Origin of the sequence: Brevibacterium linens, from assembly GCF_003999335.1 — a bacterium.
GTDB classification, from domain to species: Bacteria; Actinomycetota; Actinomycetes; order Actinomycetales; family Brevibacteriaceae; genus Brevibacterium; species Brevibacterium linens.
This window is the reverse complement of the sequence record NZ_CP026734.1, coordinates 115,344-171,180: the sequence shown is the minus strand read 5'-3', so window position 1 is coordinate 171,180 and position 55,837 is coordinate 115,344. Positions and strand designations below refer to the sequence as shown.

The following is a 55,837-nucleotide window of genomic DNA, read 5'->3' as shown; positions in this document are numbered from 1 at the left end:
GCAATATCGCCCTCGCTCTCGCCCTGCTGGCAGGAGTGTGGGCGGTCTTCAACGTCCGCCTGCCTTCGGTCGATGTGCTGCAGAACGACATCGCGGCAGCCGGATTCTGGGGCTTCGCCGTCTTCATCCTCATCTACATGGGCGTCGCCGCCACACCGATTCCCGTGACGATCATGGCCACTGCCGGCGGCCTGATCTTCGGGGTCGGCTTCGGCACCCTGCTGTCGATGATCGGCGTCGTCGCGGGCTGTTGGATCGGGTACTGGATCGCTCGGGCGCTCGGCCGGGACACCGTGCTGCGGCTGCTCGGCTCCCATGCCGAGACGATCGAATCCAAGCTCACCGGCGGCGGCTTATACGCAGTGTGCGCCCTGCGCCTCTTGCCAGGGCTCCCGTATTGGCCGGTCAACTACGGCAGCGGGGCACTGGGCATCGACAACCGCACGTTCCTCTTCGCTACCGCTGTGTCGTCGCTGCCCGGTCAGCTCTCCCTCGTCGCCGTCGGGGCGTTCATCGGAGATCCCGGCGTCCTCACCGGGACAGTGGTGGGCATCTCATGGGCGCTGGTCATCGTCCTCACGCTCATCACACTCAAACGCTGGCGGTCGGCGAGCCATGCAGAAGACCACCCGAGCGACCACACCACGGACGACCGTCCTGACGCATCACCGGCCCAGGAGTCCTGACTCGACGCTGCCCGAACCTCATTCGAAGTTCGGCTTCCGCCTCTCCTGGAAGGCCCTGAACCCTTCGGCATAGTCCGGGGTCTGCCGCGCCGATTCCTGCAGGGCCGCCTCTTGGGCCAGCACCTCGGCGAGGTTCGGACGTTCGTCGGCGAGCTTCTGCACGAAGCCCTTCTCCATGGCGAAGGCCTCGGCCGGTCCGGTGACGATCTTCTCCAGCTTCGATTCGACGAAGTCGGTCAGTTCCGCGGCTGGGACCGCACGGGAGACGATCCCGGTGGCGGCCGCCTCGGCGCCGGTCATGAAGTCTCCGGTGATGATGAGGTCCATGGTCCGGTGGTAGCCGACCCGGTCGAGGAACACATGGTGGGCACCGGAATCGAGCATCGCACCGATCGCGGCGAACGGGGATCCGAACTTCGCGTCCTCGGCGGCGACGATGATGTCGGCGGCCGCGGCCACTCCGTACCCGAGCCCGAGTGCCGCCCCCTGGACCTGCGCGATCACGGGGATCGGCAGCGCCCGGATCGCCTGGAAGACGGGGGCGAAGATCTCGGCGAGGAAGGCGTGGGCATCGTCGGTCTCGACGTCGACGTTCGCGATGTCACGGCCGGAGCAGAAGACCTTGCCCTCCCCGCGGATGACGAGCGCGCGGACGTTCGGGACCGCCTCGGCGACCTTGGCCACGGCGGCGGCGATATCGCGCAGGTTGTCCGCGTCGAGGGCGTTGCGGGACTCGGGTCCGTCGAGGACGATCTCGGCGATCGGGCCGCGGTTCTTCAGCTGGATCTCGGTCATGGATGCTCCTTTGCGTGTCCGTGTTGCGGGGATGTCACCAGGTGTAGAAACCCTGCCCGGACTTGCGGCCGAGTTCGCCGGCGGCGACCTTGTCCGTCAGTATCTGCGGGGGTGTGAAACGCTCGCCGATCTCTTCGGCGAGGTGCTCGGCGATGCCGAGGCGCACATCGAGGCCGACGATGTCCGTCGTCCTCAGCGGCCCGGCCGGATGCCGGTAGCCCAGAGTCATCGCCCGGTCGATGTCTTCGGCACTGGCGACGCCGTCTTCGACCATCCGCATCGCCTCCAGAGCGAGAGCCACGCCGAGGCGGGAGGAGGCAAATCCGGGCGAGTCCTTCACCGTGATCGCCGTCTTCCCCAGTCCCGTCACCCAGTCCTTGGCGACGTCGACGAGCGTCGGTTCGGTGTGGGTGCCGACGACGACCTCGACGAGTTCGGACACGGGCACCGGGTTGAAGAAGTGCAGTCCGATGAGCGCCTGCGGACGCGGCAGGGCCGCGGCGAGCTCGTCGATCGACAGCGCCGAGGTGTTCGTCCCGATGCTCGCGGCGGGAGCGTGCTTCGCGATGGTCGCGAGCACCTCCTGTTTGAGTTCGACGATCTCGGGCACGGCTTCGACGACGAGGAGGGCCTCGTCGAGCAGGGTCGGGTCGCGGTCGACGATGACGGTTCCGGGCACCTCGATGCCTTTGGACGCCGACTTACTCGTAGATGCGTCGATGCGCTGCCTGGCGGCGGCCACAGTGTCGTCGGTGTTCTCGATGACGATGACGCGGGCTCCGGCGGTGGCGAAGGCATGCGCGATTCCCGCCCCCATCCGACCGCCGCCGAAGACGCCGACGACGTCGGGGACGCGGGCGGTGGTACCGGCTGCCTCGGTGGGGGTGATTGTGGTGTCGCTCATGTGTTGTCGCCTTCCTTCGCCGCCTGTTCGGCGGCCTTCTTCGCCTTCTTGGCCTCGCGTTTGGACAGGAACGCGTCCATGCGGGCGAACTTCTCGTCGGTTTCGAACAGGACCGCCTGGGCCACATTGTCGATGAGGGGATGGGCCTCTCTCGGGGCGTGGAACGCCGACTTGCTCAGGCGCACGGCCAGGGGTGCGAAGCTCGCAATCCGATCGGCCAGCGCCTGACCGGCGAGTTCGAGGTCCTCGGGGTCGACGACGTCGCCCAGCAGACCGATGGCCTTGGCTTCATCGGCCTGCAGGGTCCGTCCGGCCAGCAGGATCTCCTTGGCGCGGGGTTCGCCGACGAGTTCGCGCAGGCGCCACGCGGCTCCGGCTGCGGCGAGGATGCCCAGACCGGTCTCCGGGTTGCCGATCTTCGTCGACGGGGTGCCGATGCGGAAGTCCGCGGCGAAGGCGAGCTCGGCTCCGCCGCCCAGCGCGAATCCGTCGATCAGCGCGATGACCGGCATCGGCAGCTCCTGGATGCGGGAGAAGATCTTCGAGTTGATCCCGGCCAGGGCATCATCGCGGCGACGATTGCGCAGCTGCGAGATGTCGGCCCCGGCGGCGAAGATGCCGGAGGTGCCGGTGAGGATCGCAACCTTCGGTTCGGCCTCGAGTTCAGCACACACGGCGTGGAGGGCATCGACCATCGACTGGTCGATGGCGTTGCGGACCTCGGGTCGGTTGAGCCGGATGATCGTCCGGTCGGGGTGGCGTTCGATGAGCAGCGGGGAGGCGGAATCGTTCACGCCGGTGCCGCCGTTCACGCCGCCGGTGCCGCCGGCACTCACACGCGCTCCAGCAGCAGCGCCGAACCCTGGCCGACGCCCACGCACATGGTCGCCAGGCCCTTCGTCGCCCCGGCCTGCTCCAGACGGTTGAGCAGGGTCAGGGTGATGCGGGTCCCGGAGCAGCCCAGCGGGTGGCCCAGAGCGATCGCTCCGCCGAATCCGTTGACGGTCTCCGGGTCGAGCCCGAGGTCGCCCATGCACGCCAGTGACTGGGAGGCGAAGGCCTCATTGAGTTCGACGGCCTCGAGGTCATCAACGCTCCAGCCGGTGCGTTCGAGCACCTTGCGGGTCGCGGGGACGGGGCCGATGCCCATGATCTCCGGGGACACACCGGCATTGGCTCCGGCGACGACCCGGGCGCGCGGGCTCAGTCCGTGCTTGTTCGCATAGTCCTCGGATACGAGCACGACGACGGCGGCACCGTCATTGAGCGATGAGGAGTTCCCGGCGGTGATGACCCCGCCGGGTCCGTGGATGGGACGCAGCTTGCCGAGCTTCTCCAGCGTCGAATCGCGTGGTCCCTCATCGGCGGTGACCTCGCCGACGGGCAGGATCTCACGCTCGAAGCTGCCGACCTTCTGCGCGGCCAGCGCCTTCTGATGCGACTGGAAGGCGAATTCGTCGAGGGCCTCGCGGCTCAGCTGCCACTTCTCGGCGACGCGTTCGGCCGTCTGCGGCATCGACAGGGTCACGTCCTCACCGAAGGCGGGGTTCGTGAACCGCCAGCCGATGGAGGTGTCCCAGGTCCGGCCCGGCTTCGACCACGCACGCGAGGGCTTCTCGCTCACCCACGGGGCGCGGGTCATCGATTCGACACCGCCGGCCACGACCACATCGGCGTCTCCGGCGGCGATCATCGCCCGGGCCGTCGTGATCGCGGTCATCCCCGAGGCGCACAGACGGTTGACGGTGAACCCGGGCACGGATTCGGGCAGCCCGGCCAGCAGCACGGCCATGCGGGCGATGTTCCGGTTGTCCTCACCGGCCTGGTTCGCCGAGCCGAGGATGACCTCGTCGATATCGGTCGGGTCGATGCCCGCCCGCTCGACGACGGTCTTCATCGTGGTCGCCACGAGGTCGTCGGGCCGCTGGTCGGCCAGTGCACCCCCGTAGCGTCCGATGGGGGTGCGCAGTCCGTCCAGAATGAATGCCTCGGGCATGGGTCTCCTCGCTGACGAGTTCGGGTAGGTGACATGGTACGGGCTGGCGCCCGTTGATGAGCGGGCCGGCGCCCGGTTCGGTTCGGGCCGCTTACGAGTCGAAGTCGACGGTGACCTCGTCGCTGACCGGGAACGTCTGGCAGGTGAGGACGAAGTTCGCCTCGACCTCGGCGTCCTCGAGAGCGTAGTTGCGGACCATGTTGACCTCACCGCCGCAGATCTTCGCGCGGCAGGTTCCGCACACCCCGCCCTTGCAGGCGAACGGCAGATCGGACCGGGATTCCTGTGCGGAGTCGAGGATGGTCTTGCCCTGCGACATCGCCGAGGTGGAGCGTTTGCCGTCGAGGATGACGGTGACGTCGCTGGTGGCTCCCTCGATGACCTTGTCCGCGTGGACGACCTCCGGTGGGGGTTCGTCGACGTAGAAGAGTTCGAAGTGGATCCTCTCCTTCGGCACGCCGAATTCGGCGAGCACCTTGCGGGCGTCTTCGAGCATGCCGAAGGGTCCGCACAGCCACACATGGTCCATGCTGCCGATCGGGACGATGGCGGTGAGCAGGTCCCGCAGCTTCTCCTCGTCGAGACGACCGGAGAAGAGCTCCACATCGCGGGGTTCGCGGGAGAGCACGTGGACGAGGTCGAGCTGCTGGTTGCGGGCGTCCTTGAGGTCGGCGAGCTCCTCGGCGAACATCACGGTGTTCGTGTGCCGGTTGCCGTAGAGCAGAGTCACCGAGGCGTCGGGGTTCGACAGGACGGTCGAGGCGATGGAGAGCATCGGGGTGATTCCCGAGCCTGCGGCGATGCACAGGTGCCTGCCGCCGGCGGAGGCATCGGCGCGGAAGCTGCCCGAGGGAGGCTGCACCTCGATGACGTCACCGGGACGGACCTCGCGCACCAGCCACAGGGAGAAGAGTCCTTCGGGGACTTCGCGCACACCGATGCGCGGGGCGGTTCCGGCCGGGGCGCAGATCGAATAGGTGCGGCGGTGCTCGGCGCCGTCGATGATGCGGCGCAGGGTCAGGGACTGTCCTGCCGCGAAGTCGAAGAGTTCGCTGTATTCGCCGGGCACGTCGAAGGTCACGGCGGCCGAATCCTCGGTGAGGTGGTCGACGGATTTCACGGTCAGCGGGTAGAAGGCCGACCGGGAGAATCCGTCGGCAGGCTCGGTGGCGGGGGCCGCCTCGGCGGTCTGATCGATCAGATCGGTCATCAGATCTCCTTCACATGGTCGAACGGTTCGAGGCAGACGTTGCACTGGTACATGGCCTTGCATGCGGTTGCGCCGAACTCGGAGGACAGCCTGACGTCGTCGGATCCGCACAGCACGCAGGTCACGGCGCGGCGGGTGGGCATGAGCGTCAGCGCCACCGGGCCGGAGTTGCGCGGTGCGGCTCCGGGTGGGGAGATTCCGGCGTCCTTGAGGGCTTTCTTCCCGCGTTCGGTGATCCAGTCGCTCGTCCAGGCAGGGGTCAGGGACACGCGCACCTCGGCATCGGGGAATCCGGCCTCGAGGAGTTCGCGCTGCAGGTCATCGCGCATCGTCGCCATCGCGGGGCAGCCCGAATAGGTGGGGGTGATGATGGTGACAACGTGGCCGTTCTCGATCGTGACGTCGCGCAGCACCCCGAGATCGAGGAGGGTGAGCATCGGCATCTCGGGGTCGGTCACGCGTTCGGCGGCGGCCCAGGCACGGTCGATCGCCTCGGCGGCGGTGTCAGTCGTACGAGTATCCATGTCAGCTGTGCGGGTGTCGGTCGGGGAGGTCTCGAGCATGGCGGTCACCACTGCCCCTCCGGGTGCTCGCGGGCGACGACCTGCATCTCGGCGAGCAGCTTCGACAGGGCCTCGGTGTGGAGTCCGTCGCGGCCCTTGCCGCGGTGGACGCCGACTCCGGCCAGACCGCCGCGTTCGGGCCGGTCGATTCCGGCCGCGGCGAACACCTGGTCGAGGATGACGGATGCCTCGTCGGCCACCGTCGCGGGGTCGACGCCGATTCCGGCTTCGGCCACGGCAGTCTCGACCGGGTGGGTCTCGAAGAGTTCGGACCACAGCGGCCACAGGCCGTTCAGTGCGGTGACCAGGCGGGATCGCGATTCCTCGGTCCCGCGGGCCAGGGTCACGACCCAGCGTCCGGCGAAGTCGCGGTGGTAGGACATCTCCTTCACACCCTTGGCCGCGATGGCCGCGAGCACGGTGTCGCGGCTGCTCGAGAGTCGTTCGAAGATCGACAGGCGCCACGTGGAGTAGATGAGGATCTTCGCGACCGCCTCGGCGAAGTCGCCGCCCGGCACCTCGGCCAGGCGGACGTTGCGGAAGTCCAGGTCGTTGCGGAAGTACGCGAGCCGGTCCTCATCGGGGACCGGGGAGCCGGCGGGCAGTTCGGGCACGAGCTGCGGATCGGCGGCTGCGGCGCGGGCGAGCAGGAGACGCGCCTGTCCGAGGAGGTCGAGGGCGATGTTCGCCAGCGCGATGTCCTCTTCGAGATCTGGGGCGTTCGAGCACCATTCGGAGATCCGCTGGCTGAACACGAGCGCGTCGTCGCCGAGCATGAGGCAGTACGCCCCGAGGTCCTTGGCATCAACACCGTCGGGAACGGTCGTATCGACGCCGGCCAGGGGGTCTTCGAAGTCGGTGCCGAAGGCCCAGTTCGCGTCGTTGACGAGCAGTCCGGAGTACGCGTTGTCGTGGTCGCCGTGTTCGACGTTCGTGCCGGCTTCGTCGTGTTCGACGTGGATGGTGGGTTCGTTGTTCGCAGTCATCTCTCGCCCCTTCTCACATATGGGGGACATCGGAGGGGATGTCGTAGAAGGTCGGGTGGCGGTAGACCTTGTCGCCGCTGGGGGCGAACATCGGGTCCTTCTCGTCCGGGCTTGAGGCCGTGATGTCGGAGGCGCGGACGACCCAGATGCTCACGCCTTCGTTGCGTCGGGTGTAGACGTCGCGGGCGTGGTGGACGGCCATCTGATCGTCGGCGGCGTGCAGGGATCCGACGTGGACGTGGTTGAGTCCGCGCTTGCCGCGCACGAAGACCTCGTACAGCGGCCATTCGCCGCGGGTCGAGCCCGCAGTCGAATTGTCCTTCGCCGAGGTGGGGCCGGGGTTGGTCTCGGTCATTTCGCTGCCTCCTCAGGCGTGGTGGTGTCGACTCCGGCGGCGGGAGTCTCGTCAGCCGCCGCCTCGGCGGTCTGGTTCTCGGCGAAGGCGAGCGCGGCTTCGCGCACCCACGCCCCCTCGTCCCAGGCGCGCTTGCGGTGGGTCAGGCGCTGTTCGTTGCAGGGTCCGTCGCCCTTGACGACGGCCCAGAACTCGTCCCAGTTCGGGGTGGAGAAGTCGTAGTGTCCGCGTTCTTCGTTCCACTTGAGGAACTCATCGGGGAACGTCACGCCGAGGGCTTCGGCCTGCGGGACGGACATGTCGACGAACTTCTGACGCAGCTCGTCGTTCGTGTGGGTCTTGATGCCCCAGATCATCGACTGTTCGGTGTTCGGCGAGTTGTCGTCGGGCGGGCCGAACATCATCAGGGCCGGCCACCAGAAGCGGTTGACCGATTCCTGGACCATCTCACGCTGGGCGTCGGTGCCGCGCATCATCGTCATGAGCAGTTCGTAGCCCTGGCGTTGGTGGAAGGACTCCTCCTTGCAGATGCGGATCATCGCGCGGCCGTAGGGGCCGAAGGAGGTCCGGCACAGCGGCACCTGGTTGCAGATGGCCGCCCCGTCGACGAGCCAGCCGATGGTGCCGACATCGGTGTAGGACAGGGTCGGGTAGTTGAAGATCGAGGAGTACTTCTGCTTGCCGGCGACGAGCTTCTCGGTGAGCTCGTTGCGTGTGGCGCCCAGGGTTTCGGCGGCCGAGTAGAGGTAGAGGCCGTGTCCGGCTTCGTCCTGGACCTTCGCCAGCAGGATCGCCTTGCGCCGCAGGGAGGGTGCGCGGGAGATCCAGTTGCCTTCTGGCTGCATGCCGATGATCTCCGAGTGCGCGTGCTGCGCGACCTGGCGGATGAGCGTTTTGCGGTAGGCCTCGGGCATCCAGTCCCGGGGTTCGATCCGATCCTTGGCCTCGATCGTGGCGTCGAACTGCTCCTGCAGCTGCGCCTCGTCGAACCGGTTGTCGTTCACTTGAATTGTCATGACCACTCCGCCCTTGGATGTGCCCTTGTCAGGACCTGCCTCGGTCAGCGGCTGCCGACCTCGAATCGGTCCGACCATCGTATGGCCTTCTGGTCCGGGGCATCCATTTACTGACCATTTGTTCTGTATTGTTGCCACCAGTGTCGCACACCCCTCGCCCGGGCGCAATGCCACCCACGCGAAAGAGCCGCTCAACCCCGCCGCGTCGCCGAATCGCCCCTCTGCTCAGCGGCGCCCGCCGAATTCAGGTCAGCATCGGATACTTTCAGCGCCGGAAAATGTCCGAGAGCGACCTATATTTCTCGGCAGCTGTCCGATAGTGACCTATTCCCGCCTGGGCTTGACGATGCGTGCGCAATTCGCAGGCCGAATCACCCCGGGACTTGACACCGAAGACGATCGGCACGATATTTATTGACCAGATGGTCGTTTATTCTCCGACGGGCTGACCGTCCGGAATCACGGGGAACTCTCACCGTCGTCCACACACAGCGGCGCAGGCGCTCCTCGTGCACCGGCGCCCGAACCCGCGACTCGAGGAGGAGCCGACCATGGGGCAGCCCGCCCACGATACGACGACCGCGGAGTCGCAGACCCCGAACGAACCCACCCCCACCGAGGCGGCCCCCGAGTCCCCCACCGAGGCGTCCTCCCCGGTCCCAGAGACCACGACGTCCTCACCCGAGCTCACCGGTGCGGCCGCGATGTTCGCCAATGACCGAGCGTCCCAGCACTTGGGCATCACCGTCGATGACCACGGACCCGGGTGGGCGCAGTGCTCGATGACGGTCACCGAGATCATGACCAACGGCCATGACATCACGCACGGCGGCTACATCTTCCTCTTCGCCGACACGACCTTCGCGATGGCCTGCAACTATCCCGGATCGATCACGGTCGCCTCCGGCGGAGACATCGACTTCCTCAAACCCACGCACCTCGGTGAAGAGCTCGTCGCTCGCGGCCATGAGGTCATCAAGCAGGGACGCTCGGGCATCTACGACGTCACGGTCACCCGCGGCGACGACATCATTGCCACCTACCGCGGCCGCTCCCGCACGCTGCCCGCCCGCAAGTAGACCCGGCCAACCGCACGACTTCCCGACCCGCGTCCGGCTCCCCGCCGAGCCGGAGGACCCCCACCGAACCACCCGTCGACGACCGGACACCGAAGAACGGTGGACCACCTCGGCGGTCTTTGGATCTGACACACAGAAGAGATTCGCAAGGAGACGATGATGACTGAGACCGACCTCGACGCCGGCGAACGGATGAGCCTGGACGAGCTGCGCGCCGACCAGCTGACAAACTTCAAGACCACGGTGACCTCGGTGTACGAACGGGTGCCGTTCTACCGGAAGGCCTTCGACGAACTCGGCGTGGCTCCCGCCGACATCACGAGCCTCGATGACATTGCGAAGCTGCCGTTCACGACCAAGCAGGACCTGCGCGACAACTACCCGTTCGGGCTCTTCGCCGTCCCGCAGGAGCAGGTCGCGCGCATCCACGCCTCCTCGGGAACGACGGGCCTGCCGACGGTCGTCGGGTACACGATGGGCGATCTCGATCGGTGGGGCAGCCTCATCGCGCGGTCCATCCTCGGTGCGGGCGGCAAGCGCGGTCAGATGATGCACAACGCCTACGGCTACGGCCTGTTCACCGGCGGTCTGGGCGTCCACGGGGCAGAGCGTCACGGGTTCACGGTCGTCCCGATCTCCGGCGGTCAGACCCCGCGCCAGGTGCAGCTCATCCAGGACTTCAAGCCGGACATCATCACGGCCACCCCGACCTACCTGCTCACGATCCTCGACGAGTTCCACAAGCAGGGCATCGACCCGACCTCGACGAGCCTGAAGACCGCGATCTGCGGTGCCGAGCCGTGGACGGACGAGATGCGCAAGGAGATCGAGAGCTCCTTCAACATCAACGCCGTCGACATCTACGGCCTCTCCGAGGTCATGGGACCGGGCGTGGCCTGCGAGTCCGCGGTGACGAAGGACGGCCCGACGATCTGGGAGGACCACTTCTACCCGGAGATCGTCGACCCCTTCACCGGTGAGGTGCTGCCCGACGGGCAGGAGGGCGAACTCGTCTTCACCTCGCTGACGAAGGAAGCGCTGCCGATCATCCGCTACCGTACGCATGATCTGGCGACCCTGCTGCCGGGCACCGCTCGCCCGAACTTCCGCCGTATCTCGCGCATCACCGGCCGTTCCGATGACCTCATGATCATCCGCGGCGTCAACGTCTACCCCGCGAACGTCGAGACCGTGCTCTTCGAGTTCGCGCCGCTGAGCCCGCACTTCCAGCTCGTCCTCACTCGCCCGGGTCGGATGGACGAGATGACCGTCGAGGTCGAAGCCCGCGACGGCGTCGGCGCCGTCGAGCTCGAGGGTCTCGACAAGCTTGTGGCCGCCCGCATCAAGGAGCGCCTCGGCGTCTCCTGCACCATCGACATCAAGCTGCCCGGCGACCTGCCGCGTTCGGTCGGCAAGATGAAGCGCATCATCGACCGCCGCGAAGGCGTGCGCTGAGATGAGCGCCCCGGATTCGCAGCATGCGCACCGACCTGTGACCGGTATCGCGGCGTGCCGCCCGGCACCTCGTTAGACTGGTGCGCATGCCTGAATCCCCCTCACCTGCGCAGACTTCGCCGCAGACAGCGATGACTGCGGACCCGGCCGCCGCGGCGAACGCCCAGTCGTCGACGTCAACATCGTCAACGACGTCCTCGTCGACCCCCGCCGAGGCGGCCGCCCCCAAACGCTCGCGCCGCGGCCGTCCCGGATACGACCGGGAGACCCTCATCAACAGGGCCACCGAAGTCTTCGTCTCCCGGGGCTATGACGGCACGTCGATGGACACGGTCGCCCGTGAGCTCGGCATCACGAAGTCGGCGATCTACCATCACGTGACGTCGAAGGAAGAGCTGCTGCACCTGGCGATCAGCCGTGGCATCCGCGCGCTCGATTCCGCGGTGGAGACCGAGAGTCTGCGTGAGAACGTCTCCGCACTCGAACGCCTGCGCCTGGCCGTGCGCGCCAGCGTGGTCATCCTCATCGAATACCACCATTCGGTGACTCTGCTGCTGCGCGTGCGCGGAAACTCAGCCTTGGAACGCGAAGCCCTCGAGGCGCGCCGCAAGATCGATGCGAAGGTCCGAGCCCTCGTCGAGGCCGCCATCGCCGAGGGCGGCCTGCGTTCGGACTTCACCGCCGGGCTCATCACCCGCCTGCTCTTCGGCATGGTCAACTCGATCACCGAGTGGTACCGCCCCAGCTATCCCGTCGACCCCGACACCATCGCCGAGGCGGTCACGACGATGGCCTTCCAGGGGCTGAAGGCCTGAGGCTCAGCCCTCCTCGGGCGCTCAGTCGATCCGCTCGAACTCCTGCTCAGTGATTTCAGCGATCAACTCGAAATCCTTGTCCTGATGCAGGACAACAAGCCCATTCACCTCGCCGATCGCGGCAATAAGCAGATCTGGGACCGACGGCGCGCGGTGATGACCCTTGTCAGCCAGGATGCCCTGCACCTCAATGGCTCTTCTCTCGACCGCCGGTGTAATCCCTGCAAGTGGCATCAGGGAAATCGGGGGTGTTTCGATGGCTGCGGACCAGTCTGTTGGGCTCGTCGCCGAATACCCTACTTCCAGCAGAGTCGGGATTGAGATCTGGACCAGACCACGGTTGATCCGGTCCAGCCACTGCTCGGCCTCACCGCTGCGTCCGACTCGAACCAACGCAGATTTGTCAATGAGCCACGAGAGCCCCTTCACCCCCACGCCCCACTCATATGCTGCTCATCCGCCAGTCGATCGAATTTGCGCAGGTCCTCGATAGTCGCCGCTTCATCGGAGCGAAGCGCCTCCCGATCAATCGTCCGCCGCAGATATTCAGCACGAGACAACCCCGCGCGCCGAGCCATCGCATCGACTCTCGACAGAGTCTCATCCGAAATGTTTCGGATCAGCACATCAGTCATCTCGCATCACCTCCATTTGATATCCAATGATATCATCCGAACCGCGCAGAGGGAACGGATCGCCCACGGCCGCATCGATGAGAACGTCTGCGGTCTGCGCTGCTCGACCCCGAACGGCCCCGTCGAGCTGCCCACCACCCCGGCCACGGCGGCCGGCCCGAACCCGCGGCAGCTCTTCGTCGGCTCCGAAGGGACGCTGGGCATCATCACCGAGGCGACCCTGCGGATCCATCGCGTGCCGAAGGCAGTGCTGGGCGACTCCTGGTTCTTCCCCGACTTCGCTTCGGGCAGCGCAGCACTGCGGGAGATGGAGCAGTCGGGACTGCACCTCGACATCGCCCGTCTCTCGGATGCCAACGAGACCGCGTTCGGTCTCGCGCAGCTCGGCAGCGAGCTGCAGCGCAGGGGCGTTCTCGCTTACCTGCGCGCCCGCGGCCTCACGACTCCCTGCCTCCTCATCGTCCGCTACGACGGCACCCCCTCCGATGTGCGTGCGCGTCGCTCGCAGGGCCGTTCGATCGTGCGTCGGCACCAGGGCGTCAACCTCGGCGCGGTTCCGGAGACCTCGTGGGAGAAGCACCGCTTCTCGACTCCGTACCTGCGGGATCAGCTGCTGCGTGAGGGCATGATCGTCGAGACGATGGAGACCTCGGCCCCGTGGTCGAAGGTGAATGACCTCCACGGCACGATGACTGCCGGAATCGAGACAGCGATGGTCGAGCGCGGCACTCCTGCATTCGTGCTCTGCCACGTCTCGCATCTCTACGCCACGGGCTGTTCGCTGTATTACACGGTCTTCGCCAAGCAGGAGGTCGGGGCGGAGATCGCCCAATGGAAGGCGCTGAAGTCCGCGGCCAGCGACGCCATCATGGCAGGCGGCGGAACGATCACCCACCATCACGCCGTCGGCACCGATCACGCTCCGTGGCTGCCGGCAGAGGCCGGTCAGATGTGGCTGCGGATGCTGCGTGCGGCCAAGGCCGAGGTCGACCCGACCGGCATCATGAATCCCGGCAAGCTGATGAACGGACCGGAACGACTGTGAGCGGCATCGACGACAAGGGCGACTTCGGCACGGATTCCACAGACCGGGGCTCTGCACGGCCGGTCGCCGACCCGGCGGTCGTGCCCGTGATCCTCAATCCCACGGCACGGCGCGGAGCGGTGCTCAGACGCATCGATCCGCTCGTCCACGCCTTCGCAGCACACGGCCTCGAGGCGCGGCTTGTCAGAAGCACGAGCGCCGACCACGCGAAGAAGCTCGCCGCAGCATTCGCCGCCGAGGGCGCCCCAGTCGTCGGCGCACTCGGCGGGGACGGGATGGCGCGCACAGTGGCCGCGGGGCTCGTCGACACCGCAACATCACTGGGCGTCATCGCCGGTGGGCGCGGCAATGACCTCATCGGCAAACTCGGCATCCCGAAAGGCGTCGAAGAGGCCGTGGCCACCATCGCGAACGGAACCGATCGTGCCATCGACGTGCTCGACCTCGACGGCACGATCAGCCTCGGCAACGTCTGCCTCGGCCTCGATTCGACCGTCCAGCGGCATGCGAACTCGACCAGGGTCGTCCGGGCCCTTGGGTGTACCTGTACGGGATCCTGCGTGCGATCCTGCCGCCGAGGAGCATCGACCTCGATCTGACAGTCGACGGACAGCGCCTCGACTTCCGGGGCCTGACTGCGGGTTTCGCGAATTCCGGCCGCTACGGGGGCGGACTCACACTCTCCACCGAGGCGGCGATCGACGACGGACTCATCGACGTCGTCCTCCTCAAGGAGGCGTGGCTGCCGAGGCTCGCCGTCGAGCTCGTCGCGTTCATGTCCGGCAAGCACGACCGGCATCCGCATATCCACTTCGCCCACGCGCGGGAGGTGAAGATCGACACCCCCGCCGGTGCCGCGCCGGTCGAGATCGTCGCCGACGGCGACGCGGTCGCGCAGACCCCGGCAACAGTGACGATCCGCCCGTCATGCCTCAAGGTCCGCGTTCCCCACGACCGGTGATTCGGGTCGCCCAAGGTTCCGGCGGCAGTCATCCGCCGCGGGAACACTCAGCACAGCGAGAAGGCCCAGTCCCGGACGTTCCGTGCGGTCGAACTGCTCGAAATCCCGCACAGGACGTCCGGAACTCGACAACCTTTTGCGCCCTCAGTACTCCTTGGCCACCAGGGTGAGCACGTCGTAGTTCGCGACGGGCTCCTCGTTCTGGTTGACGACCTGCGCGTCCCAGCGGACCTCACCGTATTCGTCGGTCTCACGCGGAGTGATGCGCTTGGCTGTCAGTGTCACCTTGAGCTTGTCACCTGGGGAGACGGGCGTGATGAAGTTGAGCCCCTCGAGTCCGTAGTTCGCGAGCACCGGGCCCGGGTCCGGCTGGACGAAGAGTCCGGCGGCGAAGGACACGATGAGGTAGCCGTGCGCCACGCGTCCCGGGAAGAACGGGTTCGCGGCGGCCGCCTCCTCGTTCATGTGGGCGTAGAAGGTGTCCCCGGTGAAGTTCGCGAAGTGCTCGATATCGTCGAGCGTGACCTCGCGCCATTCCGAATCCAGGGTGTCGCCGATGCGCAGATCCGCAAGCGACTTCGTGAACGGATGCTCGCCGAGGCGGCGCTCCGATCCGTTGACCCATTCCCCACCGATCGCGGTGAGCATGTCCGGGGAGGCCTGGATCGCGGTGCGCTGCATGAAGTGTGTGATACCGCGCAGTCCACCCATCTCCTCACCGCCGCCGGCCCGACCGGGGCCGCCGTGGATGAGGTTCGGCAGCGGCGAACCGTGACCGGTCGACTCGTCGGCATCGTCACGGTCGAGGACGAGCACGCGGCCGTGCCACGGGGCGATCTTCCGGACGAATTCGGTGGCGAACTCACGGTCGTGGGTGACGACGGAGCCGACCAGGGAGCCGCGGCCGCGGGCGGCCAGACGGACGGCATCCTCGGTGTCGGAATAGGTGATGATCGAGGTCACGGGCCCGAAAGCCTCGATGTCGTGGACGGCATCGGACCAGGCGTCATCGGCCTGGAGGACGGTCGCCGCGACATAGGCTCCGCCGTGCTCGGCAGCCAGACGATCGGACTCCTCACGTCCGCCGGTCAGCAGGTGGGCTCCCCCAGCGATGATCCGGTCGACCGCATCGAGGACGTCGGTGCGCTGTTTGTCGGAGACGACGGGGCCCAGGCGGGTGGACTTCTCGCGCGGATCGCCGACGCCCTGGGTGGCGAGCTTCGCGATGATCGCTTCGCCGACCGCCTCGGCGTGGGCCTTAGGCACGAACGTGCGGCGGATCGCGGTGCATTTCTGTCCGGCCTTGACGGTCATCTCGGCGACGACGCCGGAGACGAAGAGGTCGAACTCCTGTGTGCCGGGTGCGGCGTCGGGACCGAGCAGGGAGAAGTTGAGCGAATCCGCCTCGGCGAAGAAGCGGGTGCCGCGCTGGGTCACGCAGTCGAGCGCGGACAGCGTGCGGGCGGTGTTCGCGGACCCGGTGAAGGCGATCGCGTCCTGTTCGGCGAGGTGGTCGAAGAGCGGGGTGACGTCGCCGCTGACCAGCTGGATCGCACCATCGGGGAGCAGCCCGGACTCGATCATGTCGGCAACGACGGCGCGGGTCAGGTGGGCGGTGTCGGTGGCGGGCTTGACGACGACGGGGACGCCGGCGACGAACATCGGCCCGAACTTCTCGAGCATGCCCCAGACGGGGAAGTTGAAGGCGTTGATCTGCAGCGCGAGGCCCTGCCGGGAGGTGAGGATGTGGCGGCCGACGAAGGTGCCGTTCTTCGACAGACGCTCGACTCCGCCGTCGAGGTGGACGGTCGAGTTCGGCATCTGGCGGCGGGCGACGCCGGAGTAGGTGAAGAGGGTGCCGATTCCGCCTTCGATGTCGACGAAGGCGTCGCGCTTCGTGGTGCCGGTGGAAAACGAGATCTCGTGGTAGTTCTTCGTGCGCTCCATGAGGTAGGTCGCAAGCTTCTTCAGTATCACACCGCGCTGGTGGAAGGTGAGTGCCTGCAGCGCCTCGACGCCGGTGGTCCGGGCATGATCGGCGACGGCGGCGAAGTCGATTCCGGCCGAACTCACCGAGTGCAGGAGCTCTCCGGTGCCGGCGTCGCGGACGGGTCGGGCGGACTCGAACGCTCCGGGTGTGCGCCAGCCTCCGGCCACATAGGAACTGAGGATTTCGGTCATGCTTTGCTCTCCCTCGCGGAACGACGTCTCCCGGTTCACGGTGGCCGATGTCGGCACCGCTGCCGATTCATAGAAATATACTAACCAATTGGTCGGTAATTGTCATCGCAAGGAGTGGCGTACGCCACTGTCCTGGTCTATGATCGAGAGCGATTACTGACCGAACGGTCACCATCGGCCGGCCCGAAGACGGACTCGCCGGTGCGCCGCGGTCCTCGGCAATGTCGCCCAGCAACGGAAAGTCCAGGCATGTCCACAACCGCTCAGCACACGATCACCCGCGAGGAGCGCAAGGTCCTCGCCGGCACCCTCGTCGGCACCACCATCGAGTGGTACGACTTCTTCATCTACGCTCAGGCCGCCGGTCTTGTCCTCTCGGCTCAGTACTTCGGCCCGCTGGCCTCGGACAATCCGGCGCTCGGCCAGATCATGGCCTGGGCGTCTCTGGGCATTTCGTTCCTCTTCCGACCGTTGGGCGCAGTCCTCGCCGGCCACCTCGGTGATCGGATCGGGCGGAAGAAGATGCTCGTCCTCACGCTCATCCTCATGGGGGCCGCGACCTCGCTCATCGGCCTGCTGCCGAACTACGCGATGATCGGCATCGGCGCACCGATCCTGCTCACCCTGCTGCGGATCCTCCAGGGCTTCTCCGCCGGCGGCGAATGGGGCGGTGCCGCACTGCTGTCGGTCGAGCATGCCCCGGTCTCCAAGCGCGGGATCTTCGGCGCCTACCCGCAGATCGGCGTGCCCGTGGGCATGATTCTCGCCACCGGCGTCATCTGGATCCTGACCACCGTGCTCACTCCCGAACAGTTCGCGAGCTTCGGCTGGAGGATTCCGTTCCTCTTCTCCGTCGTCCTCGTGCTCGTCGGCTATTACATCCGCCGCCAGGTCGAGGAGTCACCGGTCTTCGCCGAACTCGCCGAACGCAAGGCCGAGTCCTCGGCCCCGCTGGGCACGCTGTTCAAGAAGAACACGAAGGAAGTCGTCCTCTCTGCGCTCATCTTCATCGGCAACAACGCCGTGGGCTACATGATCATCGCGTTCTTCGCCGCCTACGCCTCTCGTCCTCTCGCCGAGGGCGGATCCGTCGGCCTCGACCGGGCGCCCGTGCTGCTGGCGACGACCCTGGCGAGCTTCGGTTGGTTGGTGTTCACGATGTGGGGCGGCGCGCTGTCGGACAAGCTCGGTCGCGTGCGCACCTTCCAGATCGGCTACATCCTGCTCATCGTGTGGCTCATCCCGACGTTCCGCATGATCGACATGGCCAATATCTGGATGTACGGCATCGGCATCTTCGTCCTCACCGTCGGCATGGGTCTGTCCTACGGCCCGATGTCGGCGATGTATGCGGAGATGTTCCCCGTCGAGGTCCGCTATTCAGGTGTGTCGATCGGCTATGCGCTCGGCGCGATCCTCGGCGGCGCCTTCGCCCCGACCATCGCCGAGACCCTGCTGGCCGAGACGGGTTCGTCGATCTCGATCGCGATCTACATGATCATCGTGTGCGTCATCTCGCTCATCGGCGTCAGCCTCGTCAAGGAGACGAAGGGCAACGACCTCGGTTTGGCCAAGCTCCACTGAGGCTACCGCGAACCCCTGGGTCGTCACCTGCACCTCGATTTCCTGGTCGATCCACGGTGATTCCTCCGCCTGTACCACCGTGGATCGACCCAACAATCCACCGAGCCGGCGCACCCACTCAGCAGCTCTCGCATAGGCTGATGGCATGACTGAGCTGACGTATCCCGACATCGAAGCCGCAGCCGAGCGGATCGCCGGCCGGGTGCGCCCGGTGGCCGTGGCCCCGTCCGACAAGGACGGACTCGTCTTCGCCCTCGAGTTCATGCAGCACACGGGCACGTTCAAAGCCCGCGGTGCGCAGAACTTCATCCAGGCGCATCTCGCCGAGGGCACCTTCCCCGAGGCGGGAGTGACGATCGCCTCGGGCGGCAATGCAGGCCTTGCCTGCGCCTGGGCCGGCCGTGCCGCCGGTGTGACGGCGACCGTCTTCCTGCCGACCACGGCACCGAGCGTCAAGGTCGAACGGCTGCGCTCCTATGGGGCGCGTGTGGAGTTGGTCGGTTCCGAATACGCCGAGGCGGCCGCGGCCTGCCAGGAATTCGTCGACTCATCGGGTGCGTTGGCCTCGCACGCCTACGACCATCCGCTCATCGCGGCCGGTGCCGGCACCCTGATGACCGAGATCCTCACGCAGGTGCCCGACCTCGACACCGTCGTCGTCTCCGTCGGAGGCGGCGGACTGTTCGCCGGTGTCGCGACGGCCGCGACCCATCACGGAGTGCGCACGGTGGCGGTCGAACCGGAGAACTGCCGGGCGCTGAACGCCGCAGTGGAAGCGGGTGAGCCGGTCGACGTCACGGTCGATTCGCTGGCAGCGGATTCGCTCGGCGCACGCCGGGTCACGCCGCTGGCACTGGAGGCGGCACGGTCGGATCTGGTCACCTCGGTGCTGGTCAGCGATGAGGCGATCATCGGAGCGCGGCAGCACCTGTGGGATGACCACCGGCTGGCGGTCGAGCATGCGGCGGCGACGGCATTGGCGGGAGTCCGCGGTCAATACGGCGAGTCGGCGAGCGACGGGAAAACTGTGAGCGGCTATGTGCCGGTCGAAGGAGAGAAGGTCTGCGTCGTACTCTGCGGGGCGAACACGAGCCTCGGCGATCTCTGAGGCGACGTCAGCGCGTTCGGTCGCGGTCCTTGGACTTCAGTGAGGCCTTGATGAGGCCGAAGATCGCGAGCGCCACGACAACGGTGATGATGGCCTTGACGAGGAACCACGCGACGGAGAACGCGACGTTGACCACCCACCACGCGATGATGATGGCGATGATCGCGCCGATGACGCTCCACACGGTACTCATCTTCATGCCTCCAGCCTAGGCCCGAGTGCACGGCGGTGCAATGCGCGCGGTGATCGTCCCAGCCGATACCCAGCAGTCGTGCAGTTCGTCAGCCGAGCACCGCACCGGACCGGACCGCGCGGGCCGACCACCGGCGGTCGGCGAAGCCCACCTCGATCGGGTGGTCGAAGGCGGCAGAGACCTGCTCGGAGGTGAGCACCTCGGCGATGGGACCGGCAGCGGTCAGCCGACCGTCGGAGATGAGCGCGGCATGCGTGGTGGTCTCCGGAATCTCCTCGAGATGGTGGGTGACCAGCAGTGTTGCCAGCTCCGGCGAGCGCAGCGACAGGGCATCGATGGTTTCGAGCAGCTGTTCTCGGGCGGCCACGTCGAGACCTGTGGTCGGTTCGTCGATCAAGTTCAAGGGGCAGAGGGAAGGCAGACGCACCTGATGTCCATGAACACCACCACAACGAACACCAACACGACCACGACGAACAGGCTCTTGGAGCTACCGCTGCTCACGCCGGAGTTGCGGACCGCGGTCGAGCGACTCCGGGAGATGGCCGAGGACGACTGGACCGCTTCGATCCTGTATGGGCGGGCCTCACAGGACCGGCACAAGCTGATGCGCTCGATCGATGACCAGCTCACTGACATGGTCGGCTGGTGCCTGCCGATCGAATGGTACCCGGAGGCGATCGTCCGCGATGCTGACCGGTCGGCCTCGCAGTGGCGCAGGCGCGAACGCGAGGGCTTCGACGAGGCCATGGCCTTGATCGAGTCCGGCAGGTATGGCGGCTTTGCCTCTTGGGAGCCGTCTCGTGCCGGGCGCGATATGGAGGTTTACGTGCAGCTGCGCAAGGCCTGCCAGCGCGCCGGGGTCCTCTACCTCACCCACGGCAGGGTGTATGACTTCTCCCGCTCCGATGACACGTTCATGATGGGCTTCGAGTTCCTCCGCGCCGAAGCGGACGCGAACACGATGCGCGAGCGGCAGTTGCGCACAGTCAAGCTCAACGCGGACAAGGGCCGCCCCCACGGTCGCCTCCCGTACGGATACCGGCGGGTCTACGACCAGCACACCGGTGTCCTGCTGCGCCAGGAACCCGACCCCCACACCGGGCAGATCGTCCGCGATGCCGCCCGTGATGTGCTGGCTGGTAAGTCCATGTACTCGATAGCGATGCGGTTGCAGGATGCTGGGGAGCCGACACCGAAGAAGCCGTGGGCCGAGAGTCCCCGCGGCTGGGATACCTACACCGTCCGCCAGGTGCTCCAGAACCCCACCATCGCCGGCAAGCGCGTCTACCGCGGTGAGGTCATCGGCCAGGCGCAGTGGGAGGCGTTGATCGAGTGGGAGGACTTCCAGAAGATCCAGCGCCTGTTCGCCGATCCCGGACGTCTCGTCAAGGGCGGTGGCGGGATGGCCGCGAAGACGCTCATGGTCCACATCGCCCGCTGCCACTACTGCGGCCGCCCTTTGAAGCGGGCCACGATGCGGAAGAAGGAGAGGACTCCGGCGGTGAAGTACCAGTGCCAGTTCCGGGGGTGCTATAAGACGATGATCTCCCAGCCGGGCCTGGACGCCTATGTCGAGCAGGTCGTGCTGGAGTGGTTCCAGAACCCGACCAACCTCGCCTGGCTCACCGGCGACGACGACGGCGACTGGCTCAAGGTTGCCGAGGCTGCCGAGCAGAAGCGGGCGGCGTTGCAGGCCCGCCTGGACGAGGTCATCGCCCAGTACGCGGCCGGGAGTCTGAACCTCGACACGCTCACGAAGCTGGAAGCCGCGTTGCGGCCCCAGATCGCCGAGGCCGAGCAGGCGCTCATCCCCCCGGTGACCGACGAGCGGGTGCGTGCCCTGGTCACCGCCGAGGATGTGCCTGCCGCGTGGGCGGGCCTGCCACTGTTGGAGCGGAGGAAGATCATCAAGGCCACGTTCAACGTCCGCATCCAGCAGACTCAGAACCGGGGCCAGAACGCCTTCGAGCCCGAGCGGGTACTCATCGAGCCCCGCGCACTCTAAAGGACGTGGGGCTCGATGCCGAGACGGTCAGGATGCCGGGTGGGTCAGGTGGCGTCGCCGCGGAGTTGGTGGCGGATCAGCTCGGCCTGCTCGGCACTCATGGGCGGGAACCGGGAGGCTGTGGTCTTCGCGGCCTGCCGGATCGTCTCCCGGTCGGTGTCGGTCAGGGCCTCGTCGTCGATCGCCAGGCGCGGCCTCGTCGTCGTGGTGGGCGTATGGGTCTGGGGTGTCGGGATACTGTTCATACCCGACAGGTACGCCTATACACCCGAGGTTCAAAAACAGCAATCACTGCATCTAGCCATCCGCGCAGGAGCGAGCTACTATATGTGGATGGTCAGTGCTGTCGTGCCCTTGGAGGCCCCGAAAACGGGGTCGGGCACGGGGGTGCCGATTCGGCGCCCCCGGAGCAGTCACCAGCGGAACGTCACGGTGGTGAAAATTGTGCACCACCGTCAGCCCGCTGTCGTCGTCTCCGGCAGCACGGTTGTGGCAATTTGCCACCACCGTCGACCTGCCCTCGTTCTTGACGGTGGTGCCACGGTGGCACCACGGTCGGCTCGAGCCCACGGGGGTGAAAATTTTCCACCCCCGTGCCCAAGCCAACGGTCCCGCAAATTTTGCAGGACCGTGCCCGCGCCGGGGGCCGGTGAACGGCTCCGGAAATTTTCCGGCCCCGTTGCCCCTGCACGGTTCGCACCTGCGGATGGCATGGTGGTGCCGATTCGGCACCACCATGGCCTGCCCGCGCGAGGCGTACGGCGCCGCCACAGTGGCGGCACCGTGGGCGTCCCCCTGGCACGGTGGGAGGAAATTTCCTCCCACCGTGCCAGGGGTTTCGCCCTGAGAGGTTGGCCTGCGTCGTGATCAACGGGTCCGCCCATTTTGCGGACCCGTTCTCCTCGCCCGGACGTGACCGGGCCGCCCGCACGCTGCTCTCGTTCCGCTCGCCTGTGGCGGTACGTTGAGTGTTCATAGTCCGAGTCCTCGGTCATGTGGCCCCCGCCCCTGGTCTGGTGGACCGAACGGCGGGTCGGGGTCGAGGCGGTGTGCTCGCCGCTGCAACGCCGCTCGCAGCTCGTGATCCAGGGCACCTATCTCGCGCCGTGGGCGGTCTCGGCTTCCTTCCACGCCGCCGGGTCGGTGTAGCCGGGGATGTTGACGAGCACCTCGGTGCCGGGATACGTGTAATGATCCGGCATCACCGTCCACCCCCGCCCGAGACATTGGCCCGCGGCGTGTTACCGGGTGATGCCGTGCTTCGCGTCGATCTGCGCCAGCCGGACGGCGATGGCGTCATCGGCGGACATCTCTCCAGTGAGCACCTTGCGGCCCAGGGCACGGTCGGCGTCAGTCTCCTCTTCGCTAGCCATCCGCTGGCTCGCAGTGACCTGCGCTTCGAGCCGGTCGATCTCGGCCTGTTCCAGGGCCTTCGTCGTCGCCATGACCTGTCCTCCTTCATGCTCGCCCGACACCTTCCATTCTACCGTCCAAGGCCGACACCGACCAGTGACTCCACCCGTGAGACGGGCACTTGCTCCATCGGGCACAGTCGCAGCACTGGATAGGTGCGCAGCCGATCCCAACACCAGCATCCCGCAGCGGGCAATCCGCGCAGGGTGTATCTGTGACGGCATTCTGGTAGATTCGGGTTGCACCGAGGGGTGTCCCGTCAAGGGGCTGAGATACCACTGGACGTTGTCAGCGTGGTGACCCTAGAACCTGATCCGGATCATGCCGGCGAAGGGACTGGTCTAGCAGGGCTTCTTTCCTTCGCTGGCCTCCCCATTAGGAGGTTACAGTGTCCCATTCTGTTGTCGGCCCCGCGACGTCCTCAGTCGAGGTGCGCCCGAGGGTCGCGGTCATTTCCGTCCTCATCAAAGATGACCATGTCCTCTTGGTGCGTCGCGCGAACCCTCCTGATGCAGGATTCTGGGGATTCCCGGGCGGGAAGATCGAATTCGGAGAAACGATCACCAAAGCCGCCGAACGCGAACTCGGTGAAGAAACCAGCATCATCGGTCAGGCGACCGGTGTTTTGACTTCCGTTGACGCGTTCAGCCGAGACGAGACTGGACGGTTGGACAGTCACTACGTGCTTATCGCCGTGCTCTGCCAGTGGCGCTCGGGGCAACCCCACGCTGGCGACGACGCCCTCGAAGCACGCTGGTTCCCCCTCGACGAGGTCGACGAGGCCCGCCTGACTCTGAGCAAGGATGTCGCCGAGGTCGCCCGCTACGCCGCCACACAGCAGCAGAAGGAAGTGCACGCATGACGATCAAGAACGTCCTATCCATCGCAGGCACCGACCCCACTGGCGGGGCGGGCATCCACGCCGATCTCAAAGCCTTCTCAGCGAGGGGCACCTACGGTATGGCCGCGATCACCGCGGTCGTGGCACAGAACACGCGCGGTGTGCGCTCGTTCATGCCCCTTGATCCCTCTTTCGTCGGTGAGCAGATCGATGCAGTGTTCGACGATGTGCGCGTCGACGCGGTAAAGATCGGTATGGTCGCCAACGCCGCGATCGCCGAGGTCATCGCCGAGCGCCTGCAATACCACGAAGCCGAGACCGTGGTCCTTGATCCGGTGATGGTCGCCAAGAGCGGCGACAGGCTGTTGGACGACGATGCGGTCGCAGCCATCCGAGACACGCTCGTGCCACTGGCCACGATCATCACCCCGAACCTTCCCGAAGCCGCCGTGCTCCTCGACACCACAGATGTCACCCGCTTGGGGCAGATGGAGGACCAGGCCACCGGGCTGCGTGGCCTTGGCTGTCAGTGGGCGCTACTCAAAGGCGGGCATCTCACGAACGAGACGGTCAGTGTCGACTACCTCGCCGGCCCCGACGGGATCTCCACCTACACCTCTCCCAGGATCGAAACCCTCAACGACCACGGCACCGGCTGCACCTTGTCCTCGGCGATCACCGCACTGCTGCCTGACCACACCGTGCCCGAAAGCGTTGAACGGGCGAAGACCTACCTGCACGGCGCTCTCGTTGCCAGCGACCGCCTCGACGTCGGCCAAGGTCACGGTCCCCTGCATCACTTCCACCAGCTCTGGCCGCGCGGGTAGGGATGCAGAACAGCCCCTCCTCGTTCCGATCGGTAGAGCTAACCACTTCGACTCATGAAAGGAGCCGTGACGATGACGCGAAAGATGTTTCTCGCCGGCCCGTTCAAAGCTCTCGTCGACGCCGACACCCATGTGATGGGCGACGCCGCGATCGACAAGTACACCTCGATCATCGACTTCTTCGAAACCCAGGGGTGGGATGTGCACTGCGCCCACCGCAGAGAGCACTGGGGCCGTGAGTTCATGGAACCCAGCGAATGCACACGCATCGACTACACGGAGATCGCCGCCTGCGACGTCTTCGTCGCGTTCCCCGGCGCACCGGCATCCCCGGGCACGCACATCGAGATCGGGTGGGCCTCCGCCTGGAACAAACCCATCGTCTTACTCCTCGACGAGGGAGCCGAGTACGCGTTCCTCGTCCGAGGCCTCTCAGCGGTCGCCGACGTCCAGATGATCACCATCGATCCCGAGCAGCCCACCGGACCACGCATCCTCACCGCGATCGAGCACGCGCAGGCAGGAGCCGTCAGTGAAGCCTGAGTATCCCGACCTCCACACGCTCTACCTGGATTCCCTGCGACAGGTCTACACCGGGTTCGAATACCAGAACAGTCCCCGCGGGCAGGACGAACGCGAAATCATCGGCTACACCGCACGCCTGACCAACCCGGCCCGGCGGTACTGCTTGGCCAGGTCTCGTCGGCAGAACATCATCTTCAACTACGCCGAAGCACTGTGGTACCTCTCAGGGAAGAACGACCTCGACTTCATCCGCACCTACGCACCCTCGATGAGCCGGTACAGTCCCGACGGCCTCAGCCTGCCGGGCACCGGGTATGGTCCCAAACTGCTCAGACACGTCGGCGACGAGACTGCGATCGAACGAATCGTGAACACCCTCCGCGAGGATGACCCTGCGAGCAAGCGTGCCGTTCTGCAGATCTTCGACGACTCCGAAGACATCTACCGCCGCAACATCGACGTCTCCTGCACGCTGGCTCTCCAGCTGTTGCGCCGTGAGGACCGTCTGCACATGGTCGCGTTCATGCGCGCCAACGACGCGTACATGGGACTGCTCAACGACACGTTCTCCTTCACGTTCATCCAAGAATTTCTCGCCTCGATGCTGGGCCTGACCCCGGGTGTGTACATCCACAACGTCGGCTCGATCCACATCTACGAAAAAGACCTCACCAAGGTGCACACCCTCCTCGGCGGCGATGATCAGACGATCGTGGAGGAACCCAGCACTCTTCCACGGCTGCCCTCGGGGGCGAGCCTGGACCAGGTGCACCAGGTCCTCGCCCTGGAGAAGTCGATCCGTGCAGACGAGCTCCCAGGCCGCGCACTGGCGACCCTTGATCTTCCGGAAGCGTGGGTCGACATTGTCCGCCTGTTCTGGATCCACCGGCAACTCCAATACCAACGACCAGTCGACCCATCGATTATCGGCGACCTCCATCCCCTCCACCGGGAGCTGGTCGTGAGCCGATGGCCCAGCATCGAAAACGCGCGTGTGAGGGCGGTGCAGCAGTGACGACATCATGGACGACTCCGGCAGTCTCAGCAGGGTTCGATGCCTATGACGACTATGTCGAAAACCGACTGGCTTATACCCCGCTCGTCAATGACCTCCAAACTGCTTGCGGCCGAGGGGGGATCGTGCTCGATTATGGGTGCGGCAGCGGAAAAGTCTCACGACGCCTCCTCGACGCCGGAGCCGCAGCACAGGTCGTCGGAGTCGACATCAGCACCGACATGATCACCCTCGCCCGGGCGCAGACCCCGCAACCGGCCGCGCGATTCCACACCATCGACAGCGGCCACGTTCCCTACCCGGATGACACATTCGATGCGATCGTGTGCTGCTTCGTATTCATCAACGTGCCCACACGCGAGGAACTGAGAGCGATCGCCCGCGAGCTCGCCCGAGTGCTTACACCGACCGGCAGACTCTTCATCGTCGATAGCAACCCGGCGGCCACAGGAGTACCGTTCCCGACCTTCCGCAGCGGCGAGCCCGGCAGAGGCTACCGTGACGGAGACGAACGCAAGGTCAGCTTGCAGATCCCCGGCACCGGGATCCTCGAGCTTGTCGACCGGCACTGGTTCATCAGCACCTACGAGGCGGTGCTGACCGAGGCCGGCTTCACAGTCGACAAGGTCACCGACCGCGGAGCACAAACCGTAGAGGACGTCGGCTCCCAGGCACCTATCGACCATCCACCGTTCATGCAGATCACAGCCCACCTCCAAGACCACTCCGAGTCGACGATCGGGGCGGGGTAGATGACGCGCGACGCTTCCTACCCGAAGCCGGCGACGCTGGCGGCAGTGGTCCGAAAAGGACGTGTACTCCTTATCCGGCGTGCCCACATGCCCGACGCCGAGCGCTGGGCATTCCCCGGGGGCAAGATCGAACCCGGCGAGACCCTGACCGCCGCGACCGCGCGCGAACTCGCCGAGGAAACAGGAGTCCTCGCCACACCCGGTGATGTCTTCGATGCTGTCGACGTCATCGATGCCGACCACAATCTGCATTACGTCCTGATCGCAGTGCTCTGCCGATGGGAACGAGGGGAACCGGTCCCGGACGATGACGCACTCGAAGCGGCATGGTTCACCCTCGAGGAAATGGTTGCGATACCGGTCGCGGAAACATTCAACGTCCGCGCTATCGCCCAAACCGCGCTCGAGCTGGAACGCAAGCAATAGGAACACTCAAGAAGCCAGAATGCCCATTTGCCGGATAGCACGTAGTGATATCAGGTGTTCTGTGACAGCGATTCCAGTAACGAAGAATCAGGCCGTCCGAAGCTTGTGGAGAGTGTGGTTTCCGTGATGTGATGGTGGCGTGACACGGGGCGCCGCCCGTTCCAGCTTTCGAGCACGGGACGTGGTCGGCTGAGATGACACCCGTTGAACCTGATCCAGTTAGCACTGGCGAAGGGAATGTCCGGACTTTCACCCGCCGACAATGTTGGCGGTGTCAGCGCACCGAAGAGCAACTTTCGCTCTTCGGTGCGCACGGGTTGCCTTCGCCTCGATATCGAGAGGCATACACATGGCACACACTATTCTCCCCCTCACCGAGCAGATCGTCCTCGTCACCGGCGGCGCCCGCGGACTCCGAGCTGCGATCACTCGCGCGTTCCTGGCCCAGGGTGCGCGAGTGGTCATCGACTACCACACCTCCCAGGACGCCGCGGAGGACCTCGCCGCCGCCCACCCCGGAAAGGCGATCGCAATCCGGGCTGATGTCCGCGACCGCGCCCAGGTCGATGCCCTCGTCGCTGAGGCCGCCGATCGCTTTGGCGGTCCGATCACCACGGTCGTGAACAACGCGCTGGCTGACTTCTCCTTCAACGGCGACGCCCGCTCCCACGCGGACCAGATCTCCTACGAGGAGATCACCGCACAGTTCACCGGCTCCGTGCATGGGCCTCTCAACGTCATCCAGGCCACCCTTCCCGGCATGGTCGAGGCGGGCTTCGGCCGGATCGTCAACATCGGTACGAACCTCTTCCAGCACCCCGTCGTGCCCTACCACGACTACACCGCGGCGAAAGCAGCGCTGCTGTCCCTGACACGCACCTTCGCCGACGATCTCGGCCCGCAGGCCATCACGGTGAACATGGTCTCCGGGGGCTGCTGCTGACCACCGACGCCTCGGCGGCGACCCCTGAGGCGGTCTTCGAGGGCATCGCCGCGGGCACCCCGCTGCGGGCGGTGACGACGCCGGATCAGCTCGCCGACCCAGTCGTATTCTTCGCTTCCCCGTGGGCCAGGGGTGTGACGGGTCAGAACCTCATCGTCGACGGCGGACTCGTCAAGGGGTGAGCGGCGTGGAAGGCAAGCAGGCCCACTTCAACCTCTTCATCCACGGTGTCGGTCATCGCAGCGCGGCCTGGTGGTCACCGCCACGTCGTGCAGCGCAACGACCGACTGCGCCTCGTCCCTGAACACCGTGACCACGCCTCTCTCATCTCACTCTTCGTTTAAGCAGAGCCCCTGCAGAAGCCCCGTTCATTCCCTTGACGGACACGCCGTCAACACCCTTCGGTCTAGATTTCTGGGGCGCTCTTCTCTCCGTGGGCTCGGAGCATGCCGAAGGCGACGAGGCCCGCCGCGAGCACGGTCAGAGCGATTCCGCCCCAGGTGACCGCGAGTCGGAACTCCGCGGTCTGCTCGGTCGGCCAGGCCGATGCGGTGAGGTGCCCGGTGAAGATGGCGGCGAGGAAGGTTCCGCTCAGGGCGATGCCCACGGCGGTTGCGAACTCGCCGGCTGTATCGGCCAGGGCCGCGCCGACGGTGGTCCGGTCTTCTGGAACTCCTTTCATGACGTTGGTTCCCGCGACGACGCCGACGACCCGCATTCCCGCCGCGACGAGCACGAGGGCCACAGCGATCCAGACGTATCCGACGCGTCCCAGAAGCGCGTAGACGGCCAGGCCCACGACGACGGCAGAGGCGCTGAGCCAGGCCGCTCGATCGAGTCCGAGCTTGTCGACGAGGATCGAGATGACGGCGCCGCCGGCGACGAGGACGATCACTTGCGGAAGCATGCCCAGTGCTGCCTGGGCGGGCGTCCATCCCCAGTCGAGCTGGAGCTGAAGTGCAACGAGGTACCCGATACCTGCGACGGCGAGGTTGGCTGCGCCTTTGAAGGCCAGTCCGCTGGACACGAGCGGGCTCGCGATCAGCTGCAGGTCCAGCAGGGGGTATTGGAACGAGCGCTCGCGCCAGGCGAATGCTGCCGCGAAAGCGATGGTCGCGGCCACCCCGGCCCAGGGGAACCAGGTGTCTGCGCCCACTTCGACGAAGAGGGCGGGGGCGAGCAATGCGGATGCGATGGCCGCGGTGCCCAGGATGGCTCCCCAGATATCGACAGGATCGCGGTGAAGCTCTTCTGGCCGGTCGGCGGGAATGCCTTTGCGGATCGCGATGAAGGCGATGGCTGCGATCGGCACGTTGACCAGCAGCAGGGTCTGCCACGGTGCGATGGCGAGGACGAAGCCGCCGGCGATCGGGCCGACGGCAAGGCCGATGAGTCCTACGGTGGAGATCACCGTCATCGCGCGTACCCGGAGGCGGTCATCGGCGAAGAGCCGGAACGCGAGAGCCAGGGAGCCCGGCGTGGTCATCGCGGCGGCCACCGCCATCGCCGCGCGAACGGCGATGAGCTGCCCGGCAGTGGCCACGAAGGCTGTCGCGAGACTCGTCATCCCGAGCAGCACGAGCCCGGCCAGCATCATCTTGCGTCGGCCGATGCGGTCGGCGACGGCGCTGAGCGCGAGCATCAATCCGCCGAACACGACGGAGTACACGCCAGTCACCCATTGCAATGCGGTGGCGGTGGCCTGTAGTTCCCGGCCGATGGTGGGCAAGGCGACATTGAGGATCGAGTTGTCGAGCATCTCGAACAGGAACACGGCCGACAGCCCGGCCAGCGCGATCCACGCGTCCTTCAGCGTGTGAGGCGGCTGCGCGGCCTCGGACTGGTGGCTGGGACGACGAATCATGGGTCACTCCTTCTCGGTGAAGAAGTGACGGGCCGTTCGTCCCGTGTGTGCTCGTGCGCTCTGTAGAGAGCCTCGTCTTCAACAGCGACGCACGTTTTTACTTCCGATGATCCCAAACTACCACTCGAGCGACACGCGTTTCAGGAGGCGAGCCTCCCCGCCCCTTCCTCCTGGTCCTAGTGTCTGTTCGACCTCGCCACAGTCTCAACACTCGTCTCCGCCCTCACCCTGACTCCTCCATACCGGATCGCTGGACCACCCAGAGCTGTCTCGACTCATCGGCTCCAGCCCGGCAACTCACCCTCGCGATGGCCTCCCCGATCAGCCCCGCCGCCTGAAGACACAAATAAATGGACGCATGTTACCGGCGGTAGTGCCCGCGCACCTTCCTCACGAAGCGACTCGTGAGGAAGGCGGTGACCGGCATGAAAGGCGGCGTGACCCTCTTTCGTGGACCGGGCACGGCCGCTCGCCGGTACCTCGAATCCGACCGGTCGACCGCGGATGACTATTACCTCGAAGGCGGCACGGCGCTGGCGGACTTCACCATCACCAACGCCGCCGGTGAGGTCGTCGCGAACACCGGGCTGGACCCGGAGCAGTACGCGGGCTGGGTGGACTGGACCCATCCGCTGACCGGGGAGCGGATGGGCATCCCGCGCGAGGCTGGCGAGGTCCGGAAGGGCTCCCCGCGGTTCGCGGAGATGGTCGTCAACACCCCCAAGAGCTTGTCGATCGCCGCCGCCCTGCACCCGGAGGTCTCTGACGCCCTCGACGCCGCGCAACAGGAGGCGGTGGCCGAGATTCGGCGGTGGCTGGCCCAGCACGCCTACACGCGGGTTGGCCCGCGCGGGGAGCAGGAGATCGTGCCGGCGGAGTCGTTGCAGACGGTGGCCGTGGTGCACCGCACCAGTCGTGCCGGTGACCCGCACCGGCACGTGCACTTCCAGATCGGCACCCGCGTGCCCGCCGCGGGCAAGTGGCGTGCCCTCGATACTGCGGTCCTGTTCAAGCAGCAGGGCGCGATCCGTGCACTCGGTGCCGCGGTGATCGCCGCCCACCCGCAACTGGCCGCAACCCTGGACCGGCACGGGCTCACCCTCGATCCCGTCACCGGGGAGGTCACGGAGCTGGAGCAGTTCAACCCGGTGATGAGCAAACGTGCCCATCAGGTCGAACGCAACCTGAAGCAGTTGGAGGCCGAATGGGAGGCCGCACATCCCGGCGAGGAGCCCGGCCCCGTCGTCCGCGCGCGGCTGCTGCATAAGGCGTGGGCGCATGAGCGGCCGAACAAGAAACCGTCCGACCTTGGCAACGAAGACGCCTGGCGGCAGGAGCTGGTCGAGGCCGGTTACGACCCCGAGACCCTCACCCGTGCACCGACACCCGTGCGGGTGTCCGTCGATGACCTGCGCGTGCAGGAGGTCGCGAACCGTGCTCTGGACCGGGCTGCGGCGGGTGGGTCGACGTGGACGGTGCACACCGTCCGCGAGCACGTCACCCGCATCACCACCGACCACGGCGTGCAAGCGACACCTGCGGAGTTGCGCGAGTTCGTGCAACTCGCCACCGACCTTGCAATAGGAGATTGCTTCTCGGTGCTCCCGCCCGATGCCGTGCACCCTGAGCATGTTGCACACCTCACCTCGCTGCGGGTCGTGCAGGCTGAGACGCAGTTGCGTGACCGGCTCGAAGCGCAGGCCCCGAATCGCGAGCCTCGCCGCCCCGACCTCAGTACGCACGCCGCCAGGCATGGACTCGACGCGGGGCAGGCTGAGGCTGCTGCCGCGGTCGCCTCCCGTGACCCGCTCGTGGTCGTCGAGGGGGCGGCTGGGTCGGGGAAGACGACCATGCTCGCCACCGCCATCGAAGCCCTCGAACGCGACGGCGGGTCGGCGCGGGTGGTGACGCCAACGAAGAAGGCCGCCCAGGTTGCCGGTGAGACGTTGAAGGTGCCGGCTGATTCCGTGGCGGCGCTCGTGTACGCGCACGGGTTCCGGTGGAATGACGACGGTGTCTGGACCCGCCTCAAGCGCGGCGAGACGGACCCCACGACTGGCCGTGTCTACACGGGGCCGCCCGAAGGTGCACGGTTGGTGCGCGGTGAGCGGGTGATCGTGGACGAGGCCGGGATGCTCGACCAGGACACCGCCCTGGCCCTCCTCACCATCATCCGCGAAGCTCGCGCGTCGGTGGCGCTCGTCGGCGACCGCGCCCAACTCCCGGCAGTCGGTCGCGGCGGCGTCCTCGACATGGCCGCGCACATCCGCGGGGCAACCGTGGACATGTCTGAGCTGCACCGCTTCGCCGACGAACAGTACGCGGCCCTGACGTTGCGGATGCGCGACGGGAAGGACCCGGCGGCGATCTTCGACGAGTTGCACGCCCTCGGCTTGGTCCGGCTGCATGCCGACGATGACGGGCTGCGTGAGCACATCGCCGAGCACACGGCCCCCGCCGATGCGGTGACCGTGGCGACCAACGACGAGGCCACCGCCCTGAACGAGCGCATCCGCACCCTCCGCGTCGAAGCCGGCGAGGTCGACGACACCCGCACCGTGACCGGCTCCGATGGTCTACCCATCGGTGTGGGTGATCTGGTGCAAGCCCGGCAGAACGATGCCGAGCTACGGGTGGCGAACCGGCAGGCCTTCACCGTCCAGGGCGTCGGCGAGGACGGTACGGTGCACGCGTTCGAGACCGGCACCGACCGCAAACACAACGTCACGGTCACTCTCCCCGCCGAGTACGTGGCTGAGCATGTGCACTTGGCCTATGCTGCCACCGCCTACGGAGTCCAAGGCGCGACCGTGAACAGTGCGCACACGGTGCTCTCCGACGCCCTCGACGCGGCCGCCGTCTACGTCGGCGTCACCCGCGGAAGCGGCCGCAACGAACTCCACGTGATCGCTGCGGACCTCACGGAGGCGAGGGCGCAGTTCGTCGAGGCGATGGGCCGCGACCGCGCCGACCGTGGCCTGACCGACGCCACCACCCGAGCACACGAAGCCATCGCCGGTCTCGTCAAGGACGGACCAGTCTCGATGATCTCGGAGGAGCTGGCGCGGCTCGACAGGGTGGCGGAGAAGGCGGAGCAGCGGGCGGCCTGGTGGGATAGCGTCGGCGATCAGCTCACTGCGCTGTCGGCCCGGCATCGGGAGGAGACGGGCGAGAGCATCACCGCCCTCGCCACGGCCGAGGAGCACGCCGCCACCGTGCGGGCCAAGACCACCGCGCCGCTCCTGGCCCGAGCAGAGGCCGAGGGCCGCGAGTACCTCGACGCCGCGGGCGAGGAAGCCCGGGCCGCCGGGCGACTCGCGACGGCCGGGTGGTTCGGCAAGCGGCGTGCCCAGCGCGAGCACGACGCCGCCCGCGAGCACACCCAGGCCCTGCGCGGCCGCCTGTCCGCAGAGTGGGGAACCCTGCCACGGCATACGGACGACCTTCACGCGTGGGCGGGCCGTGTCGCCGCCCAGCAGGCCGAGGAGGCCCCCGAGGTGCTGGAGGCCGACGAGACCGTGACCGCAGCGCGGCGGACCCGCACCGGCATGCAGGAGCGGCAGCGCCGCGACCGGCTGACGCTCCTGGCGCGCATCCACGGGGCGGACAAGGTCCGCCGTGACCCCGACCGCTACCTGCGCACAAGCCCCCGCAGGAAAGCAGCCAAGTGGAGGGCCTCGGCCGAAGAGACACGGGCCGAGGCCGCCGAGCTTCGCGGCCTGCCGCCGGATCAGGCCGTGTATCTTATCGAGATCAAACGCGCCGCCGCCGAAACCCGCGAGACAGCACTCCGGGAACGGCAGCTCCCCGAAGATCAAGACCCCACCCGGAGTACTCCCGGCCGAGACGGACCGGCACGCGGCCTCTAGATTGCGGGCCGACCACCTGCTGCTGTTCGAGGAAGGTCCGTGAACCACGTTTCTCCCTCTCCGTCACGGCTCGGTTTGATAGCCGGTTCGGGTCGTGCTGGGCGTTGAGCATGTAGCCGGGTCCGACCGCCCAACTGTTCCTGCGGGTTTGTTCGGTTCGTACGGTGCTCCGAGAACATCGAGCATCCAGGCGTGAGCAAGCGTATTCTCGTCGTCTGCGGCTTCGATTGAACCTCCCGCGAGGTGACCGCCGGGAGTGACTCGTTGGATGACGTGTCCGGGGCGACGTGAGTTCGAGGCGTCGCGATAATGCTGGCTGAAACGATGGATGGCGTCATTGTCAGCTCGGGCGTCGCGCTCAGCCGCACGAATCCAGGCACGTGGGAGTGGATAGCTCTGTGCGGGAAGCTCCTGGATGCGTGCCATGGGCGAGAGGCGTTGGAGGAGATCCCGGATGGCGGGGTCGTGCCGGGGGTCGCCGTACTCAGCCCGGTCGGTTGATGCCAGATTCGATGCCGAATTCGTCAGGGTTGCGAGTGGGTCGAGGAAGGGATGTACGAGGTGCAGGCCTCGCAGCCATGTTGGTTGACGCAGGCATGCGGTGGCTGCGGTCAGTCCGCCCGCACTGGCGGCGGTCACGACGATGCGGTCGGCCGCGATGGCGGGCAGGGCGCGAAGTCGAGCCAAGCAGGCGAGGAGGTCGTCAATTGTGCGGTATCGGTATTCGCCTGTCGCTTGCCGGTGCCATTGCGGGCCCAGCTCGCCTCCGCCGCGAATGTGACAATAGGCGACGGCCACGCCGCGAGCCAGGAGGTCGTCAGTGAAGGGATCGAAGGGGCCTTCGAGACTGATTCCGTAGGCTCCGTACACGTGGACGACCAAGGGGTGCGTCTGTTCTCCTGGTGGGAGGAAGAGCGTGATCGGGATCATCGTGTCGTCTTCGCTTGCAGCATCAAGACACAGGGCGGAGGCGCGCCCGGTGGACTCTAGGGAAAGGTTCTTTCCCACTTCTGCCGGCACCGCCTGGGGTCGATGTACGGGTGATGAGGCGAGGAGTATCAGTTGCTCGTTGCCCGAGTCGAAGGCCGGGAGCATCGTGCCCGCGGGGGGCGCGGTCCATATAGCTTGCGGTCCGTGGGCTGGCAGCCAGATAGCTTGCCGCCCGTTGGCCCTTCCGATGACAAGGAACGCATCGCCTGACGGTTGGAGATGCTCGGCGGAGAATCCGGACGGGGTCTCGGCCAAAACGTGTTCGCGGCAATAATCCCAGAGCCGCCCATTTGGTCGATCGAGAACGACCACTGTCTGCTGCGAGATGGTGACGTCCGCATCAGAGGTGCGCTGTGTCAGCGATTGGCAGGTCGGGTTCGTGTCGTCATGGCCGGAGATGATCCAATGCCGAGCGGTGTCTGAACCGCGGGAGGCAAGAATCGCCGTGTCGTCGGTGACGCTGCGAAGTTCAAGGCGGCGTGTGGAGTCCGGCTCTTCCGATAAGACAGTCGGCCGGGCGCTCTCCGGATGCCACCAGAGCAGCTGGTGCGGCCTGAGGAATCGGTCTCGGCGTATCCAAAGAAGCCCACTTCCAAAGGCGCGCACACGAGGCGAGACGGGAGCTTCGTCATGCGCGAGTTCGACGCCCTTCGCGGCGGCGGTGTAAATCAGGAGTCGGTAGTTCTCGTCACCATCGGTGTCGCCGACAACGGCGAACATGGTATTGCCTGCCGCTGGAAGGAGTGACTCTCCAGCCCGGAGTGTGATCGTCTCGGTGGTCTCGGCACCGGTAGGAGTCTGAAGCCGGATGGTGTGGACGCGCTCTTGCGACGTACGCGCTGGTTCCTGCGCTTGAGGCCGGAGTGTTTCGAGTGCGCGCAGGTGTTCGGCGAGATCACGGATGTGTGGCTCGATGACGCCGACGGCAGTCCGCCCCATCAGGGTCCCTGCTCTCGCAGTTGTGCGCCTGGTCCGTCGCGCAGCGGTGCGATCGTCGGGATCACCAGAATGATGAACAGCAGGAGCCACGAGGCGAGCAACCCGAGCAGCATGCTCGGCAGCGGCCACACCACGACCGCGGCCCCGTCGAGAGCAGCTGCTGACACGAAGGCGCAGACCAGTCCGCCGGTGACCACGGGAACGACTGCCGTGACTGCGGCGGCTATGGACATCGCGAAGCTTTCCGCCGCGATGAGGACGCGGACCTGTCCTGCGTGCATGCCGGCTGCCTGGAGCAAGGCGATCTCGCGTCCGCGTCCGCGAGCCGACAGTGCGACCACCGCCGCGCTCGTGGCGAGCATCGACACGGCGACAACGGCCACGATCGTCCACACATCGGCCAGGTTCGTCGGTGTCCCAGGTTGAAGGATCTGGGTCATCGCGGCCACCGAGTTCACCGCGCACAGCAGCAGGCCGATTCCCCCAAGGCCGGCAGCCAATGGGGCAATCGTCGTGGTACTGACTTGTGCCCGTGCTGCCGCGGCACGAGTGCCCAGTGCCGGCACCACCAATCCTGCGCGCGCAAAGAGCTTGTGAAGGAGCCAGAAGATGAACCTGACGATCTCGGGACACAGGAGGTAGACGGCGATCAAGGCACTGCCACCGGCGTTGACTGCGAGGTTGAACATCGGGCCGGGTCCGGTGGAACCGAGCTGGGAGGCGAAGCTCGAAGCCACGACAAGAGCGGCGGCGACCACGAGGAAGAAGAACCCGCCGATGATCCGGAAGACCGTCGAGAGAGTGCGCCGGCCCGGCTGGTGGAATGTGCGCAGCGCGACGCTGGGTTGGATACGGGATGCCCGCCTGGCGGGCATCAGCCCGCCGACCATCGCCGTGACGACGCTGATGACAACGATCGCCACAGGGGCCCAAGGAGCGATGGTGAATCCCGGCAGGTCGACGCTGGCAGACACTTCCGTATTGAACGCCGGTATCGCCCAAAAACCCAGGAGAGTCGAGGCAAGGGCACCGAGGATCGCACCGCAGAGACTCACGATGACCAGGACAAGTAACGCGGATAGGAACACTGCTCGTGGAGATGCCCCGAGCAGGAGCCAGAGCGCGTGGGAGTGGCGGGTGGCTTGGATGCTTGCGCGACCGACCACGGTCAGGGCGACCCAAGAGACGAGGGCAATCACCGTGTAGATGGTGACCGAGAGGATCTGGAACTCGGCGAGGGGCACGCCCGCGCTGGCGACGGCGGCACGGAACTGCGGGGCGGTCGTCCAAGCGAACTGATGGACGCAGAGACCGATCATCGTCGCGATCACGGCGACGACCGCGATAGCGGGTGCCCATTGCCGCCATTCGTCGGCGAACATTCTCAGAACGTAGCGTTGCATGCGCTCAGGCCCCGAGACCAGACATGATGCCCAACAGCTCCTGGCTGGTGGTGCGGCCGACGGTGTCAACGGTGCGGCCATCGTGCATCACGATGACGGTATCGGCGAAGGCTGCGGCCTCCAGATCGTGGGTGACCATGACGATCATCTGCCCCTCGTCTGCCATCTGCCTCAGTGTGTGCAGGACGATACCGGTGCTCTGGGAATCCAGCGCTCCTGTCGGTTCGTCGGCGAAGACGATGCCCGGGCGTCGCGCCAGAGCCCGACACAACGCGGTCCGTTGTTGTTCGCCGCCGGAGAGTGTCCGCGCTGGTGCACGGCGTCGATGGCCGAGACCGAACGACTCGACGAGGTGGCTGATCGTGTCGTGGGGCACCTTCGCCCGATCAAGCTGGAATGGAAGCGTGATGTTCTCCTCGACGGTGAGGAAGGGAACGAGATTGTACTGCTGGAAGACGAATCCGATCTCGGTTCGGAGCATGCTCGCGCGCCTGCTCGCCGATTGACGGTAGATATCCTGACCGTTAATGGTGACTGTCCCCGACGTTGGTTCATCGAGACCGCTGAGGCACATCAGCAATGACGACTTACCAGAGCCGGAGTGTCCCACCACTGCCGTCAGGCCGCCACCGTGCAGCTCGAGGTCGCATCCGCGCAGGATGTCGGTCGTCGTCGGCCCCGATTTCACGACCCGTCGGAGGTCTGTGGCGCTGAGCATCGTGGTCAAGGCAGCTTCTTCCGTCAAGAGAGGTGGACATGGTCATGGGTGGTGGCCACGGTTCCGATTGCGTGCGCGCTCAGGACCGCGGCCACCGGTTGTGAGGGGGCCTCAGCAGTTGCCCCACGTGATCGAGCTGGGCCAGCCCGGGCACGGCGGGTTCACACTGAAGCTGCTCACGCGCGCGGCATCGTGCGCGTCGACCTCGCCTTCAATGGTCTGGAACTCAAGGATGCGGTTCATCATTCACCTCCTTTCACCGCGGATGTCACCCGTTCAGATTCCGAACGGGAGGCTTGGGCTGTCGTCGAGGATCTCGTTCAGGGCGGCGAGTACGCCGCTGGCCCCGGTGAGATAGTCCGACGACAGGCGAAGATTCTGGTTTCCTCGGAAGAACACCCCGGTGTCATCTGTGACGGCGTGGAGGCGCAAGGACTGAAGGTGTGAGGCGATGACCTCGTCGAGTACGGGGCTCGGTCGATGACGCACTCGCCGGTTGAGGTAAATCAGGAAGCCGGCGAGTCCGTGGGCAAGTGATGCTTGGGCGCACTGGTGGTAGGTGGCTGCCGCGTCGATTCCCGCCAAGGGGTCGGCGAACACTTGTGTGTCCGTGACGCGCTGTAGTTCGAGGATCGCCAGTCCGACCCCGAGGGAGCCGACGCCGAGATACGGCAGGGTTCGCCAGCCCTCGTCGAATTCCAAGGTGGCGTTCTTCGTTGTCGTGCATCGAGCGAGATCCGCCTCGATCGCGCGTGTGGCAAGGGAGACATATCGGCCTTCCCCTGTCTGCTCATGGAGCCTGGCGAAGAGGATCGCGGCCGCGCACCAGCCGTTGAGCAGGCCCACGGTTTCTCCCTGGACGCCGTCGTCGAGGAGCCTCTCCAGGTGGTGTGCCGCCATGAGCGGATCATCACCTGATGCGAGGTTGTACAAGCCCACGCCGGCCCAGCCTGACCAGAGAGTCGGATCGGTCGGCTCCGATCCGGATGCGGGCTCCAGGGCGGTCAGTGTTTGACCGAGATCAGCATCGCGCGCGGCATGCGCCAGGCCTTCCCGGCCGCGCAGACCTCGTGAGTGAATGTCGCCAGTACGGGCGGCCAGCCATGCATCTGCGGTATGACGGTCGATCCCGGCCGGTGAGCGGCGTAGTTGGTCGATGATTCCTGCGGCACCGTAGGGGTATCCTGCTTGATGCTCCGCCCCGTCGGAGGCGAACAGGGCGATGTCTCCGGGTGCGAGCGGACCCTCGTCGCCCCAGTCCATCAGGCTCCGAAGACCGCGTGTGATCTCCTCGCGTAGCCTGGCATCCGTGAGGGCTTCGATTCCGCGGACTCGGTCATCGAGCTCACCCCTCCGCGTCGCAGGCAACACATCGACCGTGGCCCTGCGGATCGAAGCGCGTACAGACTCGGGTACAGCAAGCGAGTGGGCGCCGCTGTTGAGCAGCTGCTCGATCTTCCAGGCATTGCCCTGATCGGCAATCGTGGCCTGGGGATAGATCAAGTCCAGTTCCAGCATTCCCATCGACCACCGATCGGCAGCCGTGCCGGTCAGTCCGAAGAAGGGTTCATAGCCCGGAGCGCCCTGCTGGCAGCGCCAGTCGGGGTCCATGCGGTGTGCGAACTCGAAATCGATGAAACAGGGGGTGGTCCCGTCTCGCATGATGACGTTCTTGGGGTGAATATCGCCAAGGAGCCATCCCGCATCGTGTACAGCGGTCAGAGCCTCGTCCAGGCGTTTAACAGTAGAGGCGAGCCAGGCCACGTAGGCGTCGTCCTGGAGATCCCAGGGAGCAGGTCGCAGCACCGGGGTGCGTGTCATCCATTCTCGTTTGAGGTCCTGACCCTGGATGTGCTCCATGACGAGGAATCGGTGTTCCCATGCGGTGAACGACCCGTAGTAGGCCGGAACGCAGTCGAGACCTTCCAGCCCTTGCAGCACGTCGGCTTCATGGCTGAGCCGGGCCACTGCGTCGGTCCCGTCGACGTCCAACCCCGCATGGGGGCGTGCTTCCTTCAAGACGACGTTCGTGCCTGCTGGAACATACTCATCGGTTGTGGCCTCAGCGAGGTACACGCCGCCGCCGTTGGAGAAATGGAGCGCAGAGCGCATCGTGAAAGGGAAATGGACGTCTTCGTCGCCGGCGGCAGCGTCCACCTTCTCCGGCAGTGTCGCCCATTCCGGAGGCGTGTACGTGGGCCGACGTGGATCTTCGACTTCGTTGCCTTCAGGGTCGATCAACGTTGAGACGAAGGGTGCGTCATCGGATGGCGGGACGAAGGCACCGTATCGGAAGTAGACAGGCCCTGATCTCCATCGCTTGTCTGAGAGGATATACGGTCCTTCACCTCCAGCGAGGAGACCGTTAAGTTCGTCGAGAGCGAATGCGAACTCCTCGTCGGAGCTGGGATAGACAGTGATGAACTTCCCCGCGGCAGAGCGGTCCGCATACTTGCTGTTTTGGTTCAGCAGGTCGCGGGCGGAGGCCAGATGCTTGAACGCCAAACCGGCACGGAAACAAAACCGCGCCGTGGTCGAGATCACGGTCTCCGCGTTCTCGGACGTCGCCGAGACGTGAATCTTCCACCCCTGCCGAGGGAATGACCATTCATCCGGGATCCAGTTGATCCACGGGTACGTGGTCTTCGAACTCCACCCGGCACCCGCATGGGTAGAAACATCGAAGACGTCACCGGTCTCATCAACAACCGCAGGAGCATAGAACGGATTTCCTGGCTGACAGTACCGCAAGTACTGAAGATCGAGTGGCATCGTTGCTCCCCTCTGCGTCTGGACTCCTGCGGTTGATATGCCTTTCACGCTATGCCCGCACGCGGGGCCAGCGCGTCCACCCACGGTCACGACATAAACATGACCACGGTCATGGGTGCTCAGCAGTCAGCGAAGCTAGGCTTGACCGTATGGGTTCGTTCCACGTGAGTGTCGAGCGCACGCTGGTGGTCCTCCAAGCAGTCGCGCTCTGTTGCCTGCTCACCGCGGCAGTTCTGCGTGCCGTCGACGCGGTGCAAACAGGAGATGGCCTCCCCGTCGCCATCACATGGCTGGCTCTCGTGCCGATCATCACCGCCCTTTGGGCCCTGCGCCCGCGCGTGGTCCGCGCCGGCCACGGTGTCGAATGGACGATGCTTGCCGTTCTCCTGGCAACCCCGGTCGCCGTTTTCGGCACCCTGGACTTCACCATCCCGGTCCTGCTTCTGGTAGTCGCGTTCGCCGTCGTTGACGTCTCTCTCAGGGCGGGGGTCCATGCAACTATCTGGATCTCGTGCGTAGGTTTCGCCCTGCATGTATTCGGCAGTCTGACGTCGTGGAACGCGTTTCTCGCCGGTGCGACACAAGGATTGATCAATGTCGTCCCCGTCGCCGTGCTCTTGTGTTTTGGGATCGCCCTCGGTCTCTCGCTGCGCAGTTTCGAGAAACGTCGGCACGATGATCAGAAGGTGATCGTTCGCCTGCGCCATGCCACGGAGATGGAAAAAGAACTCCTGCTTTCCGACGAGCGAGCCCGGAGCGCGCGAGAACTCCACGACGGGCTCGGTCACCGCCTCACGCTTGTCTCGATGAGCCTCGAACTGGCTGAAAGGATGCGTGGGATCGATGTTGACCAGGCGTGGGAGGAGATCCGCACCGCCAAGGACACCACCAGTGACGCTCTCGCCGAGATGCGGATGTGGGTACGAGCCCTGAATCCAGTCCGAGACGCCGGAGCCCGCGGCCTTGCCGCACTTGAGCTCATCGCCGAATCGTTCCGAGGCACCGGTCTGACTGTGGACGTGTCTGGTGATGAAGCGTCAGACCGTGAACTCGCCAGTGATGACGAGGTCGCGCTGCTGATCTACCGCGCAGTTCAAGAAGGTTTGACCAACGCCTTGCGTCATAGCCGAGCCCGGACAGTGCGTATCTTCCTCGCAGTAAAGGAGCGCCGAATGGAGTTGGCCGTCATCAACGACTTCGGATGGGCCACGGCCGCCGAACCGCCGGAGTCAGTACCCGACTTCGGGTTCGGGTTGCGAGGAATTTCCGATCGCGCCGCAGAGCATGGCGGGTCCATGCACGCCCGCAGAATTGACGGCGAGTTCCACCTCGACGTCGTTGTGCCGCTCAGCGGCTCTGGCGCCCCCGGCCGAGAGGAGACGACGTGACCAGTCCAGACTCGATACGAGTGCTGTTGGTTGAAGATCAGCAGCTGATACGTCGAGGCCTGACCATGCTCCTCTCCACGGCCGGTGGGATCGAGATCGTGGCCCAGGCATCGGATGGGGAAACGGCACTCGCGGCCCTAGCCGATGAAGAAGTCGATGTGGTTCTCACAGACGCGCGCATGCCTGGTATGGACGGCGTGGAACTCACATCCCAATGCGCCACCCGATACCCTGGTCTGCCGGTCCTGGTCCTGACGACCTTCGATGATGATGCACTCGTGCAGTCGGCACTGGCTGCCGGTGCCTCGGGCTTCCTACTCAAAGACACATCTGTCGAGGGACTCACAGCTGCATTGCATGCGGTAATTGACGGTGGGATGGTGATCGATCCGCGCGTCGCGAAGGCAGCGATGCGAACTAAAGACTCCCGAGATGAGCCTCTGGCGATACTCACTCGCGGTGAACGCATAGTGGCCGAACTCGTCGCCCGTGGGCTGACGAACCCCGAGATCGCCGAAACTCTTGTTCTCGCCGAAGGAACCGTCAAGAACCATGTTTCGGCCCTCCTGCGGAAACTCGATGCGAGAGACCGCACAGCCTTGGCCCTCACGTTGTACAAAGCCCTAGGCGACTGACCTCAGGGCTACAAGCCTTGCAGCGCGCCTCGGCTGCCTATGCATGAGAACGAAACTCCTGGAGCGTCCAGGAAAGACGCGCTCCGGAGCGTTCCTCGCCGAGACAGACCCGTACAGTGTCATTAGTTCGCCGGTGGTTTGCCCCAGTCAGGGCGCTTGGTTAGGTGCCACGACCCGCACGAGGGGCATTCGTAGATCCGCAGCGGCCCTGCCCGTCGCGACCGTTTCAGTGCTACATGCACGGCGTCATCATAGTGCTCGTATTCGCGTTTACCAGTTTCGGAGCACAGTACGCGTTCGACTGGCGGCTTCTTCGACCTCCTCCGATGGTGCTTCATCACACAATGATTCTAAACTTCAGGTGTAACTGGCTCCTGTAGGTGACTGATGATGGTGGCAGCAACTACGAGCGCTGCGGCACCGAAGACTCCACCGGCGACCGCGACGGCTGTGTGGAAGCCTGTGAGGAACGCTCCACTTGCGACCATTGCGCCGAGGACTGCGACGCCGACGACGCTGCCGGTCTGGCGGGCGGCATTGATGACTCCTCCTGCGATGCCGACATGTTCCGGCGGGGCCGAGGCCACTGCGGCCGAGGTCGCGGCCGGCATCGCGAAGGCCATCCCGAATCCAGCCGTGAAGGTCAACACCGCGACCACCACGTAAGGGGTTTCTGCGGTGAGCAGCACGAGGCTGCTGAAGCCGATCGTGCCGACTACCAGGCCGGTGAGCATGGTGGGGAACGCGCCCCACCGGGCGACGGCACGGCCGCCCAGCGGTGACGCGACCACGGCGCTGCACGCCTGTGGTGCCAGCGCGAGGCCTGCCAGCCACGGCTCGTATCCCAGGTACTGCTGGAAGAAGAGGGAGAGCACGAAGAGTTGTCCGAAGAAGCTGATGTTGAGCGCGAGCCCTACCATTGCGGCCACGGAGAACCGGGCACGAGTGAACAAGGCCATCGGCAGCATCGGGTCCGGGTGTCGTCGCTCTGCGATGATGAACAGGGCGAGGAAGACGCCCCCGGCGATCAGCACGGCTACCTGCCAGGGTGACCATCCGTGTTCGCCTGCGGTGATGACTGCATAGGTTACTGCCACCAGCGTGAGCACGGAGAGCACCTGTCCGGGTAGGTCCACCCGTCTCGCGCGACTGCCCGTGAGCGCGGGAATTGCCCACAAGGTGAGCAGACAGCCGATAGCGACGATGGGGAGGTTGACCCAGAACACCGCCCGCCACCCGATCGTCGACACCAGCGCTCCGCCCAGGACCGGTCCGATCGCGGCGGCAACACCTCCTGCGCCGCCCCACAGCCCGATGGCGCGTGCTCGTTCCTTCGGATCGTCGTACACAGCCGACAGCAATGCCAGAGAGCCCGGCACGATCGCTGCCGCGCCCACGCCCTGGACGGCGCGACCAGCGACGAGGAACCCGCCTGTGGGAGCGAGGGCGCACACGGCCGAGAGCACAGCAAAGACCACCAGGCCAGCGAGGTAGACCCTGCGGGCCCCGAGACGGTCGCATGCGGCCCCAGCTGTGAGAAGGAACGCGGCGAACACGAGGGTGTAAGCGTCGACGACCCACTGCAGTGAGCCCACCGTCGTGTCGAGGTCAGTGCCGATCTCGGCGAGGGCGACATTGACGATGGTCGTATCGAGCATGACGATGAAGAAACCGAGGAGGGTCGCGACCAGCGCCGTGCGCCGATGCGCGGTCATACGCGAGACTCCAGCGAAGCCTCGGCGGGCGGGTGGCCGAAGTAGGTGCGCTTGCTCAGGTCTTGATCCCAGGTCCGGTAGGACCGGTCCAGCAGTGTCGGCAGCACCAGATCGAACAGGCGCCAGGACGCGGCGAAGTGCATGTCCCGGATCTCCCTGGCCGTCTCTCCCCCGGTGAGCGCGAGGAGTTGCTGGGCGACGAGGGGGCCCTCGTCGAGCCCAGCTGTCGTTCGCACTGCGGAGACTCCGCCCTGGGTCTCGTGGTTCTCGGCCATCCAATAGAACGGTGCCAGCCCCGCATAGCGGGGCAACGGGCTGGGGTGGAAGTTGAGGGCGTCGTAGCTCGGAACCGCGAGGAGTCGCTGCCCGAGCCGCAGCTGGTAGTTGGCGACGATGAAGTAGTCCGGCGCCAGGCCCCCAATGGCGGTAATGAATTCGTCGGTGTTGATGTGCGCCGGCCGCAGCGTATGCACATCCAGCTCGGCGGCGTCCTTCGCGAGGTCGAGGGGCTCGGGCTCATCGAGGTAGTAGTCACAGAGTGCGCCGGGTTCACGCAGCACCACAGCCGCCAGGATGACATCATCGTGCCTGGCAAGTCGGGTGAGGAAGTAAGAGCCAAAGACGGAATTGGTCTCGGTGAAGAGCACCATGCGTGTCATTTCGCCCACCACGCCTTCTCAACGGTCTTCGCTTCCCAGGTCAGGGTGTCGAAGAGCGCGTACCCGGGCTGCACGGGCAGAGGCGTACGGCCGGGCAAGTCCATGATCTCTTGGGCGAGGCGTTCAACGAGGACGCCTTCGGCCAGGGGCGGGCAGGCTCCGAAGATCGGCATCGTCTGCTTCTCCACGAACCACTCATCCAGCGTGCCTGGCGAGGGGAAGTCCTGATGCTCGGGCATGATGCGTTCCATCAGCCGGTGGATCACGTCCGGGGTGAACTCGGCATCCTCGGGGAGATCGTAGACCTCCTCGATGGGCATCGAGTCCTTCGTGTAGGTGAACACGACCGTCGAGTGCGCGACGGTCGGGATCTTGAACATGAACCTGCACCGGTCCGAGGCGCGGAAGGCGCGATGGAGGGCGTAGCGGTTGCTGATCTGGTAGAACTCCATCTGGTCCATCACATAGTCGCAGCCGTCCATGAACTCTTCAGCCGTGTCCGGGGTGATGCCCTCGGGGAAGACATCGATGTTGGCATCCCCGGTCAGTGCGAAGACCTGCTCCGCGACGACTTCGGCCTTGTTGCGGCCGATCGTGTCTCGCCCGGCGCCGTACTGGCGTTGCACGTTAGTCAGGTCGAAGTGGTCGGGATCGGCCAGTTTCAGGTTGAGTGCGCCCATGCGCACCAGGCGGGCGGCTGCGGCACCGCCGATGCCCCCGGTGCCGACGATGCCGATCACGGCATCGCGCAACCGTGCTTGGCGTTCACGCTGTTCCTCGGTGGTGTCGCCGAGCCAACCCAGGTTGCGGTCAACGCGTTCCCAGTAGAAGTCCTCATCGTAGTGCCCGCGTAGCCGTTGGCGGTCCCCGTTCATCGCGATCGCTCCTTCGTCTCCTGATGCAATGAATCTGGTGAGTTCAGACTGCGCCTGCGATTGTTCGGTCGTCACCGAACAGTTCCGGGTGCACACTGGAGGCATGGTTGCGCGCGTGTTTCCTGAAGCGGTCCCGGATATCTCGACAGTCGCGTCGGCTCTGGCTGACTCGTCGCGGGCGGCCATGTGTGCTGCGCTCATGGACGGGCGGGCCTGGACGGTTGGTGAACTGGGCAGGTACGCGGGCCTGGCCCGGTCGACGGCGAGCGAGCATGTTGACGTGCTCGTCACCCACGGTCTCGTCCACGACATTCGGCAGGGCCGGCACCGCTACATTCGCCTGGCCGGGGAAGACATCGCACGAGTGGTCGAGAGCCTTGGCGTGGTCGCCCGCTCGCCCCTGCCCACTCCTCACAGCCTCAGCGCGTCACGGGCGAATGCGAACCTACGTGAAGGCCGCACCTGTTATCAGCACCTCGCCGGTAAGCTCGGGGTGCGCCTGGCTGAACAACTGGAAGAGCACGAGTTCATCGACTCGCACTGTCAGGTCACTAATCAAGGTCATCGCTTGTTCATACAGTGGGGTGTGCCCCCGAAGATGCTCGACACGGGCAGGTCGTGCATGGACTCCACCGAACGCCGCTTCCACCTCGCCGGCCCTCTCGGCACGGGAATCTGCAAGACTCTGCTGGATAAGGAATGGCTTTCCCGCAGGGGTCGTACCCGGGCCGTGCGTCTCACTCCCGCCGGGCGGGCAGCGCTCAACGACGCGGGGATCTCCCTCAATTGCCCGACAGCCGTCCCTGAGGGCTTCAGTCGTTCTTTGGCACCGGCGTGACCTTTCGGACGATCGAAAGCCGGTCGGAACAGGATGAGAGTTCCTGGCAAGGGTTGAACGGATCAAATTCGCGCGATCCTGGACGATCCGCCTGGGGATAACGAAGCATTTGGTCAAGAATATGAGGCAGCCAATCGCTTCAGGGAGACTGCCTCACATCCGTCATTGCGTAATCCTGAATTTCAAGTCAGTAGATGCGCGTGCCGTTCATCACTGTATGAGGGTGAGGCCGACGGACATGCCACCACCGAATGCCGCTAAAAGCACGTAGTCGCCAGGGATCGCTTGGCCGGGCGTGGCGAGTTCGCTGAGAGTGATCGCGATGGAGGCGGAGCCGGGGTTGCCGAGCCGTTCGACAACCAAGTGCTGGGTCGCGTTGGGCAGGTCGAGGGTGTCGAGGAGTTCGGCGAGCATGACGCTATTGGCCTGGTGCGGCACGAAGTGCGCCGCCTCTGACGGGGCGACGCCGGCGTCAACGAGGAAGGAATGGATGGTGCAGCACCGCGTGTGGCATCGGTACCGTCGACACGCTCACCCGTGCCTTCCGCAGAGCCTTGAACGTCGCCCCGAACGAGTACCGAAACAGGTTCCGTATCGACTAGGAACGCCGGGACGTCCTTGTCCGGATCTCTACGCTGCCAAGGCATATCCGGTAGACTGGGAGAGCAAGCAACGGGTATCTCCCTTGAGCATCTTCGGCTCGTCGAAGAGCAGCAGCTGCGGGTCGGCGATGAGCGCACGTGCCACGAGCGCACGGCCCCGCTCCCCCTGCGACAGCACCTTCCACCCGGCATCGGCACGAGAGCCCAGCCCCACCTCGGCGATCTGGGCATCGGCCTTTGCAGTATCCGCATTTGCGGGTTCCCACCGCATGGGGCGCTCGACGGTGCCGGTCAGCCCGGTGAGGACGACCTCGCGGACGGTGAGGTTCGAGCGCAGCGGGTGGCGCGGGTTGACGTGTCCGATGAGGCGGCGCAGGGCTGCGAGATCGACCCGACCCATGCGTGATCCGAGGATGTCGACGGTGCCCGAGCTCGGGAACACCTGCGCCGAGGCGAAGCTCAGCAGGGTCGACTTCCCTGCTCCGTTCGGCCCGATGAGCACCCAGTGTTCGCCGGCACCGATACGCAGATCGATGCCGTGGAGAATGTGCGTCTGCCCCCGGCGGAACGTCACATCGGCGATATCGAGCACAGTCTCCGCCACGTCTCACTCACCCCTCAAGATCGACGGCCCCACCGGCCGGTTGGACCCATTCGATTCTAGGACCCACCTCGCCGAGGCGGCTCCCACCCTGAGATTCCGACGTTTCGCATGGTGGATCAGGAGTTCGCCCCACTGCCGCGGTCTCATCAGTGCGGTCTCGTCAGTGCAGCGTCGGGCCATAATGGAGACATGCACAACGGCGCCGATTCGAATGAGGACCTCCGCGAGGAATATCGCATCAAGATGCGCGGTCGGCTGCTGCGCCGGTCGGCGTCGTTCAACGTCGCCCACGCCGTCGACAGCCTCGAACCCGGCACCGGCGCGCAGAGCATCCAACGCGCGCTCACGCTGCTCAACCTCGTCGGGCTCATCGCCGGGGAGCGCCGTGAAGGCGCGAGCCTGTCCGAGCTCGCCTCGATCAGCGGTCGACCGAAGGCCAGCGTCCACCGCATGCTCCAGGCGCTCATCGCCATGGGCTACGTCGAACGCCTCGAAGAGGGCGGGTATCGCCTCGGCGTGCAGTCGCAGATCCTCGGTCAGCTGGCCCAGAAGTCGGTCGATCCCCTGGTCACGGAGTCAGAGTCGAGTCTGCTGCGCCTGGCCGAACTCAGCCAGGACACCGTGTTCCTCACTCTGCGCACGGGCAGCTATTCGATCTGCGCCCGCCGCGAGGAGGGCTTCGGTGAGATCTTCAACAACGCCCTGTCCGTAGGCGACCGACATCCCCTGGGCATCGGCGCCGGATCGCTGGCGATCCTCTCCGAGCTCTCCCCCGCCGAGGTGGACGCCCAGTTCGAGGCCAACGCCGAGATCCTCGCCGAGAGATATCCGAAGGTCTCCGTCCCGCACCTGCGCGACATCATCGATCAGGCCCGCATCGACGGCTTCGTCCACAATCCGGGGCTCTTCGCCAAGGGGTCGTGGGCGGTGGCAGTGCCGCTGCGCATCCGCGGTTCCCGCCCACGTGCGGCCCTGTCGATCGCCTCGATCGCCGACCGCGTCACCGGCTCCCGAGTCGAACGCCTCGTCGCTCTGCTGCGCCGGGAGTCGAAGGCCATCGCCGAGGCGCTGAGCTCCCAGACCGACCCCGCCCCGGACTCCGGCGACCTCTGACCGACACCGCGCCTCGGTGCCGTGCGTGATCTCCGGTAGCGTGAAGGCCATGCCGGAGACTCCTCACGCCACGACCGTGTCCCTGCCGATCACCGAACTGCGGAACCTGTGCATCGCTGCGATCACGGCGGCCGGCGGCTCACCCGCACTGGCGGAGGCGACCGTGGCCGCCGAGAGACGGGGCAAGACTGCCGTCGGCACGGCACACCTCGTCGATTATCTCGACGGCCTCGAGGCCGGCCGCATCAACGGGCAGGCGCAGCCGCGAGTGACGAACCGCCTGCCCGCCGCGCACCATGTCGATGCCGACCGCGGCACTGCGCAGCTCGCCTTCGACGCCGCTTTCGACGACTTCGTCTCGTCTGCCGCAGACCTCGGCATCTCCGTGCTCAACATCGCCAACGCCTTCACCGCCGGCGAACTCGGCTATTACACGACCCGACTCGCGGAGCGGGGTCTGCTGGCGTTTGCCGGCGCCAACTCGCCGGCGCTGATGTCGCTGTTCGGCTCACCGGGTTCGGCAACCGGAACGAACCCCTTCTCATTCGCCGTCCCGCACCCCGATGGCCCGCGCATGTTCGACCAGGCGACCAGTGCGACAGCCTGGGTCAACGTCCGCGACGCTGCCGATCGAGGAGAAACGATCCCCGAGGGGTGGGCACAGGACCCGAGCGGGGCGGCCACGGTCGAGGCCGAAGCCGCGCTCGCCGGTTCCCTGCTGCCGTTCGGCGGGGTCAAGGGCAGCAATGTGGCTCTCATGATCGAACTCCTCGCCATCCACGGCGGGGGCCGCTTCTCCGTCGACGCGCCCGCCTTCGACTCGGGGCAGGAGAACCCGGGCACGGGACTGTTCATCATCGCGATCGCGGCAGACGCGTTCGATCCCGACTATTCGCAGCGGGTCACCGACCACCTCGACCGCCTGCACGCCAGCTTCGGCGTCGACTTCGGTCGCAAACGCAGCCTCGAGGTCATCGAACTGCCCCGCGACCTCCATTCAGCACTCCTCAGCCGCAGCTGAGCTTCGCCGACCGCTCGAGTTACCGTCGAGCGCACACCACATAACTCGCTACAGCGACGGCAACGTGAGCGGTCGGCGCACCTTCCCAGAACTCGGATGGCCGGATTGGGCTCAGCGACCGGCCCTTCAGGCGCCCAATCCGGCACGGATGCGGCGGACGGCGTCGTCGAAGGACTCTTCGGTCACCTCGGCGGCCGCCCCCGGATCGCCGGCGTCGACGGCATCCATGAGTCGGCGCTGGTGCTTGAGCAGCGGCGCCTTGGCGTCGGCCGCGATCTCCCGCCTGGCACCGACGAGTTTGTACGCCCGACAGCGCAGCCACAGGGTCCGGATCGTCTCGACGAGGATGGGATTGCCCGAGGCGGAATAGATCGTCGCGAGCAGCTCTTAGTCGTGGTCGAGATACTCCGAGGCATCACCGGAGTCGAGAGCCGCCTCTATCGCCGCGAACTCCTCGTCGAGGCGTGCCCGTCCCGCCGCATCGAGCTTCTGCGCGCCCTGGTCCGTCGCTTCGACCTCGAGGATGCGGCGCACCGAATAGATCTGCAGCAGCTCCTCGGCGGTGAATTCCTTGACCACGGCCCCACGGTGCGGACTGGTCTCGGCGAGCCCGACCTCCTCGACTCGGGCCAGCGACTCCCACACGGGCATGACGCTCGTGCCCAGGGATGCCGCGAGCTGGCGGATCCGCAGTCGATCTCCGCTGCGATATTCGCCGGAGAGGATGCTCGCCTGCAGCGCTTCGAACACTTGGTCGCCGATGCGCGGGCCGACCTCGGTCTGGGTCTCGCTCATAGTTGACAGTCTATCCACGCCGAGGCGGCCCTGACCGAGCGTCGGTCGATCACTTTACTCACGGTGTCACGAGCACGGGCACCGGGGAATGCTGGATGATCCGGGCCGCATTCGTACCCAGGAAGACCCGGGAGCGGCGCCCCTCCGACGAGGACCCGATGACGAGCAGTTCGCCGGGCTCCCATTCGATCGCCGCCAGAGCCGCCTTCCAGTCCTTGCCGATTCCGACCGCCTCGGCGATGGGCTCTCCTGCCGCAGCCTCCCCGTGGTCGGCCCCGTCGAGGCTGTCGATCGCTTCGGCCTGCGCGGCCTTCAGCTCGGCGACCAGCGCCCGGCGTGCGGATTCCTCGTCGAGGGACTCCGGCGGAACGGTACGGCCGCTGACGCCGAAGGCCGCGATGCGCAGACGCGCGCAGGTGGCGTGAGCGAACCCGGCGGTCGCCGCGAGCACCGCCGGCACCGGGGAGGAATGCAGCAGCCGGTCGGAGGTTGCGCTCACGCGGATCCGCCCACGGGTTCCCTCGGTGCCGGTTCCGAGAACGATCATCGTGGCCCGGTGGGCGGCCGCCTCGGCGAGGAGGCCCTTCGCCTGGGAACGTTTCTCCACGGCCACCGCCACGGTGGTCAGATCGGGACAGATCTGCGCCGCCGCAGCCTCGGCCTCGCGCACCGCCTGCCGAGAGCGCTTCTTCGCCCACGCAGCGAACTGCAGGTCTCTGCCGATGGTGTCCGGCCCGTCATCGGCGGTGGGCCGATCGAGGGCCCGGGCAACTTCGTCGCCCCGACCATGCTCGCCGATGTGAAGGTCGGCTCGGAAGCCTCATAGGAGGAGATCTTCGGACCCGTCGTGACGATCGAGACCTTCGAGTCCGAGGACGAGGCGAACACGCGGGCCAACGAAGTCCCCTACGGCCTGGCCGCCGAAGTGCCGTGGGGAGGCTTCAAGGGCTCGGGCTACGGGCGTGACCTGTCGATCTACGCTCTGAACGACTTCTCCCGAACCAAGCACGTGCAGATCAATCACGCCCGCTGACAGTTCCCCAAAAACGCCGACCGCTCGGGTTGCCGTCGACCGCTCACCACACAGCGCGGTACAGCGACGGCAACTTGAGCGGTCGGCGAGGAAGAAGGCTCAGCGCAGGACGATGGTCCTCTTGCCCGAGAGGAACACGCGGCCGTCGCAGTGCCACTTCACGGCGTTGGACAGTGCCTTGCACTCGGCATCGCGGCCGGCGGCGACGAGGTCTTCGGGAGTGAAGGCATGGTCGACCTCGACGAGCTGCTGGGCGATGATCGGGCCCTCGTCGAGTTCGGAGTTGACGAAGTGCGCGGTCGCCCCGACGGTCTTGACCCCGCGCTCCCATGCCTGATGGTAGGGCTTGGCACCCTTGAACGACGGCAGGAACGAGTGGTGGATGTTGATGGCGCGTCCGGTGAGTTCGCGCGCGAGGTCGTCGGAGAGGATCTGCATATAGCGGGCGAGCACCACGAGGTCGACCTCGAAGCGGTCGACGAGTTCGAGCAGCTTCGCCTCGGCCTCGGGCTTCGTCTCCTTCGTCACCGGGATCCGGAAGAAGGGGATGTGGTGCCATTCGACGAGCTCCCGATGGTCGGGGTGGTTCGACACGACCGCGGCGATCTCGATCGGCAGCTCGCCGACCCGGGCCCGGAAGAGCAGGTCGTTGAGGCAGTGCTCGAACTTCGAGACCATGATGAACACCCGTCGCTTCTGACCCTGCGGCCACAGCTGCCAGGTCGCACCGAACTCCTCGCCGAGGGCCTCGAAGTCGCTGCGCAGCGCTTCGATCCCGTTGCCGGGCTCGTCGGAGACGCTGAAGTCGATGCGCAGGAACAGCTGCTGGGTCGACTGGTCATCGAACTGTTTGAGTTCCTTGATATCGCCGCCGTGGGTGAGCAGAGCGCCGGTCACCGAGTGGAGGATGCCGGGGCGCTCAGCGCATTCGAGGGTGAAGATGTAGTCCTGCATGTCTGAATCTTCCTGTTCAGTAGTGCCGAGTCCGGGGTGGTGCAATATCTGCAGGCGGCGCGAAAACTGGGAATCGTGCCGATCAGCATTCGATGACATTGACGGCGAGTCCGCCGCGCGATGTCTCCTTGTACTTCGATTTCATATCGGCTCCAGTCTGCCGCATGGTCTCGATCGCCTGGTCGAGACTCACCCGATGGGAGCCGTCACCGTGCATGGCCAGCCGAGCCGCATTGATCGCCTTCACCGAGGCGATGGCGTTGCGTTCGATGCACGGCACCTGCACAAGGCCGCCGACCGGATCGCAGGTCAGCCCGAGGTTGTGCTCGAGTCCGATCTCGGCGGCGTTCTCCACCTGCTCCGGTGTTCCGCCGAGCACGGCGCACAGTCCTGCGGCAGCCATCGCGCAGGCCGATCCGACCTCCCCCTGGCAGCCCACCTCGGCGCCGGAGATCGAAGCATTGCGCTTGAACAGGATTCCGATGGCCCCGGCAGTGAGCAGGAATCGCACGACGGCATCGTCCGACACGCTCGCATCGCCCACGCCGTCGCTCCCGCCGATGACGAACCGGTCCATATAGTGCAGCACCGCGGGAATGATGCCCGCGGCCCCGTTCGTCGGTGCGGTGACGATGCGTCCGCCCGAGGCGTTCTCCTCGTTGACGGCCAGCGCGTAGAGGTTGACCCATTCGAGGGCGTCGAGGGAGCCCGATGCCCGATAGTCCGCGGCTTCGAGCTTTGCCTTCAGTTCCGGGGCGCGGCGGCTCACCTTGAGTCCGCCGGGCAGCGTCGTCTCGGCGCGGGTGCAGCCGTTGTGCACGCATTCGCGCATCACCGCCCAGATCTCGAGCAGTCGGGCCCGCAGGGTCTCATCAGTCTGGCGGGCTCGTTCGTTGACCGCCATGAGATCGGCGATGGACAGTCCGTGCGCCCGGCACTGTGCAAGCAGCTCATCGGCGGTGGAGAATTCGATGACGTCACCGTCCCGCGCTGATCCCCGCGCACTGTCCTCGCCGGATCCGGGACCGCTCGCGGCCGCGTCGATCGCCTCGGCGGCGTCCTTCTCCGCGGCGAGCTCCTCGGCGGTGACGACGAAGCCCCCGCCCACCGAGTAGTACTCGCGCTCGATGAGCTCACCGGCCGCCTCGGCGCTGATGCGCATCCCATTGGGATGGCCGGGCAGGGATTCACGCAGGTGCAGCGTGAGGTCCGATCGAACATCGAAGGGCACATCCCTTCGCCCGCCGAGGTTGAGCGTCCCTTCCTCGCGGACCCTGGCGACCAGCGGGCCCACGGAATCCGGGTCGAGCGTCTCCGGTTCCTTCCCGCTCAGTCCGGCCAGCACGGCGGAGTCCGAGCCGTGCCCGATTCCCGTCGCCCCCAGCGACCCGAAGAGACCGACCCGGATCGCGTCGACGCGATCGAGCAGACCCTCTGCGGCGAGTTCGTCGACGAAGCGCACCGCCGCACGCATCGGTCCCACCGTGTGCGAGGAGGAGGGCCCGATGCCGATCGAGAACAGATCGAGGACCCCGAGTGCCATCAGCCGGCGCCCCCTTCAGAACCCGCCGACGAGCCGTCCGCACCGGCCGCCGCCGCATCCTCATCGAGGAATTCGGCCATTCCGTCGAGCAGCCAGCGGACCGTGAAGTCTGCGAAGCTCGCTCGCGGGTAGACACGGTATTCGAGCACCGAGGAGTGATGGAGGATGACCGGCACCGGGCCGAGCGAGGTCACGATCGCCGTGCCGACGCCGAAGGCCCGCGGGTGGAGGTCGGCGCGGCAGCTCTTCTCGAGCACCTCGCGAGCCTTGGACCCGCTCAGCTGCAGGATGGTGCGGTTGGCCGAGAGGTCGAGGGCCTGCCCGGGCAGTCCTGCGAGTCCCGCCTCGGCGACGAGGGTCTCTCCCGGCTGCTGCTGGCGGGAGACGTCGACGGCGAGGAACTCGTCGGGGCTCAGCCACAGGACGTGCAGACCTGCCTGGTCCCCGGTGACCTCGCCGACGCGGCGCGGCAGGGGCAGACCGAAGGTGTCCTCGAGGGACTTCCACGATGCGGAGTCCGGTTCGGCGCGCAGCCCGAGCTGCACGGAGAACGGCAGTTCGCGCAGGGCCACTGCCTTGCCGCCGGCCTGGCTGGCCGCGGCCATCTCACGGCTGAGGTGGGCGGCCGGGGAGACACGCAGATCGTCGAGACCCGCGGTCGACTTCGCAGGTGAAGTGGTGTAGGTGGTGTCAGCCATCGCGGCGGTTTCCTTCCGGATCGTAGAAGACGGGCGAGGTGATCTCGACATCGATCAAGGTGTCTCCCAGCGGGGACTGAACGATCTCACCTTCACGGTTGCGGCCGTTCTCGACGAGCGCGAGACCGAACGGACGGTCGAGGCTCGGCGAGATATAGGACGAGGTGACGTGGCCGATCATCGGCACCGGTCCGTTCTCCGGTGTGACGGGAGTGCCCGCAGCGATGAGCTGGGCGCCCTCGGCCAGGCGGGTCGTGCCGTCGACGGGCAGCACTCCGACGAGGTGCTTGCGGTCCTCACGGGCCGTGTCGACCCGGGAGTAGGAGCGTTTGCCGATGAAGTCCTTGACCTTCGACACGATCCACTCCATGCCCGCGTCGGCAGGCGTCACGGTGCCGTCGGTGTCCTGACCGACGATGATGAAGCCCTTCTCGGCACGCAGCACGTGCATGACCTCGGTGCCGTACGGGGTGATGTCGAACTCGGCCCCCG

The 55,837-nt window shown here is 66.1% G+C and carries 55 protein-coding genes, 2 pseudogenes and 2 riboswitches (2 of these 59 only partly in view); of the genes and pseudogenes, 24 read left to right on the top strand and 33 right to left on the bottom strand.

Annotated features, from left to right (window positions below; genetic code table 11):
- Positions 1-686, top strand: partial view of a TVP38/TMEM64 family protein gene (locus tag CXR29_RS00785; protein ID WP_127363585.1) — the 3' portion only. Its footprint begins 88 nt before the window's first position; 686 of the gene's 774 nt are visible here — the last part of the coding sequence; the start codon falls outside the window, past its left edge; its stop codon occupies positions 684-686.
- A gap of 18 nt (positions 687-704) precedes the next feature.
- On the opposite strand, the gene CXR29_RS00780 is transcribed toward CXR29_RS00785, so the two are convergent.
- From CXR29_RS00780 to paaA, 9 genes are all read right to left on the bottom strand, one after another.
- Positions 705-1,481, bottom strand: a complete 777-nt coding sequence (locus tag CXR29_RS00780) for an enoyl-CoA hydratase/isomerase family protein (RefSeq protein ID WP_127363584.1) — start codon at positions 1,479-1,481, stop codon at positions 705-707.
- A 34-nt stretch (positions 1,482-1,515) separates the two neighbouring features.
- Entirely contained in the window at positions 1,516-2,385 is an 870-nt protein-coding gene (locus CXR29_RS00775; RefSeq protein WP_101555871.1) for a 3-hydroxyacyl-CoA dehydrogenase family protein, read from the bottom strand.
- A complete protein-coding gene (locus CXR29_RS00770) occupies positions 2,382-3,221 on the bottom strand; it encodes an enoyl-CoA hydratase/isomerase family protein (RefSeq protein ID WP_240812229.1) in 840 nt (279 codons plus the stop codon). The genes CXR29_RS00775 and CXR29_RS00770 overlap by 4 nt, the downstream gene beginning before the upstream one ends.
- Positions 3,218-4,381: a thiolase family protein gene (locus tag CXR29_RS00765; RefSeq protein ID WP_127363583.1), complete on the bottom strand. Its 1,164-nt coding sequence runs from the start codon at positions 4,379-4,381 to the stop codon at positions 3,218-3,220. The genes CXR29_RS00770 and CXR29_RS00765 overlap by 4 nt, the downstream gene beginning before the upstream one ends.
- A 91-nt stretch (positions 4,382-4,472) precedes the next feature.
- Positions 4,473-5,591, bottom strand: a complete 1,119-nt coding sequence (paaE, locus tag CXR29_RS00760; protein ID WP_127363582.1) for a 1,2-phenylacetyl-CoA epoxidase subunit PaaE — start codon at positions 5,589-5,591, stop codon at positions 4,473-4,475.
- Positions 5,591-6,166, bottom strand: coding sequence for a 1,2-phenylacetyl-CoA epoxidase subunit PaaD (paaD, locus tag CXR29_RS00755; protein ID WP_241241529.1), 576 nt, complete (start codon positions 6,164-6,166; stop codon positions 5,591-5,593). Before paaD ends, paaE begins: the two co-directional genes overlap by 1 nt.
- Positions 6,160-7,140, bottom strand: coding sequence for a 1,2-phenylacetyl-CoA epoxidase subunit PaaC (gene paaC / locus CXR29_RS00750; protein ID WP_101596325.1), 981 nt, complete (start codon positions 7,138-7,140; stop codon positions 6,160-6,162). Before paaC ends, paaD begins: the two co-directional genes overlap by 7 nt.
- A 13-nt stretch (positions 7,141-7,153) precedes the next feature.
- Positions 7,154-7,495, bottom strand: coding sequence for a 1,2-phenylacetyl-CoA epoxidase subunit PaaB (gene paaB / locus CXR29_RS00745; RefSeq protein WP_025777409.1), 342 nt, complete (start codon positions 7,493-7,495; stop codon positions 7,154-7,156).
- The gene (paaA, locus tag CXR29_RS00740; RefSeq protein ID WP_127363581.1) at positions 7,492-8,511 is read right to left on the bottom strand and encodes a 1,2-phenylacetyl-CoA epoxidase subunit PaaA; all 1,020 of its coding nucleotides are present in this window, start codon (positions 8,509-8,511) and stop codon (positions 7,492-7,494) included. Before paaA ends, paaB begins: the two co-directional genes overlap by 4 nt.
- A gap of 551 nt (positions 8,512-9,062) precedes the next feature.
- On the opposite strand from paaA, the gene paaI reads away from it, so the two are divergent.
- The 3 genes from paaI to CXR29_RS00725 all read left to right on the top strand — a co-directional run bounded on the left by paaI (position 9,063) and on the right by CXR29_RS00725 (position 11,860).
- Positions 9,063-9,590 carry a hydroxyphenylacetyl-CoA thioesterase PaaI gene (paaI, locus tag CXR29_RS00735; RefSeq protein WP_127363580.1) on the top strand — a complete coding sequence of 176 codons (528 nt, stop codon included), beginning with the start codon at positions 9,063-9,065 and terminating at the stop codon, positions 9,588-9,590.
- Between the two features lie 159 nt (positions 9,591-9,749).
- Positions 9,750-11,045 carry an AMP-binding protein gene (locus tag CXR29_RS00730; RefSeq protein WP_127363579.1) on the top strand — a complete coding sequence of 432 codons (1,296 nt, stop codon included), beginning with the start codon at positions 9,750-9,752 and terminating at the stop codon, positions 11,043-11,045.
- Between the two features lie 86 nt (positions 11,046-11,131).
- On the top strand, positions 11,132-11,860 hold the full coding sequence (locus tag CXR29_RS00725) for a TetR/AcrR family transcriptional regulator (RefSeq protein ID WP_127363578.1): 729 nt from the start codon (positions 11,132-11,134) through the stop codon (positions 11,858-11,860).
- A gap of 21 nt (positions 11,861-11,881) precedes the next feature.
- Here CXR29_RS00725 and CXR29_RS00720 read toward each other — a convergent pair whose 3' ends face one another.
- Both CXR29_RS00720 and vapB read right to left on the bottom strand, forming a co-directional pair.
- Positions 11,882-12,295 (bottom strand): PIN domain nuclease, encoded by a 414-nt coding sequence (locus CXR29_RS00720; RefSeq protein ID WP_241241528.1) that lies wholly within the window; start codon positions 12,293-12,295, stop codon positions 11,882-11,884.
- Positions 12,286-12,495, bottom strand: coding sequence for a type II toxin-antitoxin system VapB family antitoxin (vapB, locus tag CXR29_RS00715; protein ID WP_025777403.1), 210 nt, complete (start codon positions 12,493-12,495; stop codon positions 12,286-12,288). Before vapB ends, CXR29_RS00720 begins: the two co-directional genes overlap by 10 nt.
- Positions 12,496-12,511: 16 nt before the next feature.
- On the opposite strand from vapB, the gene CXR29_RS00710 reads away from it, so the two are divergent.
- The 3 genes from CXR29_RS00710 to CXR29_RS00700 are packed head-to-tail and all read left to right on the top strand — an operon-like array spanning position 12,512 to position 14,501.
- A complete protein-coding gene (locus tag CXR29_RS00710) occupies positions 12,512-13,540 on the top strand; it encodes an FAD-binding oxidoreductase (protein WP_241241527.1) in 1,029 nt (342 codons plus the stop codon).
- Entirely contained in the window at positions 13,537-14,139 is a 603-nt protein-coding gene (locus CXR29_RS00705) for a diacylglycerol/lipid kinase family protein (protein ID WP_164742737.1), read from the top strand. The genes CXR29_RS00710 and CXR29_RS00705 overlap by 4 nt, the downstream gene beginning before the upstream one ends.
- Positions 14,079-14,501, top strand: coding sequence for a diacylglycerol/lipid kinase family protein (locus CXR29_RS00700; RefSeq protein ID WP_127363575.1), 423 nt, complete (start codon positions 14,079-14,081; stop codon positions 14,499-14,501). Before CXR29_RS00705 ends, CXR29_RS00700 begins: the two co-directional genes overlap by 61 nt.
- Before the next feature lie 144 nt (positions 14,502-14,645).
- Here the strand turns inward: CXR29_RS00700 and paaZ are convergent, their stop codons facing one another.
- Positions 14,646-16,682, bottom strand: a complete 2,037-nt coding sequence (gene paaZ, locus CXR29_RS00695; protein ID WP_127363574.1) for a phenylacetic acid degradation bifunctional protein PaaZ — start codon at positions 16,680-16,682, stop codon at positions 14,646-14,648.
- A gap of 249 nt (positions 16,683-16,931) precedes the next feature.
- Here paaZ and CXR29_RS00690 point away from each other — a divergent pair, with 249 nt between their 5' ends.
- Complete coding sequence (locus tag CXR29_RS00690) at positions 16,932-18,266, top strand: MFS transporter (protein WP_127363573.1); 1,335 nt, start codon at positions 16,932-16,934, stop codon at positions 18,264-18,266.
- A gap of 145 nt (positions 18,267-18,411) precedes the next feature.
- On the top strand, positions 18,412-19,374 hold the full coding sequence (locus tag CXR29_RS00685; RefSeq protein ID WP_127363572.1) for a threonine/serine dehydratase: 963 nt from the start codon (positions 18,412-18,414) through the stop codon (positions 19,372-19,374).
- 7 nt (positions 19,375-19,381) lie between these two features.
- Here the strand turns inward: CXR29_RS00685 and CXR29_RS00680 are convergent, their stop codons facing one another.
- Both CXR29_RS00680 and CXR29_RS00675 read right to left on the bottom strand, forming a co-directional pair.
- Entirely contained in the window at positions 19,382-19,573 is a 192-nt protein-coding gene (locus CXR29_RS00680) for a hypothetical protein (protein WP_025777397.1), read from the bottom strand.
- Between the two features lie 82 nt (positions 19,574-19,655).
- Positions 19,656-19,970: an ATP-binding cassette domain-containing protein gene (locus CXR29_RS00675; protein ID WP_206516240.1), complete on the bottom strand. Its 315-nt coding sequence runs from the start codon at positions 19,968-19,970 to the stop codon at positions 19,656-19,658.
- A 33-nt stretch (positions 19,971-20,003) separates the two neighbouring features.
- Here CXR29_RS00675 and CXR29_RS00670 point away from each other — a divergent pair, with 33 nt between their 5' ends.
- Complete coding sequence (locus CXR29_RS00670; protein ID WP_240516202.1) at positions 20,004-21,575, top strand: recombinase family protein; 1,572 nt, start codon at positions 20,004-20,006, stop codon at positions 21,573-21,575.
- Between the two features lie 44 nt (positions 21,576-21,619).
- On the opposite strand, the gene CXR29_RS00665 is transcribed toward CXR29_RS00670, so the two are convergent.
- Together CXR29_RS00665 and CXR29_RS00660 are read right to left on the bottom strand one after the other, a co-directional pair.
- Positions 21,620-21,820: a hypothetical protein gene (locus tag CXR29_RS00665; RefSeq protein WP_096157499.1), complete on the bottom strand. Its 201-nt coding sequence runs from the start codon at positions 21,818-21,820 to the stop codon at positions 21,620-21,622.
- Positions 21,821-22,816: 996 nt separating this feature from the next.
- The gene (locus CXR29_RS00660; RefSeq protein ID WP_018022526.1) at positions 22,817-23,020 is read right to left on the bottom strand and encodes a hypothetical protein; all 204 of its coding nucleotides are present in this window, start codon (positions 23,018-23,020) and stop codon (positions 22,817-22,819) included.
- 205 nt (positions 23,021-23,225) lie between these two features.
- Positions 23,226-23,342, top strand: a riboswitch (TPP riboswitch).
- Between the two features lie 34 nt (positions 23,343-23,376).
- Between CXR29_RS00660 and CXR29_RS00655 the strand changes: the two genes are divergently transcribed.
- The 7 genes and pseudogenes from CXR29_RS00655 (at position 23,377) to CXR29_RS00625 (ending at position 28,499) form a co-directional block, all read left to right on the top strand.
- A complete protein-coding gene (locus CXR29_RS00655) occupies positions 23,377-23,850 on the top strand; it encodes an NUDIX hydrolase (RefSeq protein ID WP_018022527.1) in 474 nt (157 codons plus the stop codon).
- Positions 23,847-24,656 carry a bifunctional hydroxymethylpyrimidine kinase/phosphomethylpyrimidine kinase gene (gene thiD / locus CXR29_RS00650; RefSeq protein ID WP_018022528.1) on the top strand — a complete coding sequence of 270 codons (810 nt, stop codon included), beginning with the start codon at positions 23,847-23,849 and terminating at the stop codon, positions 24,654-24,656. The genes CXR29_RS00655 and thiD overlap by 4 nt, the downstream gene beginning before the upstream one ends.
- Positions 24,657-24,728: 72 nt before the next feature.
- Positions 24,729-25,199, top strand: a complete 471-nt coding sequence (locus tag CXR29_RS00645) for a nucleoside 2-deoxyribosyltransferase (protein ID WP_018022529.1) — start codon at positions 24,729-24,731, stop codon at positions 25,197-25,199.
- Positions 25,189-26,196: a thymidylate synthase gene (locus CXR29_RS00640; protein ID WP_096167725.1), complete on the top strand. Its 1,008-nt coding sequence runs from the start codon at positions 25,189-25,191 to the stop codon at positions 26,194-26,196. Before CXR29_RS00645 ends, CXR29_RS00640 begins: the two co-directional genes overlap by 11 nt.
- Positions 26,151-26,948: a class I SAM-dependent methyltransferase gene (locus tag CXR29_RS00635; protein ID WP_096157498.1), complete on the top strand. Its 798-nt coding sequence runs from the start codon at positions 26,151-26,153 to the stop codon at positions 26,946-26,948. The genes CXR29_RS00640 and CXR29_RS00635 overlap by 46 nt, the downstream gene beginning before the upstream one ends.
- Entirely contained in the window at positions 26,949-27,374 is a 426-nt protein-coding gene (locus tag CXR29_RS00630; protein WP_127363571.1) for an NUDIX hydrolase, read from the top strand.
- Between the two features lie 135 nt (positions 27,375-27,509).
- Positions 27,510-27,629: riboswitch (TPP riboswitch) on the top strand.
- 94 nt (positions 27,630-27,723) lie between these two features.
- Positions 27,724-28,499, top strand: a pseudogene (locus CXR29_RS00625) (3-oxoacyl-ACP reductase).
- A gap of 224 nt (positions 28,500-28,723) precedes the next feature.
- Here CXR29_RS00625 and CXR29_RS00620 read toward each other — a convergent pair.
- Complete coding sequence (locus tag CXR29_RS00620; protein WP_096157496.1) at positions 28,724-30,181, bottom strand: MFS transporter; 1,458 nt, start codon at positions 30,179-30,181, stop codon at positions 28,724-28,726.
- 437 nt (positions 30,182-30,618) lie between these two features.
- Here CXR29_RS00620 and mobF point away from each other — a divergent pair, with 437 nt between their 5' ends.
- The gene (gene mobF, locus CXR29_RS00615; protein ID WP_241241526.1) at positions 30,619-34,050 is read left to right on the top strand and encodes a MobF family relaxase; all 3,432 of its coding nucleotides are present in this window, start codon (positions 30,619-30,621) and stop codon (positions 34,048-34,050) included.
- Between the two features lie 63 nt (positions 34,051-34,113).
- Here the strand turns inward: mobF and CXR29_RS00610 are convergent, their stop codons facing one another.
- The 5 genes from CXR29_RS00610 to lanKC form a co-directional block, all read right to left on the bottom strand.
- Entirely contained in the window at positions 34,114-35,979 is a 1,866-nt protein-coding gene (locus CXR29_RS00610; RefSeq protein ID WP_096167728.1) for a prolyl oligopeptidase family serine peptidase, read from the bottom strand.
- Positions 35,979-37,382: an FtsX-like permease family protein gene (locus CXR29_RS00605; RefSeq protein WP_096167730.1), complete on the bottom strand. Its 1,404-nt coding sequence runs from the start codon at positions 37,380-37,382 to the stop codon at positions 35,979-35,981. The genes CXR29_RS00610 and CXR29_RS00605 overlap by 1 nt, the downstream gene beginning before the upstream one ends.
- 4 nt (positions 37,383-37,386) lie before the next feature.
- Positions 37,387-38,100, bottom strand: a complete 714-nt coding sequence (locus CXR29_RS00600; RefSeq protein ID WP_232254192.1) for an ABC transporter ATP-binding protein — start codon at positions 38,098-38,100, stop codon at positions 37,387-37,389.
- 111 nt (positions 38,101-38,211) lie between these two features.
- A complete protein-coding gene (locus CXR29_RS17810; protein ID WP_257943974.1) occupies positions 38,212-38,346 on the bottom strand; it encodes a hypothetical protein in 135 nt (44 codons plus the stop codon).
- Between the two features lie 30 nt (positions 38,347-38,376).
- On the bottom strand, positions 38,377-40,872 hold the full coding sequence (lanKC, locus tag CXR29_RS00595; protein WP_127363570.1) for a class III lanthionine synthetase LanKC: 2,496 nt from the start codon (positions 40,870-40,872) through the stop codon (positions 38,377-38,379).
- Between the two features lie 149 nt (positions 40,873-41,021).
- On the opposite strand from lanKC, the gene CXR29_RS00590 reads away from it, so the two are divergent.
- Positions 41,022-42,260, top strand: coding sequence for a sensor histidine kinase (locus tag CXR29_RS00590; RefSeq protein WP_096167735.1), 1,239 nt, complete (start codon positions 41,022-41,024; stop codon positions 42,258-42,260).
- Positions 42,257-42,895 carry a response regulator transcription factor gene (locus tag CXR29_RS00585; RefSeq protein WP_232254143.1) on the top strand — a complete coding sequence of 213 codons (639 nt, stop codon included), beginning with the start codon at positions 42,257-42,259 and terminating at the stop codon, positions 42,893-42,895. Before CXR29_RS00590 ends, CXR29_RS00585 begins: the two co-directional genes overlap by 4 nt.
- Before the next feature lie 350 nt (positions 42,896-43,245).
- Here the strand turns inward: CXR29_RS00585 and CXR29_RS00575 are convergent, their stop codons facing one another.
- From CXR29_RS00575 to CXR29_RS00565, 3 genes are read right to left on the bottom strand one after another with little or no spacing between them, the layout of a single operon-like run.
- Positions 43,246-44,610 (bottom strand): MFS transporter, encoded by a 1,365-nt coding sequence (locus tag CXR29_RS00575; RefSeq protein WP_096157490.1) that lies wholly within the window; start codon positions 44,608-44,610, stop codon positions 43,246-43,248.
- On the bottom strand, positions 44,607-45,269 hold the full coding sequence (locus CXR29_RS00570; protein ID WP_086589209.1) for a formyltransferase family protein: 663 nt from the start codon (positions 45,267-45,269) through the stop codon (positions 44,607-44,609). The genes CXR29_RS00575 and CXR29_RS00570 overlap by 4 nt, the downstream gene beginning before the upstream one ends.
- Positions 45,266-46,144, bottom strand: coding sequence for a ThiF family adenylyltransferase (locus CXR29_RS00565; protein WP_127363569.1), 879 nt, complete (start codon positions 46,142-46,144; stop codon positions 45,266-45,268). Before CXR29_RS00565 ends, CXR29_RS00570 begins: the two co-directional genes overlap by 4 nt.
- Before the next feature lie 28 nt (positions 46,145-46,172).
- Between CXR29_RS00565 and CXR29_RS00560 the strand changes: the two genes are divergently transcribed.
- On the top strand, positions 46,173-46,982 hold the full coding sequence (locus tag CXR29_RS00560; RefSeq protein ID WP_232254141.1) for an ArsR/SmtB family transcription factor: 810 nt from the start codon (positions 46,173-46,175) through the stop codon (positions 46,980-46,982).
- 210 nt (positions 46,983-47,192) lie between these two features.
- Here CXR29_RS00560 and CXR29_RS00555 read toward each other — a convergent pair whose 3' ends face one another.
- Together CXR29_RS00555 and CXR29_RS00545 are read right to left on the bottom strand one after the other, a co-directional pair.
- The gene (locus CXR29_RS00555) at positions 47,193-47,474 is read right to left on the bottom strand and encodes a 3-oxoacyl-[acyl-carrier-protein] synthase III C-terminal domain-containing protein (RefSeq protein WP_083476082.1); all 282 of its coding nucleotides are present in this window, start codon (positions 47,472-47,474) and stop codon (positions 47,193-47,195) included.
- Between the two features lie 138 nt (positions 47,475-47,612).
- Entirely contained in the window at positions 47,613-48,188 is a 576-nt protein-coding gene (locus CXR29_RS00545; RefSeq protein ID WP_241241525.1) for an ABC transporter ATP-binding protein, read from the bottom strand.
- 189 nt (positions 48,189-48,377) lie between these two features.
- Between CXR29_RS00545 and CXR29_RS00540 the strand changes: the two genes are divergently transcribed.
- Positions 48,378-49,301 carry an IclR family transcriptional regulator gene (locus tag CXR29_RS00540; RefSeq protein ID WP_127363568.1) on the top strand — a complete coding sequence of 308 codons (924 nt, stop codon included), beginning with the start codon at positions 48,378-48,380 and terminating at the stop codon, positions 49,299-49,301.
- 49 nt (positions 49,302-49,350) lie between these two features.
- Positions 49,351-50,322 carry an Ldh family oxidoreductase gene (locus tag CXR29_RS00535; protein ID WP_127363567.1) on the top strand — a complete coding sequence of 324 codons (972 nt, stop codon included), beginning with the start codon at positions 49,351-49,353 and terminating at the stop codon, positions 50,320-50,322.
- A gap of 231 nt (positions 50,323-50,553) precedes the next feature.
- On the opposite strand, the pseudogene CXR29_RS17880 reads toward CXR29_RS00535, so the two are convergent.
- Together CXR29_RS17880 and CXR29_RS00525 are read right to left on the bottom strand one after the other, a co-directional pair.
- A pseudogene (locus CXR29_RS17880) lies at positions 50,554-51,117 on the bottom strand (GntR family transcriptional regulator); the annotation flags it as partial.
- Positions 51,118-51,175: 58 nt separating this feature from the next.
- On the bottom strand, positions 51,176-51,787 hold the full coding sequence (locus tag CXR29_RS00525; protein WP_164742735.1) for a universal stress protein: 612 nt from the start codon (positions 51,785-51,787) through the stop codon (positions 51,176-51,178).
- Between the two features lie 162 nt (positions 51,788-51,949).
- On the opposite strand from CXR29_RS00525, the gene CXR29_RS00520 reads away from it, so the two are divergent.
- Complete coding sequence (locus CXR29_RS00520) at positions 51,950-52,150, top strand: aldehyde dehydrogenase family protein (protein ID WP_277601938.1); 201 nt, start codon at positions 51,950-51,952, stop codon at positions 52,148-52,150.
- Positions 52,151-52,249: 99 nt separating this feature from the next.
- Here CXR29_RS00520 and purU read toward each other — a convergent pair whose 3' ends face one another.
- The 4 genes from purU to CXR29_RS00500 all read right to left on the bottom strand — a co-directional run.
- The gene (gene purU, locus CXR29_RS00515; protein WP_127363565.1) at positions 52,250-53,104 is read right to left on the bottom strand and encodes a formyltetrahydrofolate deformylase; all 855 of its coding nucleotides are present in this window, start codon (positions 53,102-53,104) and stop codon (positions 52,250-52,252) included.
- Between the two features lie 82 nt (positions 53,105-53,186).
- A complete protein-coding gene (locus CXR29_RS00510) occupies positions 53,187-54,647 on the bottom strand; it encodes an L-serine ammonia-lyase (protein ID WP_101555029.1) in 1,461 nt (486 codons plus the stop codon).
- A complete protein-coding gene (locus CXR29_RS00505; protein ID WP_101555030.1) occupies positions 54,647-55,345 on the bottom strand; it encodes a sarcosine oxidase subunit gamma in 699 nt (232 codons plus the stop codon). The genes CXR29_RS00510 and CXR29_RS00505 overlap by 1 nt, the downstream gene beginning before the upstream one ends.
- On the bottom strand, positions 55,338-55,837 hold the final stretch of the coding sequence (locus CXR29_RS00500; RefSeq protein WP_127363564.1) for a 2Fe-2S iron-sulfur cluster-binding protein. Its footprint extends 2,425 nt past the window's final position; 500 of the gene's 2,925 nt are visible here — the last part of the coding sequence; its start codon lies off the right edge, out of view; its stop codon occupies positions 55,338-55,340. The genes CXR29_RS00505 and CXR29_RS00500 overlap by 8 nt, the downstream gene beginning before the upstream one ends.

Coding starts and splice junctions, on each gene's coding strand:
- CXR29_RS00780 (WP_127363584.1), bottom strand. CDS start 1,481: ATGACCGAGATCCAGCTGAAGAACCGCGGCCCGATCGCCGAGATCGTC.
- CXR29_RS00775 (WP_101555871.1), bottom strand. CDS start 2,385: ATGAGCGACACCACAATCACCCCCACCGAGGCAGCCGGTACCACCGCC.
- CXR29_RS00765 (WP_127363583.1), bottom strand. CDS start 4,381: ATGCCCGAGGCATTCATTCTGGACGGACTGCGCACCCCCATCGGACGC.
- paaE (WP_127363582.1), bottom strand. CDS start 5,591: ATGACCGATCTGATCGATCAGACCGCCGAGGCGGCCCCCGCCACCGAG.
- paaC (WP_101596325.1), bottom strand. CDS start 7,140: ATGACTGCGAACAACGAACCCACCATCCACGTCGAACACGACGAAGCC.
- paaB (WP_025777409.1), bottom strand. CDS start 7,495: ATGACCGAGACCAACCCCGGCCCCACCTCGGCGAAGGACAATTCGACT.
- paaA (WP_127363581.1), bottom strand. CDS start 8,511: ATGACAATTCAAGTGAACGACAACCGGTTCGACGAGGCGCAGCTGCAG.
- paaI (WP_127363580.1), top strand. CDS start 9,063: ATGGGGCAGCCCGCCCACGATACGACGACCGCGGAGTCGCAGACCCCG.
- CXR29_RS00730 (WP_127363579.1), top strand. CDS start 9,750: ATGACTGAGACCGACCTCGACGCCGGCGAACGGATGAGCCTGGACGAG.
- CXR29_RS00725 (WP_127363578.1), top strand. CDS start 11,132: ATGCCTGAATCCCCCTCACCTGCGCAGACTTCGCCGCAGACAGCGATG.
- vapB (WP_025777403.1), bottom strand. CDS start 12,495: ATGACTGATGTGCTGATCCGAAACATTTCGGATGAGACTCTGTCGAGA.
- paaZ (WP_127363574.1), bottom strand. CDS start 16,682: ATGACCGAAATCCTCAGTTCCTATGTGGCCGGAGGCTGGCGCACACCC.
- CXR29_RS00690 (WP_127363573.1), top strand. CDS start 16,932: ATGTCCACAACCGCTCAGCACACGATCACCCGCGAGGAGCGCAAGGTC.
- CXR29_RS00685 (WP_127363572.1), top strand. CDS start 18,412: ATGACTGAGCTGACGTATCCCGACATCGAAGCCGCAGCCGAGCGGATC.
- CXR29_RS00680 (WP_025777397.1), bottom strand. CDS start 19,573: ATGAAGATGAGTACCGTGTGGAGCGTCATCGGCGCGATCATCGCCATC.
- CXR29_RS00670 (WP_240516202.1), top strand. CDS start 20,004: ATGAACACCACCACAACGAACACCAACACGACCACGACGAACAGGCTC.
- CXR29_RS00665 (WP_096157499.1), bottom strand. CDS start 21,820: ATGAACAGTATCCCGACACCCCAGACCCATACGCCCACCACGACGACG.
- CXR29_RS00660 (WP_018022526.1), bottom strand. CDS start 23,020: ATGGCGACGACGAAGGCCCTGGAACAGGCCGAGATCGACCGGCTCGAA.
- thiD (WP_018022528.1), top strand. CDS start 23,847: ATGACGATCAAGAACGTCCTATCCATCGCAGGCACCGACCCCACTGGC.
- CXR29_RS00645 (WP_018022529.1), top strand. CDS start 24,729: ATGACGCGAAAGATGTTTCTCGCCGGCCCGTTCAAAGCTCTCGTCGAC.
- CXR29_RS00635 (WP_096157498.1), top strand. CDS start 26,151: ATGGCCCAGCATCGAAAACGCGCGTGTGAGGGCGGTGCAGCAGTGACG.
- CXR29_RS00630 (WP_127363571.1), top strand. CDS start 26,949: ATGACGCGCGACGCTTCCTACCCGAAGCCGGCGACGCTGGCGGCAGTG.
- CXR29_RS00620 (WP_096157496.1), bottom strand. CDS start 30,181: ATGATTCGTCGTCCCAGCCACCAGTCCGAGGCCGCGCAGCCGCCTCAC.
- CXR29_RS00610 (WP_096167728.1), bottom strand. CDS start 35,979: ATGGGGCGGACTGCCGTCGGCGTCATCGAGCCACACATCCGTGATCTC.
- CXR29_RS00605 (WP_096167730.1), bottom strand. CDS start 37,382: ATGCAACGCTACGTTCTGAGAATGTTCGCCGACGAATGGCGGCAATGG.
- CXR29_RS00600 (WP_232254192.1), bottom strand. CDS start 38,100: ATGCTCAGCGCCACAGACCTCCGACGGGTCGTGAAATCGGGGCCGACG.
- CXR29_RS17810 (WP_257943974.1), bottom strand. CDS start 38,346: ATGATGAACCGCATCCTTGAGTTCCAGACCATTGAAGGCGAGGTCGAC.
- lanKC (WP_127363570.1), bottom strand. CDS start 40,872: ATGCCACTCGATCTTCAGTACTTGCGGTACTGTCAGCCAGGAAATCCG.
- CXR29_RS00590 (WP_096167735.1), top strand. CDS start 41,022: ATGGGTTCGTTCCACGTGAGTGTCGAGCGCACGCTGGTGGTCCTCCAA.
- CXR29_RS00575 (WP_096157490.1), bottom strand. CDS start 44,610: ATGACCGCGCATCGGCGCACGGCGCTGGTCGCGACCCTCCTCGGTTTC.
- CXR29_RS00570 (WP_086589209.1), bottom strand. CDS start 45,269: ATGACACGCATGGTGCTCTTCACCGAGACCAATTCCGTCTTTGGCTCT.
- CXR29_RS00565 (WP_127363569.1), bottom strand. CDS start 46,144: ATGAACGGGGACCGCCAACGGCTACGCGGGCACTACGATGAGGACTTC.
- CXR29_RS00560 (WP_232254141.1), top strand. CDS start 46,173: ATGAATCTGGTGAGTTCAGACTGCGCCTGCGATTGTTCGGTCGTCACC.
- CXR29_RS00540 (WP_127363568.1), top strand. CDS start 48,378: ATGCACAACGGCGCCGATTCGAATGAGGACCTCCGCGAGGAATATCGC.
- CXR29_RS00535 (WP_127363567.1), top strand. CDS start 49,351: ATGCCGGAGACTCCTCACGCCACGACCGTGTCCCTGCCGATCACCGAA.
- purU (WP_127363565.1), bottom strand. CDS start 53,104: ATGCAGGACTACATCTTCACCCTCGAATGCGCTGAGCGCCCCGGCATC.
- CXR29_RS00510 (WP_101555029.1), bottom strand. CDS start 54,647: ATGGCACTCGGGGTCCTCGATCTGTTCTCGATCGGCATCGGGCCCTCC.
- CXR29_RS00505 (WP_101555030.1), bottom strand. CDS start 55,345: ATGGCTGACACCACCTACACCACTTCACCTGCGAAGTCGACCGCGGGT.